The organism is Pseudarthrobacter sp. 01T43 (genome assembly GCF_056398665.1).
On record NZ_JBFTPV010000011.1, the window covers coordinates 55055 to 96417 of the forward strand.

Here is a 41363-nt window from a genome sequence, read left to right on the forward strand (position 1 = left end):
GTAATCCGCCCTGGTGGAGGCACGCCTTGGCTGCGGCCATACGGGTGGCGGGCTTGCAGCAGTCCAATAAGAGGTGACGGTCAGCGCCCTGGTGCGTCCCGCCGTCGTGCGGCATACGCGAACAGCGAGGTGGTGGCCACCGTGGCCAGGTATCCGGCGATCACAATGAGCGCAATGCCGGCCCAGAAGTAGTTGGTAGTGCTGCCCTCCTGCGCCGGACCCGGCGCGATCCTGGCCAGCGAATACACGGCCACCGCGGCGGATGCCAGCCCGATCACTACCGGCAGCTTGAGCCAGATCCGCGCCGAACCGACATGCCTGCCGAAGCCGTCCCACACATTCCACGACCCGCCGGACCTGATGATCAGCCAGCCCGCGGGGATCATAAAGGCGCCCACCAGAAGGAAGGCCGCGACGACGTCCGCCGGGCGGTGCCACTGGTTGATCAGCGTGGACGCGCCCGAGGCGATCGCGAAGCTGCCGCCGACGAATCCGGCCATCGGGCGCCAGCGCGGGGACGACATCAGGAACACAGCAGCGGCGGCCGACGCCGCCAGCGTGGTATGCCCGGACGGCAGCGAATTGAGCTCCAGCGTGACCACGCCCCGGTCAGGCCGCGCCGGCAGGACGTCCTTGAGGACCTGTGTGGCAATATTCGCGCCGATGCACGCGGTGAGGGCGATCCCGGCCGCCGACCAGCGCCGCCGGATCACCGTGACGAACAGAATCACGACGGCGGCCATCACCAGGGAGATGGTGGGCAGCCAGTCCAGGAACTGGGTGGCCGCCTTGCCTGCTGGCCCGTAGATGTCCACGGCCTCAACCAGCGCTGACTCGTCGATGAACTGGCCCGTGGTGGTCTGGACGAAGTAGTAGTACGTGCCGATGAGACCCACAACGCAGCCGAGCGTGGCCACGAAGAACATAAAGCCGGAGCCCGGGGCAGGGCGTACGGGAGTCCTGATGGGCGCTGGCTTCGACAAGGTCATCGGTTAAGGGTGTCACAAAATCCTGTGAGCCACCCTCACCCAACCGGGCAGCTCTCACCCAACTAGGTAGCAGCACATGTCGTTTTGAGCACTCATAACGACATGTGCTGCCACCTAGTTGGGCCCGGAGGGTGCCTCAGGTGAGGGACCCAGCCAGTTCCTCGATGATCTCGAACTGCTCGCGCACGCCGCCTTCCATGCCGGACTGGGCGATCATGTCCCGGACTTCCCTGCTGCCCGCATCGGTGCGGATCCGCACGATGGTGGCGCCGCCGCCGTCGGCCGGCTCGAAGGTGACGGTGCTGAGCACGGCACCCTCCTCGCTGTCCGGCGCGGTGCCCGGCTGCTCCATGATCTCCGTGTGGACGATCCGCTCATTGGGGACGATGTCGCGGTAGATGCCATGGAAAGCGACCTCGAATTGGCCGTTCGCCACCATGACGTACCGCCACGCGCCGCCCACCCGGAAGTCCATGTCCGCCACCGTCATCTGGCCCCGCCGGCCCGGCCACCACTGCCGGACGAGCTCCGGCGTGGTCCAGGCCCGGTACACGAGGTGCGGGGGCGCGTTGAGGGTGCGGGTGACGAGGATTTCCGTGTCGCTGGGGAACGTGACCTCCAGGGTGCCGCTGCTTGCCTGTGCCATGGTGAACTCCTTTTTAGTGCTCTTCCTTTTTAAGGTCATCCAGTACGTCGGCCAGGAGATCGAAGCGTTCCTCCCAGAGATGCTCGTAGCCGGCAACCCAGTCGTGGATGGGCTTCAGCGCCTGCGGATTCAGCCGGTAAACGCGCTGCCGGCCTTCATGACGCACGACGACGGCGCCCACCTCGCGCAGCACCCTCAGGTGCCGTGACACGTGCGGCTGCGCCAGACCCAGGAGGTCGACCAGCTCACCGACCGGGCGCTCGCCCTGGGCCAGCGCGTCCAGGATTTCCCGACGGCGGGGTTCTGCCACCGCGTTGAACGCATCTGCCGTTGTTGCTGCCCTTGCCACGATTGGATTGTATACCCATATGGATATGCGTTGAAGGGCAGGCCAATTTTTTAGTATTCACAAAATTGTGAAACTGAGTAGTGTTCGGACTATGGAGACCATCATCCACACCGTTGACCTGCACAAGCACTTCGGAACCGTCAGGGCCCTCGATGGGCTCAACCTTGACGTCCAGCGCGGCGAAATCCACGGATTCCTCGGGCCGAACGGCGCCGGAAAATCCACCACCCTCCGTATTCTCCTCGGCCTAGCCAGGGCAACCTCCGGGACCGCCAGCGTCCTGGGGCTCGACCCCTGGCAGCAGGCCGTGCCCCTGCACCGGCGCCTCGCCTACGTCCCCGGCGACGTGCGGCTCTGGCCCAACCTGTCCGGCGGAGAGACCATCGACCTGCTCTCGCGCCTGCGCGGCCCGGGGAGCGCAGGGGCGCACGACGGCGCGGCGTACCGGCAGCGCAAGGCCAACCTGTGCGATGCCTTCGACTTCGATCCGACCAAGAAGGGCCGCACCTACTCCAAGGGCAACCGGCAGAAGGTGGCGCTGATCGCCGCCCTCGCCACGGACGCCGAGCTCTACCTCTTCGACGAACCCACCAGCGGGCTGGACCCGCTCATGGAGGCGGTCTTCCGCCGGGAGACGCTCGCCGTCGTCGAACGCGGTGCCACCGTCCTGCTGTCCAGCCATATCCTCTCCGAGGTGGAAGCGCTCTGCCACCGCGTGAGCATTATCCGCGCCGGCAAAATTGTCGACGGCGGCACGCTGGACTCCCTGCGCCACCTGACCCGCACGGAGGTCTCCTTCGCCGCCGACGGACTGGACACCCGGGCCCTGACGAACCTGGGCGCCGTCCATGACCTGACGGTCGACGGCGGCAGGGTCAGGTTCGGTACGGATTCGGACCGGATCGCGGAGGTGCTTCCACTGCTCGGAACCCTGAACGTGCAGGGCCTGACCATCAACCCGCCGTCGCTGGAAGAGCTGTTCCTGCGGCACTACGGCGACACCACCGCCTCCCAGGGGGAGCCGCCGTCGGACGCACCACACCGCCGTCACCTGCTCGGTGCGAGGGGCCGTGGCTGACATGGCCCCTCTCTGGATCCTGTGGGGCGAGCGGCTGCGGCGTGACCGCTGGCAACTGGCCGTCTGGGTGGCGGGCATCGGCGCGCTCGCCCTGTTCGCCGCCACCGCCATCCTGCAGACCTACGGAGAGCAGTCCAGCCGGGCGGAGATCCTCCAGGTGGCTACCGCCACTCCGGCCATCCTGATGCTCCGCGGCCTGCCCCGCGGTGCCGGGGAGGGGGCCTTCACCTTCTTCCAGATCTACTCCTTCCTCGCCCTGCTGGCGGGGCTGATGAGCACGTTCCTGGCCGTGCGCCATTCCCGGGCCGAGGAGGAGAGCGGCAGTGCGGAACTGGTCGCGGCCACCCCGGCCGGCCGGCTCACCCCCGCCGTGGCCACGGTCCTGCACGGAGTGGCGGCGAACGTCCTTGTGGCGCTCGCAGTGTTCGCGGGGTTCGCCGCGAAAGGCCTGGACCCCGCCGGTTCCCTGGTTGCGGGAGCTGCCACGGGCGCCGTCGGAAGCGCGTTTGTGGGAGTCGGGATGCTCCTGGCACAGCTCTTGGGGACCTCCCGCGGAGCGAACGGTTTCTCGTCGGCGCTGGTCGTGGGCGCGTACGTCGTGCGCGGCATCGGGGATGCCACGGGCACGCCGAATGCCGACGGAACGGTGATGACGGCCGGCGCGGCGAGCTGGTTCTCACCCATTGGCTGGGGCCAGCAGACATTCGCCTACACGGGCGACCGGTGGTGGCCCCTGCTCCTGCCGCTGGGCCTCGCCGTCGTCAGCCTGGGCGCGGCGTGGCTCCTGCTGGAACGGCGGGACAGCGGCGCCAGCGTCTGGGCGGCGCTTCCCGGCCGGGCCGCCGCCCGCCGTGGCCTCAACAGCCCGGGGGCCCTGGCCCTGCGCCTCCAGGCAGGTTCGATCATCGGCTGGGGCCTGGGTGGCCTGGCCACCGGACTCATCGCAGGCTCCCTGGGGAGCGCCATCGCCGCCGCGGACATCGCCGACAGCAATGTCACCGCGGCACTCCGGGCCATGCTGCAGGCCCAGGGCCCATCGCTGACCCAGCTGCTGGTTTCCGCCCTGTTCTCGATCGCCGGTGTGCTGGCCGCTGCCTGCGGGCTCCAGGCCGTGTTGCGGCTGCGTCAAGAGGAGGCTGCGGGGACCGCCGAATTGCTGCTCGCCGCGCCGGTGAGCCGGGTCCGCTGGCTCTCCGGCTACCTGGTCCTCGGCGCCGGCTCCGTGGTGCTGGTCATGGCCCTTACGGGGCTGGGCGCCTGGGCTTCCCTCGCGGCCGCGGGTGATTCCACCATGGACGCGTCCGATCTCTGGCAGACGGCCGCCGCGCAGCTCCCGGCGGCCCTGATCTACCTCGCGGTGCCCGCACTCGTGTTCACTGTTTGGCCGAGGGGCACCATCGGACTGGGCTGGGCGCTGCTCGCCGCCGGCGTGATCGTCGGCATCTTCGGCGGCATGGTGGGACTGAGCCAGGACGTCCGCAACCTCTCACCGTTCGCGCACACCCCCGTGCCGGGAAGTACGACGACGGACTGGACCGGAGCGTGGTGGATGCTGGCCATTGCCGTGGCCACCGGCGCCGTGGCCATGGCTGTGATGCGGCGGCGGGAAGCGGGGACGGAGTGACGCGCGGCGGCCTGGGGGCCGGCGTCGACGCGGCCGGGGTGAACGCGGCCGGGGTGGACGTGGCCGCCGAAAAGACGGCGGCGGCCTTTGCCGCGGCCGGGTTCCCCAAGATGCCCGCCCGGGCGCTGATGGCTTTGGTCTCCTCCGAGGACGGCAGGCTCACCGCGGCTGAACTCGCGGAGCGGCTGGGGGTCAGCGCGGCGGCGGTATCCGGCGCCGTCCGGTATCTGCAGACCGTGGGTTTCATCCAGCGGGTTTCGCAGCCGGGCAGCCGCCGCAACCTCTACACACTGCATGACGATGAGTGGTACATCGCCTCCATGCGAAGGAGCCCCATCTACCAGAGCCTCGCGGCCCTGACCGATGCCACGGCCGGGGCACTCCCGGAAGGTTCGGCTGCCCGGTCCCGGGTGGCCGAGATGGGGCGCTTCTATCGGTTCCTTGCCGCGAAGATGCCGGACATACTGGACGACTGGGAGCGGGTCAGGGATGCTGGGCCCGGCTATATTGAAGCGGACGCCGGCAGCGGCGTTGAAAGACATGTTGAGAGCAACGTTGAAACACAGGAGGCGCGGCCGTGACCATCATCGACAACGCGGTGTACGTGAACGGCGTGCGAACCGCGGACCCCGAAGACCTCGACGAGACGTATTTCCTGCTCAGGCAGCGCGAAGGGATGGCCTGGATCGGACTCTACCGGCCCGACGCCGCCGAACTCCGCTCAGTGGCGGAGGAATTCGACCTCAGCCACCTGGCCGTTGAAGACGCGCTCGCCGGCCACCAGCGCGCCAAACTGGAGCACTACGGCGAAGGCCTCTTCCTGGTGCTCCGGCCCGCACGCTACCTGGACGACGTCGAAAAGGTGGACTTCGGCGAGATCCATGTTTTTGTCGGGGCCGACTACGTGGTCACCGTCCGCCACGCGGAGTCCCCGGACCTGGCCAGGGTGCGACGCCGGATGGAAGGCATGCCCGAATTCCTCGCCCTCGGTCCGGACGCCGTCCTCTACGGCATCCTGGACCAGGTGGTTGACGAGTACGAACCAGTCGCAGCCGGGCTGGAGAACGACATCGACGAGATCGAGGACGACCTTTTCGGCGCCGATCCTGACGTCTCACGCCGGATCTACGAACTCTCCCGGCAGGTCATCACGTTCCAGCGTGCCACCAGCCCGCTCGCTGGAATCCTGCAGGCCCTCATGGCGGGCACCCCGGGACGGGACCAGGAACCTGAACTCCAGGACCACTACCGGGACGTGCTGGACCACATCATCCGGCTCAACGAACGCGTGGCCGCCTTCCGCGCCCTGTTGCAGAATGCGCTCGCCGTGAATGCAGCCCTCGTGGCCCAGCGGCAGAACGACGAGATGAAGAACCTCACCGAATCCAGCTATCGGCAGAACGAGGAGGTCAAGCGGATTTCGTCATGGGCGGCCATTCTGTTCGCGCCCACGCTGGTGGCTTCGATCTACGGTATGAACTTCCGGGGAATGCCGGAGCTCGACTGGCTGTACGGCTACCCGTATGCCTTGGGCCTGATGGTTTTCATGGGCGTTGTCCTCTACGTGACCTTCAAGCACAACAAGTGGATCTAGTGGGGTGGTCAGCCGGTACCTAGTGTTGCCACGTGGAAAAGTAGAGTACTTACTACTCGTGTTTCATTACCCCCTGCCGCCTAGCGTTTGTTGAGGGTCCTCCGGGACGTTACGGACATAGCGGCTACGGGGGTCACGGCATGAGTAACGAGCTACGCTTCCGCCGGCCGCGGAACCACTTGTGGACCGGCGACGCAGCCATTGTCACGGCGCCGCACCGCGGGAAGTCGCCGGCGCCGCACACCTCGGATTCGCACGCTCCTGCTTCGCCGCATACTGCTGCGGGGGTCTTATTGGACTTTCGGGCCGACAGTGAAAGGGACTCCCTCGGCCTCCTGGCCCGGGCAGCCGCTGCCGCCCTCTCGGAACGGGCCGGATGCGCCTTGGACTGCGCCGTCTCCGTGGTCCGTCCGGGCCATACGCCTCTGACTGCAGGTACCAGCGAGCCGGTTACCGCTCTTGCCCGGGGAGACCTGGGCAGCGGTGACGGGCCGGTCTCGCAGGCAATGGCCGGACGGTTGGCAGTCATCCTCAATGACCTTTCCAGTGATCCGCGCTGGCCGGCGTACTGGAGGCCGCTTCGGGACGCCGGCTACCGGTCGGTGGCGTCAGTACCCCTTCAGCTGGAATCGGGAGGCACCGCAGCGCTAACGCTTGCCACGGACAAATCCAGTGTTTTCGCACCCGCTGTACTGGCCGACGTCGTTATGTTCAGCAGGGTTGCAGCCAGCAGTTACGTCATGGCCTCCGGGGTCCGGGCGGCACTGGCGGCGGCTGCTCATTTGCGCACTGCCATGGAGGCGCGGACGTCCATCGATGTCGCGTGCGGAGTGATCATGGGCCAGAACCGCTGCTCGTACGAGGAAGCCTTCGGCATCATCGCCAAGGCATCCAGCAACCGGAATATCAAGGTCCGCGCGCTCGCGGAATCCCTCCTTGCGGATCTGCCAGGCGGAGCGCCGGCCACACACTTCACGACATGACGCAGGACGACGTCAACGCCCTGCCCCTCTTGGATCCGGCCGCGTTGGACAGGCTGCGCGACGAACTTGATGACGACGAAGGCGTGTGGAGAGTCTTCGTGCGGAATTTCATCGCACAACTGCCGGAGCGCACCGAAAAACTGCGCGTGGCCCTGACCACCGGAGACTTGGCCGGCAGCCTGGACGCGGTCCTCAGCCTGAAGACTTCAAGCCAGATGGTGGGAGCCGAACGCCTCGCGGAAATTGCCTTGGGGCTGGAGCGGTCCGTTCGAACCGAGACCCGCGAAGCGGCACCTGACAACGTGCTGCCCCGGCTGGCAGTGGCCCACCTCAAAACGATCATGAAGTGCGGCCGGCAGACTTCGGATCTTCTGCAGAGGTACCTTGATTCCAAGCCGGGCAGGAAATAGCGCCTCAGCTCATGGGGTGGGGTCGCCGGGCCGGACCTTTTTCCCCGGGAGTTTCCTCGGACATGCGTGGTGAGACCTTTACTGCGGTTTTCCTCCAATTGAGGGTTTTCGGCGCCCGACGTTGTCAGAGGGCGCTTGTACAGTGAACGCATGCCTTCCTCGGTCCCGTCCACCCCGTCGTCCTCCTTGCCGACCACCCTGCCGTCCCTCGAGGGAATGCTGGCCTCCGCACATGTGGTGAGCCTGCCGATGCGGGTAAAGTTCCGCGGCATCATGGAACGTGAAACCCTCCTGCTGCGGGGCCCCGTTGGCTGGGCGGAGTTCTGCCCGTTCCCCGAGTATGACGACGCCGAGGCCGCACGCTGGCTGGCCGCCGCCCTTGAAGCAGGTTGGCAGGGTTTCCCCGCGCCGGTCCGGTCGGTCATTCCTGTTAACGCCACCGTCCCCGCCGTCCCCGCGGAGCAGGTGCCCGGGATTTTGGACYGGTTCGGCCGGGTTGGTGCCGTCAAGATCAAGGTGGCCGAACGCGGGCAGACGCTCGATGACGACGCCGCCCGGGTTCGTGCCGTGCGCGCCGCCCTGCCCGACGCCGCCATCCGCGTCGACGCCAACGGCGGCTGGGATGTGCCAGCGGCGGTTGAGGCACTGACCCGGCTCGCCGGCGTCGGCCTGGAGTATGCCGAGCAGCCGGTGCCCTCCATTGAGGGGCTGGCGGAGGTGCGGCGCCAGTTGCGGGACGCCGGAACGCCCGTGCTGATTGCTGCCGACGAAAGCGTGCGCAAGGAATCCGACCCGCTGCGTGTGGCGCGGGCCGGCGCTGCCGATCTGCTGGTTGTGAAGGTSGCGCCGCTCGGGGGAGTGCGGCGCGCCCTGGACATTGTGGCGCAGGCCGGGCTGCCCGCCGTCGTCAGCTCCGCCCTGGACACTTCCGTGGGAATCCGCGCCGGGCTGGCCCTCGCGGCAGCGCTTCCCGAACTGCCCTATGCGTGCGGGCTGGGGACAGTATCTCTGTTCACCTCCGACATCACCCTGGACCCGCTGGTGGCCGACGACGGCGCCATCCGCCTCCGCGACGTCGCCGCCGACGCCGGGCTGCTGGAGCAGTTCGCGGCGTCCGCCGAACGCCGGGACTGGTGGCTGGACCGCCTCCGCCGCGTCCACGCCATCCTCGCCGCAACCCCCGCCAGTCCCTAGCCTCCACGTCAGCCTGCCCGGACTTCCAACCCCCTTGGCAACGCTCTCTCACGTAATGCGGGTTTTTTGGCGACGCTCTCGCAGTTTCTGCAGGTCACCGGCGGTTAACCTCAACTTCACCCGGCTGACGACTCCGGGTCGGAACCGGCTGACAGGGTGGGCGGGACCCGACCGTCCTATTGGAGGCAAACCTTGTCTGAAACGACAAACCGCAAGTTCAACCTGCTGCCCATGCTTGGCCACACGAAGGGTAAGCGCAGTGCCGTCACCTGCGCCCTGAAGTGCGATAACGCCTGCGCCGGCGATGTCTGCAACACCAGCTCGAACAGTTACTTCCGCGACATTGCGTCCGCCACCATGTCCCGCCGCGCCGCCCTGGGCTTCGGCGCCGCCGGCGCTCTCGCCGTCGTACTCGGCAGCGCCGTTGCCTCAGCCGAACCCGCAGTTGCCGGTGGCCCCGGGCTGGCACCCGCCGCGAAGGAGGGCTTCAGCAAGTCGAAGCTGAAGTTCGCGCCAATCGCATCCATCGATGCCGCCGTCGACGCCGTCACCGTCCCCAAAGGCTTCACCTGGCAGCCCGTGATCCGCTGGGGTGACCCGATCTTCAAGGGCGCGCCGGACTTTGATCTGAACAACCAGACTGCCAAGGCGCAGGAGCAGCAGTTCGGCTACAACAACGACTACTCGTCCATCGTCGAGATCCCTGACACCAAGGGACGCCGCGCGTTGCTGTTCGCGAACCACGAATACACCAACGAAAACATCATGTTCCCGGCTACGATGCCCGCTGCCGACGTCCGCGCTGTCGGGCAGGCCGCCCATGGCCTCAGCGTGGTCGAGTTGGAGCGCAAGAACACCGCCAAGCCGTGGTCCTACGTCCAGGGCGCGCCGCTGAACCGCCGCTACCTGAACAACACTGTCTACGAACTGACCGGGCCGGTTGCCGGCTCGGCGCTGGTTCAGACCAAGGACGACCCCAAGGGCCGCTTCATCAAGGGCACCCTGGGCAACTGCGCCGGCGGCACCACACCCTGGGGCACCATCCTCTCGGGCGAGGAAAACTTCAACGGCTACTTCGTGTCCCCGGGCGTTTCCGCCGAAGACAAGCGCTACGGCCTGAGCTCGAAGGCGACCGCCCGCCAGTGGGAGTTGGACGATCCCCGTTTCGACACCCGCAACGCCGGCTACGAGAACGAGACCAACCGCTTCGGCTACATCGTGGAAGTTGACCCGTTCGATCCCACCTCCACGCCCAAGAAGCACTCCGCGCTGGGCCGCTTCAAGCACGAGGGCGCCAACGTGATCATCGCCGGTTCCGGCCATGTGGTGGCCTACTCCGGCGACGACGAGCGCTTCGACTACCTGTACAAGTTCGTCTCTGCCGGGAAATACAAGGAGGGCGACCGTAAGCACAACATGACGCTGCTCTCTGAGGGCAACCTGTATGTCGCTAAGTTCACCGGGAACTCCCCGGCCGCGGAGATTGACGGCAAGGGCACTGTTCCTGCCGACGGCAACTTCGACGGCACCGGCGAGTGGTTGCCGCTGGTTGTGGACGGGGCGTCCGCTGTCCCCGGCATGTCACTGGAGCAGGTCCTGGTTTACACCCGCCTCGCCGCCGACAAGGTGGGCCCCACCAAGATGGACCGCTGCGAGGATGTGGAGCCTAGCCTCCTCACGGGCAAGGTCTACGTGGCCTGCACCAACAACTCGGACCGCGGCAAGGTGGGCAAGGAAGGCGCCACCGAGATCAACCCGCGCAACGAGAACCGTGACGGCCACATCGTGGAAATCACCGAAACGGGGGACCAGACCTCCACCAAGTTCACGTGGAACCTGCTGATGGTCTGTGGCGATCCGGCCCAGGGCGACGTCACCTATTTCTCCGGCTTCCCGGTGGACCAGGTCTCGCCCATCTCCTGCCCGGACAACCTTGCGTTCGACTCCGTGGGCAACCTGTGGATCTCCACCGACGGCGCCCCCTCCGGCATCGGCAGGGCTGATGGCCTCTTCAAGGTGACCCTCGAAGGCGCCGAGCGCGGCAAGGTGGAGCAGTTCCTCGCGGTACCGCGCGAAGCAGAAACCTGCGGCCCGATCATCCACGACGAGGACCGCACCGTGTTCGTCTCCGTGCAGCACCCGGGTGAGGACGGCTCCTTCGCGGCCCAGCGCTCGTTCTTCCCGGACTACGTTGCCGCTGGCGCGACGCCGGCCCGCGGCCAGGCGCGCGCGCCCCGTCCGGCCGTGATCCAGGTGTTCGCCGGCTAGTCTGCGGCCCCTTCCTGCGTTGCTCTATCACTTTTGGTCCCCAAACGACCGGCGGGTTCAGGGGGTCGTTGCAACACCTGAGTGAATGGGTGTTGTTATGGGTTTTGGTCGGCCTGAGTTGCTGGGTGAGGTTACGCGGGTGTTTTGGGCTGCGAGGTCTTCTGGGCTGTCGGATGAGTTGGCGGCGGAAGCTGCCGGGATCTCCCTGTCAGCGGCCCGTGGGATCGTCCGTCAGCATGGTGGGGTGGATCCTTCGATGCAGCCCCCGTGCGGGCGGTTCTTGTCCTTTGATGAGCGCGAGTTGATTGCCGTGTGGCTGGCGGCAGGGTGCGGGGTGCGTGAGATCGGCCGGCGTTTGGGCCGGAGTGCGTCCACGGTCAGCCGGGAGCTGGGCCGGAACATCCGGAACGAGGGCAAGCGCCCTTATCTGGCGTCCACGGCCCAGAACCGCGCCCAGAAGCTGGCCCGCCGGCCCAAGGCGCGGAAACTGGCCGACAATGAGGCCCTGGCGCTCTATGTTGGCGGGATGCTGACCTGCCGGGAACGGTTGTCCCCGGCACAGATCAGTGCCCGGTTGCGGATTGATTTCCCCGATGATGAGACCATGCGCATCAGCCCCGAGACGATCTATCAGTGCATCTATATCCAGGGCCGCGGCGGCCTAAAAGCCGAGCTCGCAGCGGCCCTGCGCACCGGCCGTGCGGTGCGAGGGTGTTTCATTGAGTGTGTAAGGGTCTGGTCTCTAACTAGGGTGTGACCTGCGGTTTCACCCCTGAAAGGACGGGCCCTCTTGGCCGAAATTAGTATGACCACCAACCCTCTTGAAGGCGTGTTGAGCGCTGACCAGATCGACGCGCTCGTCACGGCTGCGGAGGACCTGGGAGAGGGCCGCAACGGCGTTGAGGAACTCCTCTCCCGGATGACCCGAGCCGTGCTGGAGCGGGCCCTGGAAACCGAGATGAGCGACCACCTCGGCTACGCGTCCGGAGACCCCGCTGGGCAGGGCACGGGGAACTCCCGCAACGGCAAGACCACCAAGAGCGTTCAGACGCTCCAAGGACCGGTGGAGGTCACGGTCCCGCGGGACCGGAACAGCTCCTTCGAGCCGGTCATCGTGCCCAAGCGGGCCCGCCGGCTGGGCAAGGTTGAGGACATGATCCTGTCCCTTTATGCCCGTGGAATGAGCACCCGGGACATCGGCTCCCACCTCGATGAAATCTATGGCACCAAGGTCTCCGCCGCGACGATTTCCAGGGTCACGGACGTGATCGCCGATGAGGTCGCGCAATGGCAGAACCGGCCGCTCGAATCGGTCTATCCGATCGTCTACATCGACGCGATTTGGCTGAAAATCCGGGACGGCGGCGTCGTGGTGAACAAGGCCTGCCACGTGGCTGTGGGCGTGGACGTGGAGGGCCGCAAGCAGGTCCTGGGCCTGTGGCTGGGCACCTCGGAAGGGGCGAAGTTCTGGGCCAACGTGCTCACCGAAATCCGTAACCGCGGGGCAGCGGACATCCTGATCCTGTGCTGTGACGGGCTCACCGGGCTGCCGGCAGCGGTGAACAGCATCTACCCACAGACCGTTGTGCAGACCTGTGTCGTGCACCTGTTGCGCTCGGCCATGAAATACGCCTCCTACGGCGCCCGCAAAGCCATGGCCCGGGACATGCGCCCGATCTATACCGCACCGACTGTGCAGGCGGCCGAGCTGGCGATGGAGGCCTTCGCCCAGACCTGGCAGAGCACGGCTCCCGGGGCGGTGCTGGCGTGGCGGAACGCGTGGGAGGACTTCACCCCGTTCCTGGCCTTCACCCCCGAGATCCGCAAAGTCATTTACACGACGAACCAGATCGAATCGATCAACTACCAGCTACGGAAGATCACCAAAACCAGAGGCTCATTCCCCTCCGACGAAGCCGCGATCAAGCTGATCTACCTAGGGATCAGAAACATCGAGACCACCCGCGGCGGCGAGCTCGGAACCGGCACCCAAGGATGGCACCAGGCCCTGAACGCCTTCGCCGTTCAATTCCCTAACCGACTTCCGATCTGACCACCCGGCAGACCGGATAACCGACCGGTCCCTTACACAGAAAACTTGACACCCCCTGCGGTGCGGCAACCGAACCGGCGCGCCGGGATGCGCAAGCCCCGGGTCCCGAAGGAGCTGCTGATCAGCGAACGCCCCGCGGAGGCCGATGACCGGGCCGTTCCCGGCCATTGGGAAGGCGATCTGATCATCGGCACTCCCGGCACCGGGGCGATCGGGACACTCGTGGAACGCAGCAGCCGGTTCGTGATGCTCCTGCACCTGCCGAACGGGCACACCGGCGAGCAGGTACTTACCGCCATCCAGGAAACACTGCCCACTCTCCCTGCCCAGCTGCGGCGGACCCTCACCTGGGACCAGGGCGCAGAGATGGTCGGCATCCACGACCGGGTCAAAATTGCCACCGGAGCAGAGGTCTACTTCTGCGACCCGCACTCACCCTGGCAGCGCGGCACGAACGAGAACACCAACGGACTGCTGCGCCAGTACTTCCCGAAAGGCATGGATCTCACCACCGTCACCCGCGAGGACATCGAGTACGCTCAGGCCGGACTCAACGGGCGCCTACGCAAAACCCTCGGCTGGAAAACCCCCGCACAAGCCCTCCAACAAATTCTGGAAGAATCAGCCGCATAGGACAGACGTGTTGCAACCACCACTAGAATCCGCCGCCTCAATAAGGACCGTAAGTGATAGAGCAACGCTGGCGCGTGCGTATGGCTTGGGGGTGGCAGACTGGTTCGGTGACTTCGCTGAATGACCCGGACCCTGCCACTTCCTCGCCTGAACCGGCCACTTCCTCGCCGGACCCGGCCGCAGACGCCCCGGCCCTGCCTGCTATGACGTCGCTCGAGGCGGCGCGGATCGCCGTCGACGCCCTGATCGACGGCGGAGTGGAGTACGTGGTGGTCTCGCCGGGATCGCGCTCGGCTCCCATGGCGTATGCGCTGGCTGAGGCGTCGGCGGCGGGACGGGTGGAGCTGCTGGTCCGGATCGACGAGCGGTCCGCCGGCTTCACGGCCCTGGGCGTTGCCTTGTCCACCGGCTCCCCGGCGGCAGTCCTCACCACGTCCGGGACCGCCGTCGGAAACCTCATGCCGGCCGTCATGGAGGCCAATCACGCGGCGGTCCCGTTGGTGGTGCTGTCCGCGGACCGTCCCGAGGAGCTGCTGGGCACCGGCGCCAACCAGACCACCTTCCAGCTGGATCTGTTCGGCGAGCACGTCCGGTTCGCCGCCGATGTTCCCGCCGGCAGCAGCCCGCTCCGCGCGGTGGAAACGGCGCTGTCCGCCGCGACGGGTGCGTTCTCCGATCTTGCTCCCGGTCCCGTCCAGCTGAACCTGTCCTTCCGCGACCCGCTGGTACCGGCACCGGGGGAGCAGCTTCCGACGGCGGCTGGCCGGCGGAAATTCCGCATCGCCACCGAGCCGCTCACCATGAACCTGCCGCCGGCCGCCCCGGACTTGGAGGAGCGGCGCACCGTGGTGCTGGCCGGGCACGACGCCGGGCCCGTCGCGGAAGCGTTCGCCCACGCCCACGGCCTTCCCCTGCTGGCCGAGCCGTCCTCCAATGCCCGCTTCGGCCCGAACGCGGTGGGCCCGTACCGGCTGCTGCTGCAGCACTTCGGACCCGACGCGGCGCAACCCATCGAGCGCGTGGTGCTCTTCGGCCGGCCCACGATATCCCGGCCGGTTTCTGCACTGTTGGCCCGTGCCGACGTTCCTTCCGCCCTCTACCAGCCGGTTCCCGTGGCCTGGTACGAGGCCGGCCGGCGCACGGAACTGCCGCTGGAAAGCCTGGCTGACCTTGCAGAGTTTGCCGGCCGGGGCCCGTCCGACTGGCTGGATATCTGGCTGCTGGCCGGGTCCGCCGCGCAGCACGCCCTCGGCGGGGCTCTGGCCGCGGAACACGCCGCGCTCGGTCCGGCCGCGGGCGCCTTGGTCTGGGCCCAGTCCCGCGGGCAGTTGGTGCTGGGTTCCTCGAACGGCATCCGCGACGTGGATCTGGCAGGCCTGCCCGCCGCCGAGCCGGCGGCCACGGTCTACGCGAACCGTGGGCTGGCCGGGATCGACGGCACCATCTCCACCGCCACCGGAATCGCGCTCGGCGGCCGGCAGGAAACCACGCTTTTCCTGGGCGACGTCACGTTCCTGCACGACGCCGGCGGCCTGCTCCTGGGCCCTGCCGAGGCGGTGCCGGACCTGCGGATCGTAGTGCTGAACGATGCCGGCGGGGCGATCTTCGACCTGCTCGAGCACGGCGCGGTGCGCGAAGCGGGCGGCTACCCGGACGCCGTCGAACGCCTCTTCAGCACCCCCCACACAGTGGACCTTGCGGCACTCGCCGCAGCGTACGGCGTCGGGCATTGCTCAGTAAGTACGACGGCGGGCCTCGCCGAAGCGCTTGCCGCGCCGATCAAGGGCCGCAGCATTGTTGAGGTCCGGACGGACCGGGTTGGCCTGCGGGACCTGCACGCCCGCATCAGGACCGCCGTAGCAGCCGCGGTGGCAGGCGTCCTCGGCGGCTGATTCCACTGCACTTAAACCAACGCGGGGTCACTTTCGGCCCGATAAACGCTGCACATCGGGCGCTAAGTGACCCCGCGTTGGTTGGGGCGCTGGTTGGCTAGAGGACCCGGCTCAGGAACTCCTGGGTCCGGGGGTGCTGCGGGTTGGCCAGGAGCTCGCGGGGATCGCCCGACTCAACCACCACGCCTCCGTCCATAAACGTCAGGCGGTCGCCCACCTCGCGGGCGAAACCGATCTCATGGGTCACCACGATCATGGTCATGCCGGTCTTGGCGAGGTCCTTCATGACATTCAGGACGTCCCCCACGAGTTCGGGATCCAACGCCGACGTGGGCTCATCGAAGAGCATCAGCTTCGGGTCCATGGCCAGTGCGCGGGCGATCGCCACGCGCTGCTGCTGGCCACCGGAAAGCTGCGCCGGGTAGTGGTCCGCACGGTCCGCCATGCCCACCCGGTCGAGCAGTTCCAAAGCCCGCTTCCGTGCGGTTTCCCTGGACTGGCCCTTGACGTGCATGGGCGCTTCCATGATGTTGTACATGGCCGTCTTATGCGGGAAAAGGTTGAACCGCTGGAAGACCATGCCGATGTCGCGGCGTTGTGCCGCGATTTCCTTGGTCCTCAGATCATGGAGCCGGCCGTGGACTTCGCGGTAGCCAATCAGGCTGCCGCCCACAGAAATGCGCCCGGCACTGATGCTATCGAGCAGGTTCACGCAGCGGAGCATGGTGGACTTGCCGGAACCCGACGGGCCGATCACCACGGACACCTCGCCGTGGTTGACGGTCAGGTCTATGCCGCGCAGCACATGGTGATGGCCGAAGTACTTGTGCAGGCCTTCGATCTTTACCAGCGGTGTGGCTGTTGCAGTTGTTGTCATATGGATCCTCCTCCGCCGGACATCTTGGGTGCACCCATGCCGGCGGCCGCAGCCTTGGCTGCCTCCAGGTTCACGGGCGCGGGGGAAATATTGTCCACACCCTTGCCGTAGTAGGCCTCAATGAAGTGCTGGCCCACCATCAGGATGCTGGTGATGACCAGGTACCAGATGCCTGCCACGATGAGCAGGGGAACCGGCAGGTAAGTCCGGTTGGCCAGCGTATTGGTGGCGAACGTGAGGTCCAGCGTGAACGGCACGGCCAGGACCAGGGACGTGGTCTTGAGCATGCCGATGGTCTCGTTGCCCGTGGGCGGAACGATGACCCGCATGGCCTGCGGCAGGATGATCCGCCACATGATCTTGGCCTTGCCCATGCCCAGGGCCTCGGCGGCTTCCATCTGGCCCTTGTCAACAGACTTCAGGCCAGCCCGGAAGATCTCGGCCAGGTACGCGGATTCGTTGAGGCCAAGGCCCAGGATGGCCGCGGCAAGTGCGGTGATGACCGTGCTGGTGCTCACGCTGAACAGCTCGGGCCCGAACGGGACGCCGGCGCTGATGGTCGGGTACAGGACGGAAACCAGGCCCCAGAAGATCAGCTGGGTGTAGACAGGCGTGCCGCGGAAGAACCAGACCCACACCCAGCTGGACCAGCGGAACACCGGGTTGTCCGACTGGCGCATAAAGGCGAGCAGGATGGCCAGGACAATTGCCAGGATCATGGAGGCAGCCGTCAGCAGCAGGGTCCAGCCGACGCCCTGGACCACGTTGACGTCCAGGATGTAGGTGCCCACCGTGTCCCAATGGAAGTTGGGGTTGGTGAAAAGGCTCTGCAGGACCAGGACCAGGACGCCGATGATCACGACGGCGCTGATCCACCGGCCGGGGTGCCGCACCGGTACTGCTTTGTTCAGTACCGGTGATTCTTCAGGAGGATGTTCCATGCTTGCGCCTGTTTTTTGGTCGGTTACCGGTCCGCTCAAGACGTGGCCGGGTTGACTTCTGACTTGGTGATGGCGCCGTCAGCGTTGCCCCAGCCCTCGAGGATCTTCTTGTAGGAGCCATCCGCGATCAGCTTGGAAACCGTCTTCTGGATCACGCCTGCCAAGGCAGTGTCCGACTTCGCCACGGCGATGCCCTGCGGGGCGGCGTCGTAGACGTCGCCGAGCTTTTCCAGCTGGCCGTTCGTCTGGGCCAGGGCATAGCCGATGATGGGGGAGTCGGCGGCCATGGCATCGATGCTGCCGTTGACCAGGCGGGTGGTGACGTCGGTCTGGTTCTTCAGCGTGACGATATTGATGGCCGGCTTGCCGGCGTCCGTGCACTTCTTGGTGCGCCCGGACAGGTCCGGATCTTCCTGGACCGTGCCGGTCTGGACGCCGATGTTCTTGCCGCAGACGTCATCGAGGGAGAACTTCTTCGGGTTGCCCTTCTGGACGGCCCAGGCGGTGCCGGCGTTGAAGTAGCTGACGAAGTTTACTGCTGCGAGGCGCTCCGGGTTGATCGTGAAGGAGGAGATGCCCAGATCGTACTTCGGGCCGAGCGCGGGCAGGATGCCGGTGAATTCAGCGGTCTGGACCTGGACCTTGAGCCCCAACGTGGCGCCGATCGCCTTGGCGATGTCGACGTCGTACCCCACGGGGGTCTGGCCGTCCGAGCCGAGGAACTCGGCCGGTGCGTAGCTGGTGTCCGACCCGATGGTCAGGGTGCCCTTGGCTTTGATGGCTTCAGGCAGCTGGGCAGCCAGCGAGTCATCCTTCTTGATGGTGCTCGGGTCAAAGCTGGCTTGTGCACTGCCCGACTCGGTGGACCCGCCGCCGGGAGCGGCGTTCTGCGACGCGTTGGTGCAGCCGGTGAGCGCGAGGGCGCCGATGGCGAGAACGGTGGCAGCCTTGAGCGTGGAGCTGCCCAGGAGCGAACGGGAAATGTGCATGTGTCTTTTACCTTTTGTTGCGGACGGAATGCATACCTAAATCGGCTCATAGTGTATCGCGCAGCGGGAGATGTGCGTCACAGATAACTTTGTTTCACTATTGGATAACTTCTCCGGGGTGAAGCGCAAGGGATTTCCCGGGTGTTTCCTAGTTGGCTATGCCCAGCGACTCGAGCATCGGCCGGAACTTCGCCCACGTCTCGGCCAGCTCGGCCTCCGGCTGGGACCCGTCAACGATTCCACAGCCGGCATATAACCGCACGGTGTGCGGATCCTCGATGACGGCACCGCGCAACGCGATGCCCCATTCGCCGTTGCCCGCGGCGTCCAGCCAGCCCACCGGCCCGGCGTACGGCCCGCGGTCCAGGTGTTCGAGCTTGCGGATTAGCGCGCCCGCCACCTGCGTGGGGGTGCCGCAGACGGCGGCCGTCGGGTGCAGTGCGTTGATCAGTGCAAGGCAGGTGGGCACGTGGCCCTCCACCTCTGTGAGCTCCGCCTTTACGTCCGACGCCAAGTGCCACACGTTGGGGAGCTCCAGGATAAAGGGTTCGTCGTGGGCGTTCATGGCTTCGGAAAACGGCGCCAGCTGCGACGTCAGGGACTGGATCGCGATCTCGTGCTCGTGCCGCTGCTTTTCCGAGCCGGCAAGCACACGCTCGGCGTAGTCCATCGGGATGCCGTCCTCGCCGTGGGCGTCGCGGCGGTCCAGCGTGCCGGCCAAAACACGCGCCTGGGCGGTGCGGCCCTCCACCTGGATCAGCATCTCGGGCGTCGCGCCCACCAGCCCGTCAACCCCGTACGTCCAGCATTCGCGGTAGCGGACGGCAAGTTCGCGCAGCACCTTCGCAGCATTCACGCCCGACGGCACGGTGGCCACGATGTCCCGCGCCAGTACCAGCTTCTCCAGCGCCCCGGTGCGGATTTCCGCCACCCCTGCGGTCACCGCGGCCATCCAGTCTTCCTCACTCAGCGACCCCGTGTGCAGTGTCGCGGGGGAATCCGCGGGCAAGGGACGTACGACGGCGACACCGGCCCCTGCGGCGGCCTCTCCCGGGGTGCCGTCCCCCACAGCGGGCGCGGCGCCGGTGCTGCCGCCGCTCAGCCAGCGGTCCAAGGCCGCGAGGGCGCCCTCGTTGGTGAGTTCGCCGTCGTCGAACGTTAATTGGGTAAGCCAGTACTGGCCGTCACGGACGCCCACCACAATCTCCGGAACTATCAGGCGCGATTCGTGGGCGGACTTCTTGGAGAAGGCGAAGGAGCCGAAGGCCACAGGCCCGGTGCCGGGCAGGGCCACGGCGTCGGTGATGTCCGCTTCGAGGACGAGGTGGCGCCACCAGATGTCGGCCTCGAGGAAGCGCTCCGGCCCGGTTGCGGTGAAACGCATGATCTCACCAAAGCCCACCAGGCCGGCTTCGCGGCGGGTCCAGCAAAGGACGTCGTCCCGGACCAGGAACTGCGGAAGTCCGCCAGCGGACGCGTTGCCATCCAGGGGGACCGTGAGGGTGCGGAACGTGCTCGTCATGATGAGACAACAGTACTCTGCACGCTACTCCGCAGTACTTTCAGCCCACAGCCCAAGATTTGCCCACGGTTAGGGGGCCTGCGGAACATTTGAGACAATGACGGAGTGAACCGAGCATCCTTGGATAAGCGTCCGGACGAAGTAGCCACGATGTTTGACGACGTCGCGCCAAAATACGACGTCGTCAACGATGTTCTGTCGATGGGACAGACACGCCGCTGGCGCAAAATTGTGGTGGATGCCGTGGACGTGCGTCCAGGCCAGCGTGTGCTGGACCTGGCAGCCGGAACGGGGACGTCCAGCGAGCCATATGCCGATGCAGGCATAGACGTGGTTGCCTGTGATTTCTCCCTGGGGATGCTGAAGGTGGGCAAGCGCCGCCGCCCGGACATCAACTTTGTTGCCGGGGACGCCACCAACCTGCCCTTTGCGGACAACAGTTTCCACGCGAGCACCATCTCGTTCGGGCTGCGCAACGTCAACGAGCCCAAGAAGGCGCTGGCCGAAATGCTCCGCGTCACCAAGCCCGGCGGCAAGCTGGTCATCGCCGAGTTCTCCGCGCCCGTGGTGCCGCTCTGGCGAACGATGTATACCGAATACCTCATGCGTGCCCTCCCGGCCATCGCCGTGAAGGTCGCCTCCAACCCGGACGCGTACGTTTACCTCGCCGAATCCATCCGCGCCTGGCCCGACCAGGACCACCTGGCCGCATGGCTGCAGGAATCGGGTTGGGAAAAGGTCAACTACCGCAACCTGACCGGCGGGATCGTGGCCGTCCACCGGGCCACCAAGCCGCTCGAATCAACTCCTGACGGCGGCGCTGCCGCGATTGCCGCGCACAGGGGCCCTGTGGCCAAGCTCCGCCGCAACATCACCCGCTGATACCTGTGAACGTAATTATTGTCGGCGCCGGGCCGGCTGGATCGACCGCTGCCTACTACCTTGCCAAGGCAGGCATCAGCGTGACCGTCCTCGAGAAGACCAGCTTCCCGCGCGAGAAGGTCTGCGGGGACGGCCTCACCCCGCGTGCGGTCCGCGAAATCCAGAAGCTCGGCCTGCCACACCCCGAAACTGACGGCTGGCGACGCAATAAGGGCCTGCGGCTCATTGCCGGCGGGCGGACCATCGAACTGCCCTGGCCCGAGGTGTCCGACTTCCCGGAGTATGGCCTGATCCGCACGCGGCTTGGTTTCGACGAGGAACTGGCCCGTCACGCGCAGGCCGCCGGCGCCGAAATCCTTGAACGGCACAGCGTTACTGAAGCCCTGCGCTCTGAAGACGGCCGCGTGACCGGTGTCCGCGCAGCCCTCCTGGACGAGTCCGGACGCAAGACGGGGGAGACGCGCGACTTCAGTGCCGACGTCGTACTCGCCGCAGACGGTAACTCCACCCGCACCGCCGTGTCGCTGGGTATCCAGAAGCGCGACGACCGCCCCCTAGGCGTCGCCGTGCGCACCTACTTCACCTCGCCGCGGCACGATGACGACTGGATGGAGGGCTGGCTGGAACTCCCCGGCCGCGACGGAAAACTGCTCCCCGGCTACGGCTGGGTGTTCGGCGTCGGCGACGGCACCTCCAACGTGGGCCTCGGCATCCTGAACTCGTCCAAGGAATTCGGCAAGCTCGACTACAAGCAGGTCCTGCGCGAATGGACCGCCGCCATGCCCGCCGAGTGGGGCTTCACACCGGAGAACCAGGTGGGCGAGATCCGGGGTGCCGCGCTGCCCATGGGCTTCAACCGCACGCCGCACTACTCTCCCGGCCTCCTGCTCCTCGGCGACGCCGGGGGCATGGTGTCGCCGTTCAACGGCGAGGGCATTTCCTATGCGATGGAATCTGCACGGTTCGCGGCCGAGTTCATCATTGACGCCTCTGCGCGTTCTGTTTGCGCGGGGCCAACGTACGACGCCGACGCACACCTCGCCGGGTACGCGGACTATGTGCGCGGCCAGTGGGGATCGCACTTTACACTGGGCCGGGCGTTTGCCGCGCTGATCGGCAAGCCCGCCGTCATGAAGCTCGCGCTGCGGACAGGCATGCCGATTCCGGTGCTGATGCGCTTTGTGGTGCGGCTGCTCGCCAACCTGACCGATCCGGCGGCCAAGGGCTTTGAGGACCGGGTGATCCGCGTCCTGGAATCGCTGGTTCCGGCCACGTCCAACACCCCTTCGGCTACGAACCAGCGGTATCCGCAACAAAAAGTTAGGGTTAACCAGTGACCAACTCTGCAGACCACAGCTGGACGCATGCCGGACACGGCCTGCCTGACTCCGAACCCAGCCTCAATACCACCGCCATCGCCACAGCGCTTCAGCTGCCGGCCGGCTTTGCGGCGATCGCGGAGGATGCCGAGCTGGGCCCCGCAATCACCACCAACCTGGCCCGGGTGGAGAAGAAACTCCGCGAAGCCATCGCCAACTCCGATCCGCTGGCTGACGCAACGTCGCGCCACCTCGTGGAGGCCGGGGGCAAGCGCGTACGCCCGCTGCTGACCCTGCTGTGCGCCCACCTCGGTGACGCTTCATTGCCCGCCGTGGTGCAGGCTGCTGTGGTGGTGGAACTGACCCACCTGGCCACGCTCTACCACGACGACGTTATGGACTCCGCTCCGTTCCGCCGCGGCGCCCCCACAGCCCACGAAGTCTGGGGCAACTCCGTCGCTGTCCTCACGGGCGACCTCATCTTTGCCCGCGCCTCCATCCTGGTGTCCGAGCTCGGGGGGCGTGCGCTGGGCATCCAGGCCCGGACCTTCGAACGCCTGTGCCTTGGCCAGCTGCACGAAACCGTCGGCCCCCGCCCGGACGAGGACCCGGTGGAGCACTACCTCTCGGTGATCGCGGACAAGACCGGCTCGCTGGTGGCGGCATCCGGCCAGTTCGGTGCCATTTTCTCCGGTGCCGATCCCTCGTACGAGGACGTCCTGGTGGAATACGGTGAAAAGGTGGGCGTGGCCTTCCAGCTCGCCGACGACGTCATTGATGTCACCGGTGTCAAGGTCAAGTCCGGCAAGTCCCCGGGTACCGATCTCCGCGAAGGCGTCCCCACGCTGCCGGTGCTCTTCCTGCGCCGGGATGCCGCGGCCGGTGACCAGTCCGCCGTCGACCTTTTGAAGCTGATTGACGGGGACCTGACGTCCGATTCTGCTTTGGCTGCCGCAGTTGCGGGCCTGCGCGAGCACTCCGTCACTGCCGAATCCTGGGTGATTGCCCGGCGCTGGGCCGACGAAGCCATCGCCGCGCTGGCGCCGTTGCCCGAGGGCGTTGTGAAGGACTCGCTGTCCAACTTCGCGCTGGCCGTGGTGGACCGCGCCAGCTGATTCTGTCTCGTTTAGAAGCGGGGCCCGCCGGGTTCGACCTGGCGGGCTCCGCTTTTTTGCTGCCCACCGTGGCCCGGGCGCTGCCGAGTTAAATGCAATAGCCCCGGTTCTCAGCAACGTTACGAGTCACACGCTGCGTCGAACCGGGGCTATATCTCCGTTCGCATCAGACCCGCCGGAGGCGGTTAGCGGATCCGTGAATAGTCTATGACAGGTCTGTCACAACGCGCAAGCCTGATGTTACTGGGCGTGTCACAAACTTTCCTGCTCCTTCGGGGGATCAGATTGCCGCGCGGGATGCACGGAGCTTCCCCTCTTTGGCTCGGCGGCCTGCTCAGCTCGCTCTCGTGTGGCCAAGATGCGTAACTGTTGGCCCTCTGACGGCTCTGGTAGCCCGGAAACACGGGGATCTTGCCCTGTCGGACCGGCAAAAGTCACGCATTTTGGTTGCAGCCAAACCAGCTAGGTTGTCCACATAGCCGAGGTGTGGGCTCTTCGCCGTGGCCCCTGCGTCCCAGGCTGATGAGGTGGACATCATCGACTTTCTTCAGCGGCACGGTGGGGTGGCTCGTGCCTCGCAGTTGAGACAAGCCGGGCTCGGCCGACCGGCGATTGCCAACACTGTCTCCATGGGCCTGGCACTAAAACTCAGTCGAGGGGTTTACAGCCTTCCCGGTTCGAACCAGCTCGGTGAGGCGCTGGCGAACGGCGGGCTGCTGACCTGTGTGTCCGCCGCGCCGTTCTACCAGTTGTGGACCCTTCACGAAGCAAGAGGACTCCACCTGTGCCGCAACCATCCAGAGCCCGCTCCCAAAATTGTGGAGCACGGGCGCACCAAGCACCCCAAACATGGCTGGCTTCCAGTAGCCGGGCTGGCGGACGTGTTGCTTCACAGCCTTCGTTGCCTGCCCGAGTTGGAATCCTTGGTCATGGTGCAGTCGGCGGTCGGCAGACGCGACATCGAGCTGGACTTCCTCTATGCCAAGGCTCAAGGGAGGCGCAACGGAAAAGCCAGGTCTGTGCTGGACTTGGTCATTCCGCGAGCAGACTCGCTCCTGGAAGTCCTGGCAAACACCCATTTTCAGCGGGCCGGGCTGCGGGTGCGGCGGCACGTCTTCATTCCGGGCGTCGGCGAGGTGGACTTCCTCATCGAGGAATGCCTGGTGGTGGAAACCGACGGCTCAACCCACTTTGCACCCAAGTCAGTCAAGAATGACCAGCGGCGCAACAACCGGAGCATCTTGGGTGGGTATCTCGTGCTGCGGTACTACTACGCCGAGGTGGTCTATGGGCCGGAGGCGATGGTGGCTGAGGTCCTTGCTGTCCTCAAGCTACGGCGAGAGGGTAAATTCCACTGACATTCAGGTGTCTTTGTCGCCGCCTCAGCGGCACGCTGACACAAATGCGTAAGTTATGCGGTTGCCACGAACTCCGAAGCCCGGAAAACCAAGGCTTCCCAGGCAGTGGGTGGCCGTAACTTACGCATTTAGGCCGCGGCGGCCGGACGAATTAGTCCTCTTCGTCGTTGAAGGCCCACTCGAACATGTCGAAGACGAACTCGGAGAAGGTGCCTTCCTCGCTCTTCCACTGCGCGCGGGCGTTGTTTCGGCGGTACACAATGGGGTCCGGGACGCTGAGATCGCCCACGCGGAAGCCCCAGGTGAACTGTTCCTCCTCGTCCTCGAGGAACATCAAGAAGCCTTCGTCATCAACTTCCAGCTCTTCGGGGTCCCAGAAGTAGTGGTACGCCTCCATGAGGTCCTCGCAGCCGCCAACGGCCTGGTAGAACTCGCGCAGGACCAGCGGAACCTGGAACTGGTGTTCGGCGAGGGCCGCGTCCAGCTCGTCCGCGGCCAGGCCGTCCTCTTCCTGCCATTCGTCCTCAAGATACTTCGGAACAAGCGCACGGAACTTCTCGAGGAACATGTCAGTCATGGTCCCAATCCTAGCTAACCGACGGGGCCCGGATTGCCGCCGCCGCCGTCCCCGGAACCAGCCCCGCCGTCCTCCCGCCGGTGCCAGCCGTGGACGGCCAGCGGGGCCTGCCAGGAACGCCGCCACGCCAGGACCCGAAAGCTGAAGACGACCGAGGCAACGGCCACAGCAGTGAGGACGTTGAAGGCGCCCGCCACCCACAGCACGGCGGTTAGCGCCGCCCCCAGAAACGCCGGCAGGGCGTAAATGTCCTTGGGGTTGAAGAGCTCTGGAACTTCGTTGGCTGTGACATCGCGCAGCAGGCCGCCGCCCACCGCGGTCATCACGCCCAACAGCGCCCCGGCCACCGGATTCATGCCAGCATCGAGGGCCTTGACGGTGCCGGTCATGCAGAACAGGGCGAGCCCGCCGGCGTCGAACAGGATCAGCAGGGACGTGAAACGCTCGACGCTGGTGTAGACGGAGTACACGAGGATCGTGGCCAGCACGGGCGGAAACAAATAGGCCGGGTTAATGAACGCTGCGGGCGGGCCGCCGGCCAGGATGAGGTCCCGGATGATTCCGCCGCCCAGGCCCACGAGCGAAGCCAGGAGCAGCGACCCCACGATGTCGATGTTCTTCCGGGCAGCCAGGAGCGAGCCGGACACTGCAAAGAAGAACACGCCAACAAGGTCCAGCCAGACGGGAGCGGTGTCAAAGGCGAATGTCATGGGCGTCCCGGCTGATTCAAAGTGGGCGGACAGGGCGCCTCCAACGTTACGCTAGCCGCTATGAACAAACCCATCATGGTGGCCTGTGCCCACGGGACGTCGAGCCCGCACGGAGCCGCGGAGGTCAACGCCCTGCGCGCCGCAATCGCCGCACTGCGCCCCGGCCTCGAGGTGCTCGAAGCGTACGTGGACGTCCAGCAGCCGGACCTCGTGGACGTGGTGGCCGGCCTGCCCGAAGGTGCCCACGCCGTCGTCGTACCCCTGCTGCTGAGTGTGGGCTACCACGTCAAGGTGGACATCGCGCGGGCGGTCAAGAGCCGGCCGGGAACTCTCGCCGCAGCGCCGCTGGGCCCCGATCCAAGGCTCGCCGCGCTCCTGGACCGGCGACTCCGCGAGGCCGGCGTCACGGACCGGGATTCGATTGTCCTCGCCGCCGCAGGGTCCTCCAACCCCAACGCGGCGGTCAGTGTGGAAGAGCTCGCGGCCCAGCTCCGAAAGCTGCGGCGCAACCGGATTCAGCCCGCCTACGGTGCCTCGGCCAAGCCGTCAGTGCCCGACGCCGTCGCCATGCTGCGCGAGGAAGCAGCAGGGGGTGCCGGGGCGGGGGAGTCCGCGGGGGCTGTTGACCTCCGTGGCCGCGTGGTGATTGCCTCCTACCTGCTCGCGCCGGGTTTCTTCCATGACCAGCTGGCCAAGGCAGGCGCGGACCTCGTGACGGAACCACTGCTGCCGTCGGGAGTACTCGCCGAGATTGCGCTGGAAAGGTTCGACGCCGCCGTCGCACGAGGTCTGTAAGGGCGCCCCGCGCCCCTGGGAAAAGCCGCGCGGCGAATCACAGGAGGCCTGCTTCTTCAAGGCCCTACGGCGATTCGTGACGAAATGTTTCCCTAGGTGACTCAGGGTTTCCCGACCCTTTGTGACGCAATTCGGGGACACCTACAGTCGATGCATGACTGATACAGCTCTAGCCGGAGCGTCCGTGGACCCCGCTGCCGCCAAGCGCCCCGCACGCACCTCCAGCCGCCCCGCTGCAAAGCCGCACGGACAGTGGAAAGTGGACGGCAAAACCCCGCTGAACGCCAACGAAACCTGGAAGCAGGAAGACGACGGCCTCAACGTCCGTGAGCGTATCGAGACCATCTACGCCAGGGACGGCTTCGACGCCATCCCGAGCCAGGACCTCCATGGCCGCTTCCGCTGGTGGGGGCTGTACACCCAGCGCAAGCCCGGGATCGACGGCGGCAAGACGGCAACGCTCGAGCCGCACGAGCTCGAAGACAAGTACTTTATGCTCCGCGTCAGGATCGACGGCGGCGCGCTCACCACCGAGCAGCTGCGCGTCATCGGCCAGATTTCCGTTGACTTCGCGCGGGATTCGGCCGACCTCACCGACCGCCAGAACATCCAGCTGCATTGGATCCGGGTGGAGGACATCCCCGAGATCTGGAACCGGCTCGAAGGTGTTGGCCTGTCCACCACCGAGGCCTGCGGCGACGTTCCCCGTGTCATCCTGGGTTCCCCGGTGGCCGGCATCGCCAAGGACGAGATCATCGACCCCACGCCTCTGATCGCCGAGCTGGGGGAGCGGTTCATCGGCAACCCGCTGCTGTCCAACCTGCCGCGCAAGTACAAGACCGCCATCACCGGCCACCCCAGCCAGGACGTGGTCCACGAGATCAACGACTTCGGCCTGGTGGGCATGGTCCACCCCGAGCTGGGCGTCGGTTATGACCTCTGGGTGGGCGGTGCGCTCTCCACCAATCCGATGCTGGCCAAGCGCCTCGGTGCCTTCGTTCGCCCGGAAGAGGCTGCCGACGTGTGGCTCGGCGTCACCAGCATTTTCCGCGACTACGGCTACCGCCGCATGCGCACCAAGGCCCGCCTGAAGTTCCTGCTGGCCGACTGGGGCCCGGCGAAGTTCCGCCAGATCCTCGAGGACGAATACCTGGGCTACAAGCTGGCCGACGGTCCGGCCGCGCCCAAGCCCACCACGCCTGGCGACCACATCGGCGTGCACGAGCAGAAGGACGGCAAGTTCTTCATCGGCGCCACACCGCTGGCCGGCCGGCTCTCCGGAGCGCAGCTTGTGAAGCTCGCGGACACCCTCGAGGCCGCCGGCTCCTACCGGCTGCGCACCACCCCGCACCAGAAGCTCGTGGTCCTGGATGTTGCGAAGGACCAGGTTGAGCCGCTGGTGGCTGAGCTGGACGCCCTGGGCCTGTCCGCCCGCCCGTCCGTGTTCCGCCGCGGCACCATCGCCTGCACCGGCATCGAATACTGCAAGCTGGCCATCGTGGAAACGAAGGTCACCGCCGCCACCGCCGTGGCCGACCTGGAAGGCCGCCTGGCAGACCTCGCCGCCTCCGGCGAACTGCCGCACGCACTGTCCCTCCACATCAACGGCTGCCCCAACTCCTGCGCCCGCATCCAGACCGCTGACATCGGCCTGAAGGGCATGATGCTGCCAACGCCCGACGGCGATCCCTCCCCGGGTTTCCAGGTCCACCTGGGCGGCGGGCTGGCTTCGTCCGACCGCGAAGAAGCAGGGCTGGGACGCACCGTCCGCGGCCTCAAGGTGTACGTCGAGGACCTGCCGGACTACGTGGAGCGCGTAGTGCGCACCTTCGTTGCCCAGCGCGCCGAAGGCCAGACGTTCGCCGAATGGGCCCATGCAGCAGACGAGGAGGCACTCCAGTGACTACCGCACTCCGCACCCACGACGAACTCAAGGCCCTCGCCGAGTCCGGCGCCGCCGAACTCGGCTGGGACGCCCCCGCCCGCGACGTGATCGCCTGGGTGGAGCGCAACTTCGACCTGCCCGCGGTCGCCGTCGCCTGCTCCATGGCCGACGCCGTCCTCCCGGCGCTGGTCGCGGACCAGATGCCCGGCGTCGACGTCCTGTTCCTGGAAACCGGCTACCACTTCCCGGAAACGTACGCCACGCGCGATGAAGTGGCCGCCAACCTGCGCGTCAACGTAGTGGACGTCCTCCCGGAGAACACCGTGGAACAGCAGGACCGCCTCCTGGGCAAGGACCTCTTCGCCCGCGACGCCGCCCAGTGCTGCGCCCTCCGCAAGGTGGCCCCGCTCCAGCGCACCCTCGCCGGCTACGAACTCTGGTTCACCGGCGTCCGCCGCGACGAGGCCCCCACCCGGACCAACACGCCGCTGGTCACCTGGGATGAAAAGAACTGCCTGGTCAAGGTCAACCCGGTGGCCGCGTGGACGTTCGACCAGCTGGTCCAGTACTCCGACGACAACCTCCTGCCCGTCAACCCGCTGCTTTCCCATGGATATCCCTCCATTGGCTGCCAGCCCTGCACCCGCAAGGTGGCGCCCGGCGATGACCCCCGCGCCGGCCGCTGGGCAGGCTCCGACAAGACAGAATGCGGACTACACGTATGAGCACTTTCCTAACTGAGGAGACCACCCAGGTGACTGAAGCTGCCGTCTCCACGCGCCTCTCCAGCCTGGACGCCCTCGAGTCCGAAGCAATCCACATCATCCGCGAAGTCGTGGCCGAGTTCGAGAAGCCCGCGCTGCTGTTCTCCGGCGGCAAGGACTCCGTGGTGATGCTGCACCTGGCCACCAAGGCGTTCTGGCCTGGCAAGGTCCCGTTCCCCGTCCTCCACGTGGACACGGGCCACAACTTCCCCGAGGTCATCGATTTCCGCGACCGGACGGTGGAGCGGCTGGGGCTGAAGCTCGTCGTCGGGTCCGTTCAGGAGTTCATCGACCGCGGCGAACTGTCCGAGCGCGCCGACGGCACACGCAACCCGCTGCAGACCGTCCCGCTGCTGGACGCCATCCAGCAGAACAAGTTCGACGCCGTCTTCGGTGGCGGCCGCCGCGACGAGGACAAGGCCCGTGCCAAGGAGCGCATCCTGAGCCTGCGCGACGAGTTCGGTCAGTGGGACCCGCGCAACCAGCGCCCCGAGCTGTGGAACCTTTACAACGGCCGCCACACCGTGGGCCAGCACGTGCGGGCGTTCCCCATCAGCAACTGGACCGAGCTGGACATCTGGCGTTACATCGAACGCGAGAACATCGAGCTGCCGGGCCTGTACTACGCCCACGACCGCGAAGTGTTTGCCCGCGACGGCATGTGGCGTGCAGTCGGCGAGGTGTCCCAGCCGCTGCCGCACGAGGAAGTCATCATCAAGACCGTCCGTTACCGCACCGTTGGCGACATGTCCTGCACCGGCGCCGTGGAGTCGGACGCAGCCACCGTGGCCGACGTTGTGATCGAAGTTGCCGCCTCCACCATCACCGAACGTGGCGCCACCCGGGCAGATGACCGCATCTCCGAGGCAGCCATGGAAGACCGCAAGAAGGATGGGTACTTCTAAATGACAAGCGCAATCACCGGACCGGCAGGTTCACTCGCCGAGGCGGCCCTGCCCACCACGCTTTTCCGCTTCGCCACCGCAGGATCGGTCGACGACGGGAAGTCCACTTTGGTGGGCCGCCTCCTGCACGACTCCAAGGCCATCCTCGCCGACCAGCTCGACGCCGTCGCCCGCACCTCCGCGGACCGCGGGTTCGGCGGTGAAAAGGGCGGCATCGACCTGGCCCTCCTGACCGACGGCCTGCGGGCCGAGCGCGAGCAGGGCATCACCATCGACGTCGCCTACCGCTACTTCGCCACGGACCGCCGCAGCTTCATCCTGGCCGACTGCCCCGGGCACGTTCAGTACACCAAAAACACGGTGACCGGCGCGTCCACGGCGGATGCCGTCGTCGTACTCATTGACGCCCGCAAGGGTGTCCTGGAGCAGACCCGCCGGCACCTGTCCGTGCTGCAGCTGCTGCGTGTGGCGCACGTGATTGTGGCCGTGAACAAGATCGACCTGGTGGACTTCAGCGAGTCCGTTTTCCGCGAGATCCAGGCCGACGTGCAGAAGGTTGCGCGGGAACTGGGCATCGGCTCCGCCGAACTGGGCACCGCTGACCACATCGATGACCTGCTGGTGATTCCGGTGTCCGCCCTCGACGGCGACAACGTGGTGGACCGTTCCGAGCGCACCCCCTGGTACGACGGCCCGGCCCTGCTGGAGGTCCTCGAGACCCTGCCGGCCGCCGATGAGATCGACACCCAGCTGGAGAGCTTCCGCTTCCCGGTGCAGCTGGTCATCCGGCCGCAGGGTGCGCTGGCCCCCGACGCCGTGGCCGCCGGCCTGGACGTCGAGGCATTCCGTGACTACCGCGCGTACGCCGGCCAGATCACCGAGGGTTCCGTCAAGGTGGGGGATTCCGTGTCCGTGCTGACACCCGGCCAGGATCCGCGCACGACGACGGTGGTTGGCATCGATTTCGCCGGGGAGTCCCTGCAGGAAGCGTTCGCCCCGCAGTCGGTGGCAATCCGCCTGGCGGACGAGTTCGACGTCGCCCGCGGTGACACCATCGCCGCCGCCGGAACCGTCCGCGAATCCTCCGCCGACCTGTACGCGGCACTGTGCTGGCTATCGCCCAAGCCGCTGCGGGAGGGTGCCAAGGTGCTGGTCAAACACGGCACCCGCACCGTCCAGGCGCTGGTCCGCAGCGTCAGCGGCAAGCTGGACCTGGCCACGTTCAAGCTTGAAGGCGCGTCCAGCCTGGGCCTCAACGACATCGGCCACGCGCAGCTCCGGCTCGCCGCGCCGCTGCCGCTCGAGAACTACCTGCACCACCGCCGGACCGGCGCGTTCCTGGTGATCGACCCGCAGGACGGCAACACGCTGGCAGCCGGCCTGGTCAAGGACCACCCGGGCGACCACGAGGACGAGCGCTACTCCATCTGAGTCCCTGGCTTGAGCCGCGCTCGGCTTGAGCTGCCCTGCCCCGCATGACCGTTGCTGCCCAGCACCGGTTGTGCGGGGCAGGGCCGTCTGTGGGCTTCCCCGGGTACCCTTGCCTCCCGCCTGCCCTCCGGACCATCATCGGGAGTGGGAGGGCAGACCGTTGGAAACCATCACGCCCAAGCTCATCAACTGGGCCTCCATCCTGGACGAGAAGACCCGCGCACAGGCAATCGCCACGTCCACGCTGCCGTTCATCTATCCGCACCTTGCCCTGATGCCGGATGCGCATCTGGGCAAGGGTGCCACCGTGGGCTCGGTCATTCCCACCCTGCACGCCATCATTCCGGCCGCCGTGGGGGTGGACATCGGCTGCGGCATGATCGCCGTGCGGACCCAGTACATGGTGAACGACCTTCCCAAGGACCGGAAACGGCTGCGCGAGGACATTGAACGCGTCATCCCGGTGTCCGCCGGCCACAACAACCGGACAGTCAAGGCGGCCGCCGAGCCGCGGATCGCCGAGCTCAGGAAGCTGGCCGCCAAAGCAGGCTTCAACCCGGTCCAGTACGTCGAAATGTGGGAGCTGCAGCTGGGCTCCCTGGGCTCGGGCAATCATTTCATCGAGGTCTCCGCCGACGAATCCGACGCCGTCTGGCTGTTCCTGCACTCAGGCTCCCGCGGCGTCGGCAACAAGATCGCACAGCACCACATCGGCGTCGCCCGGCAGCTAAACCGGAAGCGCGGCACCAGGCTGCCGGACCCGGACCTCGCCTACTTGGAGGAAGGCACTTCCGAATTTGACCGGTACATCAAGGAGCTGCGGTGGGCCCAACACTTCGCGCTGCTGAACCGCGAGGAAATGATGGACCGCGTCATCACCCAGTTCAGCCACTGGGTGGGCGGCCCCGTCACCGAACGCGAACGGATCAACTGCCACCACAACTTCACCCGCCAGGAAACCCATTACGGGAAGTCCGTTTGGGTGTCGCGCAAGGGGGCCATCAAGGCCGAGCACGGCGATCCCGGACTGATTCCCGGATCCATGGGGACGGCGTCGTATGTGGTGGAAGGTCTCGGGAATCCGGTGGCGCTGAACTCGTCCCCGCACGGCGCCGGCCGCGAGTACTCCAGGACGGCCGCGCGCAAGACCTTTACGCTGGCGGAGCTGAAAACGGCCATGCAGGGAATCGAGTTCCGGGCCACGGAGGCGTTCATCGACGAGATTCCGGCTGCGTACAAACCCATCGACCAGGTCATGCACGATGCAGCGGACCTGGTCAAGGTGCGTCACAAACTGCGTCAGCTGATCAACGTCAAGGGCGACTGAACCGGCCGCTTTCCGGATCCAACACCACTCGAATGTGACGCTGCGTGAACGCGCGTGACCCCCCGTTTCTGCTTCATTGAATGGGTTTATGTCACTCCCTATGGTGAAACAATGACAAGTTCCAAGCCCGGGATGACCCGCATCGTGGCAGGCGAAAGCGCTGTACCCCAGCGCAGGCGTGCCATCGAAGCTGCCCTGGCCATCGGACTCGTTTTGCTGATCGCCTTGGGCGCCGTGGTGGCGTCCAACATCTCCCGGGACGCGTCCGCACAGGCCGCGGCGCCGGCGCCCACACCCGCTGAAGAGCTGAAGCTGGGCTACTTCGGAAACCTGACCCACGCTCCTGCCTTGGTGGGTGTCAAGCAGGGGATCCTTGCCCGCAACCTGGGTAACACGAAGCTCAGCACCGAAACGTTCAACGCCGGGCCTGCCGCGATTGAGGCGCTGAACGCCGGCGCCATCGACGCCGCGTACATCGGCCCGAACCCGGCCATCAACTCGTTCGTCAAGAGCCGCGGGGAGTCCGTCAGCATCATCGCCGGGGCCGCCGCGGGTGGTGCGCAGCTGGTGGTCAAGCCCGAAATCACCTCGGCCGCGGACCTGAAGGGCAAGACCCTCGCGTCCCCGCAATTGGGCGGCACCCAGGATGTGGCCCTGCGCGCGTGGCTGTCGTCGCAGGGTTACAAAACAAATGTGGATGGCAGCGGCGACGTCGCCATCAACCCCACGGATAACGCCCAGACGCTGAAGCTGTTCCAGGATGGAAAGCTCGACGGCGCGTGGCTGCCTGAGCCGTGGGCGTCCCGGCTGGTGCTCCAGGCCGGAGCGAAGGTCCTGGTGGATGAGAAGGATCTGTGGGACGGTTCCCTGTCCGGCAAAGCCGGCGAGTTCCCCACCACCATCCTGATCGTTAACAAGAAGTTCGCCGCCGCTCACCCGGACACCGTGAAGGCGTTGCTCCGCGGCCACGCCGAGTCCGTGGCCTGGCTGAACTCCGCTTCCGCCGCTGAGAAAGCGGACGTCATCAACTCCGCCCTGCAGGAATCAGCCGGGGCTGCGCTACCAGCCGACGTCCTGGCACGCTCCCTGCAGAACGTCATTTTCACCGTGGATCCACTCGCCGCAACGTACGCCAAACTGCTCAAGGACGGGGTGGACGCAGGCACCACCAAGCAGGCCGACATTACCGGGCTGTTCGACCTCCGCGCCCTGAACGAAGTCATCGGGACTGGCGGCCGGCGGATCTTCGCCGCTGACCTCGGCCAGGACTGACCTTAGCCAGGACTGACCGCGGCGCCACCGCACCACCACCTACGTAAGGACGGGACCATGCCAGTCGTACTGGAACAGCTGGGCAAACGCTTCGGCGACGGCGCCCCGGTGCTGGAGGATGTCAACGCCACCATCGCCTCGGGCGAGTTCGTCGCCCTCCTCGGTGCGTCCGGCTGCGGCAAATCCACCCTCCTGAACATCATGGCGGGACTGGAGGCCCCGACGTCGGGCGCCCTGGAAGTACCCAGCGACGGCGCAGCATTTATGTTCCAGGACGCAGCCCTGTTCCCCTGGCTGACCGCGCGGGAGAACATCGAGCTTGCCCTCAAGCTGCGTGGCGTGGGAAAGGCCGAACGCCGGATCAAAGCCGACGAACTGCTGGACCTGGTGCACCTCGGCGAAGCCGGGGACAAACGCCCGCACGAACTCTCCGGCGGCATGCGCCAGCGCGTGGCACTGGCCCGGGCGCTGTCGCAGGACCGGCAGCTCCTGCTGATGGACGAGCCCTTCGCCGCACTGGACGCCATCACCCGCGACCTCCTTCACGACGAGCTGGAACGCATCTGGAAGGAAACCGGGCGCACCATCGTTTTTGTCACGCACAACGTCCGCGAGGCCGTACGGCTGGGGCAGCGCGTGCTGCTGCTGTCGTCCCGCCCCGGCCGGGTGGTCCAGGAATGGGCCGTCACCGAGGAACACCGAACCGACGCCGGCCTCGCCGGACAGCTGACCGGGGTCATCACCGCCCGGCTGCGGGAGGAGATTCGCCGCCATGCCAAGTAAATTCACCCCGCTCGCCGAGGCCCCGGTTTCAACAGGCTCCATCGCCGAACCGGAAACCCACAAGGTACACGCCGCACTCACCCGGACCTCTACCGGGCACGAGGACCTGCGCGAACTTGAGGCGGGGCTCGACTCCCTCCAATCCGACACCTCGCGCAAGCACCGGATCGACTGGAGCCGGGTGCTCCTGCCCATCGCCGCCCTGGTAGTCCTGGTCCTGGTCTGGCAGTTCTATGTTTCGCTCGGCTTCAAACGCCGGGACCTGGTCCCTGGTCCGCTCGACGTGCTGGGCCAGGTTGGCGTGCTCTGGGGCGAGGGCAAACTGCAGGAAGCCGTCTGGACGTCTCTTCAGCGCGGGATCGTGGGCTTCCTGATTTCGGTCGCAATTGCCACCCCGGTGGGGCTCCTGCTTGCCCAGGTTGCCCCATTGCGGCGTGCCTTCGGACCCCTGATCTCCGGCCTTCAGGTGCTGCCGTCCGTGGCCTGGGTGCCGGCAGCCATCATCTGGTTCGGCCTCACCGACGCCACCGTGTACTTCGTGATTTTTATGGGCGCCATTCCGTCCATCATCAACGGGCTGATCTCCGGCGTGGACCAAATCCCGCCGCAGTACCGCCGCGTGGGCACGGTCCTGGGCGCGAACCGGCTCCAGATGGCCATCCAGATCATCCTGCCGGCGGCCCTGCCCGGCTACCTCAGCGGCCTCAAACAGGGCTGGGCATTCTCGTGGCGGTCGCTCATGGCGGCGGAAATTATCGCCGTGGGCGGCACCATCGGCTTCGGCCTGGGCTCGCTGCTGGACCAGGGCCGCGTCCTTTCCGATATGACCATCGTGATGGCAGCCATCCTGCTGATCCTGGGTGTCGGCATCCTGATCGAGCTGCTGGTGTTCGCACCGATCGAGAAGCGCCTCCTCCGCAGCCGCGGCCTCCTTGCCGGCAGCACCCGCTAAGCTTCCCGGCACCCCTCCACTCCAACGCGGGGTCACTTCCTGACCAATAATCACGGTTTATTGGGCCGGATCTGACCCCGCGTTTGTTGCTCTCTGGCAGACTGGCGCCATGACCGTCAGCTTTGTGTGCCGCACCGAATCCGCGCTGTCGCGGGAGCGCCTGTTCGATCTCGCCCGCAGCATTGATGCGCACATGGATTCCCAAAAGGCCGCCGGGGAAGGGGCGGTAGGCGGCGTCACGTCGGGCCTGATTGGTGAAGGCGAACAGGTGACCTGGCAGGCACGGCACTTCGGCGTCCCTTTGAGGATGACCAGCAGGATCACCGCTTTGGACTTCCCAGCCAGCTTTGTCGATCAGCAGGTGCGCGGCCCGTTCACGTCGTTCCGCCACGTCCACGAATTCGAAGCAACACCCACTGGCAGCATCATGACGGACCGTGTGGAGTTCACTGCGCCATTCGGTCCTGCAGGCCGCCTCGTTGAAAAGCTGATCCTCCGCCGGTACCTGGAACGTCTCATCCGGGACCGCGGCAGGTATTTGGCCGGTTCCGGGGCTTAGGGCTCCGGGAACGGCGGCGGACCTACGATCTCGATGCCTCCGTTCAGGCGGCCGGATTCCCGGATCCTGGCGAAATCCACCTGTCGATCGTCCCCGATGTCAAGACCCTCAGGGGCGGCGCCGAGCGGCTCGCTGGCGCCATCGTAGAAAGCCTGGGCTACTCCGGGCGTCTGCAGGCACAGGATTCGGGTCCCCTCCTGCAAAACTTTGAAGGCGTGCGGGACCCCGCGTGGGGCTATGGCCACGCCGCCTGCTGCGAGCCGATGCTCCGTCCCGGCCATGTTGAAAAGGATCTCCCCGGACAGGACGTATAGCGTTTCATCGGACTCCGGATGGGTGTGCAGGGGCGTGACCTTATTAAGGGACATCTGGTCTTCGAACAGAAGGAATGCGCCTGCAGTGTCGTGCTCGGTGGCCTTCCACGTATGCACCCCTCCGCCGAAGAACCAGCGCCTGGTTCCTTCGCCAGGCTGGCGCACTATTGCTGATGCTGCGTTCTTAGTCTCCATGGTGTTCGCCTCGATGGTCTTCGAAGGACTTATAGGACTCATGTCCCATAACAAGACTGGAGTATCATGAGATGCGTGTCAAGACCTTATATGGACGTCGGAAGAACGGGACAGAAACGCCGCACATGGGATGCGCTGGTGGCGGCGGCGCGGCAACTTGTCGGGGATGGTGCCACGCCGACCGTGGACGAAGCTGCGCTTGCGGCGGGGGTAGCCAGGAGTACGGCCTACCGCTACTTTCCCAGCCAAAGGGAGTTACTGGCGGCCGCCCATCCTGAGACCGCACGGACGTCCATGCTGCCCGACAATCCGCCGGAAGGTGTGGCCGAGCGGCTGGATGCCGTGGTGGTTGAATTCACCAGCATGATCATCGAAACGGAGGCCCAACAACGGACCATGTTGCGGCTTTCCCTGCAACCGGCCGACGAACCCCGAAGCCTGCCTTTACGCCAAGGGCGGGCCATCGGCTGGATCACCGAGGCCCTCGCTCCGCTTCGGGAAGAGCTGACTGATGACGAGATCCATCAGCTCGTACTCGCCATCCGCAGCGCCGTAGGCATCGAGTCATTGGTCTGGCTTACCGACATCGGGGGACTGACCAGGGAAGGCGCCGTCGCGTCAATGCGGTGGTCGGCCAAGGCGCTGCTTAATCAGGCACTCTCGCACGGGATGCCGGACTCCACCCACTAGCTGCGCCGCCCCCAAGAGCCAGCCCGGCAATGTGACGCAGGATTACCCCGCGTTACCGGGTGTTTCCGAACCATTGTTGGCCCGTATGACGCGGCCCTACCGTTGATTCATGGCAATTCAGGATATTTACCCCACCGCGCTGCGGCTGCTCGGCCGCCCGGTGCTGGTGGTGGGTGGCGGCCGCGTGGCTGCCCGCCGCGCCAAGGGACTGCTCGACGCCGGTGCACAGGTCACCGTTGTGGCTCCCGTTGCCTGCCCCGCGCTCCGCGAACTCGCCGACGCCGGCCTCCTCACCTGGGAGCAGCGCACCTACCTTTCATCCGACGTCGACGGCGTCTGGTTCGTCCAGACGGCCACCGGCGACTCCGCCGTGGACACCCAGGTTTCCGCGGACGCCGAAGCGCAGCGGACCTGGTGTGTCAATGCCTCGGACCACGAAGCCTCAGCAGCCTGGACTCCCGCCGTCGCCATCGTTGATGACGTGCAGATCGCCGTGAACGCCGGGGGAGACCCCCGCCGCGCCATGGCCCTGCGCGACGCMGTYGCCACCGCRCTGGAAACAGGMGACCTCCCGCTGCGCCGCCGCCGGGCCCACCGCGGCTCCGTTGCCCTGGTGGGCGGCGGACCCGGCGACACCGGCCTCATCACCGTCCGCGGCCGCCGGCTCCTCGGCCAAGCCGACGTTGTGGTGGCGGACCGTCTTGGCCCGCGCGAACTGCTCAACGAACTGGCCCCGGACGTCCGTGTCATCGAGGTGGGCAAGACACCCGGCCACCATCCCGTGCCCCAGACCGAGATCAACCGCATCCTCGTATCCGAAGCGCAGCAGGGCCACCGCGTGGTCAGGCTCAAGGGCGGGGACCCGTACGTCCTGGGCCGCGGCGGGGAGGAAGCCGAATACTGCCGGCAGCACGCCGTCGAGGTGGAAGTGGTCTCCGGTGTCACCTCCGCGATCTCCGTTCCCGCCGCAGCCGGCATCCCCGTGACCCACCGCGGCCTGGCCAAGGGCTTCAGCGTGGTGACCGGTCACGAGGAACTCTCCGAGGTCCCGGCCCGTGCTGACCACACTGTGGTGTTACTCATGGGAGTGGGCCAGCTGCGCGAATCGGCGTCCGCTCTCGGCAAAGCCGGCCTGCCTTTGGACACACCAGTAGGTATTGTGGAAAACGGCTATTTGCCGAATCAGCGCGTGACCATTGGCACGCTCGGTTCCATCGCCGACCAGGCAGAAGCCACCGGCGTCGCAAATCCTGCCGTGATTGTGATCGGCGACGTTGTCCGCGTCAGCCCGTTCGCGCCGTCGCACTTCAAGACAGCGGACTACAGCACCACCACCCCGAATCAGCCCCGCACGAACCAAAGCACCACCCGCGTCCTCACCACCTAGCCCCCACCCAACTAGGTAGCAGCAGATGTCGTTTTGAGCCCTCATAACGACATCTACTGCTACCTAGTTGGGCCGGAACGAACAAAAGGAACACAGCCGTGACCTCCAGCCCCACCGCCACTGCAGGACTCAAAGTAGGATCTGCCGAGCGTCCGCTGCGCGTTGCCGTCGTGGGCTCCGGCCCGGCCGGCGTCTACGCCGCAGACATCCTCACCAAGAGCGAAGCTGTCAAGAGCGGCGGCTTGAACGTGAGCATCGACCTCTTTGACCGCTACCCGGCACCCTACGGCCTGATCCGCTACGGCGTGGCACCGGACCACCCCCGCATCAAGGGCATCGTCAACGCCCTCCACAAGGTGCTGGACCGTGGCGACATCCGCTTCTTTGGCAACGTGGACTACGGCACCGACCTCTCGATCGAGGACCTCCGCACCCACTACGACGCCGTTATCTTCGCCACCGGCGCCATCAAGGACGCGGACCTGAACATCCCGGGGATCGAGCTGGACGGCTCCTACGGCGGTGCGGATTTTGTGTCCTGGTACGACGGCCACCCCGACGTTTCGCGCGAATGGCCGCTGGACGCGAAGGAAATCGCCGTGATCGGCAACGGCAACGTGGCGCTGGACGTGGCCCGTGTGCTGTCCAAGCATGCCGACGACCTGCTGGTCTCCGAGATCCCGGACAACGTCTACGCCGGCCTGAAGAACTCGCCCGTCACTGACGTGCACGTGTTCGGCCGCCGCGGCCCCGCACAGGTGAAGTTCACCCCGCTGGAACTGCGCGAGCTGTCCCACTCCAAGGACGTGGACATCATCCTGTACGCCGAGGACTTCGAGTTTGATGAGGAATCGGATCGCCAGATCCAGAGCAACAACCAGACCAAGACCATGGTGGGTACCCTCACCAACTGGATCGCCGAGCAGCCCGAGGACCTCTCCGAGCTCACGGCTTCCCGCCGCCTGCACCTGCACTTCCTGCACAGCCCGGTGGAGATTTACGACGACGCCGGGACGCCCGGCAAGGTCGCCGGCATGAAGTTCGAGCGCACCGAACTGGACGGCACCGGCAATGCCCGCGGCACCGGCGAGTTCGTTGACTACCCCGTCCAGGCTGTCTACCGCGCCATTGGCTACTTCGGTTCGGCGCTGCCGGAGATCGAGTTCGACCACAAGAAGGGCGTTGTCCCGAACGACGGCGGACGCGTCCTGGATGCCTCCGGCACCCATGTGCCGGGCATCTACGCCACCGGCTGGATCAAGCGCGGACCCGTCGGCCTCATCGGCCACACCAAGGGTGACGCCCTCGAAACCGTGACGTACCTGTTGGAGGACCGCGAAAACCTGCCCGTAGCGCAGGCGCCCGAGGCGGAGGCCGTCGTCGAACTTCTCGACTCCCGCGGCGTGAAGTTCACCAGCTGGGAAGGCTGGCTGGCGCTGGACGCCCACGAACTCGCCCTGGGTGCGGCGGCCACTGAGGCGGGCGGATCCCACGGGGTGGAGGTCAAGCGTGAGCGCATCAAGGTGGTGCCCCGCGAGGACATGGTTGCCATCTCCCGCGACGGTGTCACCGCCACGGTGTAACACGCACTACAAGCAACGAGGGGTCACCTAACGCCCGATTTCACCTCGGAATTGAGCGTGAAGTGACCCCGCGTTGCCTGCAATCCGGAATACGCCTAGCTGGCTATAGGTCGTGTCAAGGCCGCGTCCGGGCACAGCGGTGCGGCGTCTGGGGGCGGGCCGGCGGCGCTCGGAGGGGTTTGGCGGCTGGCGGTTTTTTGGTTGGACCGGCGTGGTTCCGGGTCCGCGCCCACGCTGACTTATCCGACCTCGGGGCAATTCTCCGGGTCATCTGGCGTCGTTCGGGCTGCGGCCGGGGGCGAAGGGCCGGGCGCCAAGCTAGGCGCGGCGTAACGCGTGAGCGTCCGCCATAGCTGCGGCGGCGTCTGGTCCGGCCCTTCGTCGGTTCCAGCGTCTCACCGCCGGCCGGGGTTGTGAAGTGGTTTTAGGTTGGTGCACCTCCTTGAATCCCGGAACTGGCGGGGGCTTTCCGGCTGGCCGAATGGTGTGCCGCCGGCTTGTCGCTGTCAACGTCGTTC

37 protein-coding genes and 2 pseudogenes are annotated in these 41363 nt (G+C 66.3%); 29 read left to right on the forward strand and 10 right to left on the reverse strand.

What is annotated here, in order from left to right; genetic code table 11:
* Window positions 1–80: 80 nt before the first annotated feature.
* The 3 genes from AC1DIM_RS11910 to AC1DIM_RS11920 form a co-directional block, all read right to left on the reverse strand.
* Window positions 81–989 carry a phosphatase PAP2 family protein gene (locus tag AC1DIM_RS11910; protein ID WP_477710695.1) on the reverse strand — a complete coding sequence of 303 codons (909 nt, stop codon included), beginning with the start codon at window positions 987–989 and terminating at the stop codon, window positions 81–83.
* 136 nt (window positions 990–1125) lie between these two features.
* Window positions 1126–1635 (reverse strand): SRPBCC family protein, encoded by a 510-nt coding sequence (locus AC1DIM_RS11915; RefSeq protein WP_477710696.1) that lies wholly within the window; start codon window positions 1633–1635, stop codon window positions 1126–1128.
* 13 nt (window positions 1636–1648) lie between these two features.
* Entirely contained in the window at window positions 1649–1984 is a 336-nt protein-coding gene (locus AC1DIM_RS11920; RefSeq protein WP_477710697.1) for an ArsR/SmtB family transcription factor, read from the reverse strand.
* A gap of 91 nt (window positions 1985–2075) precedes the next feature.
* Here AC1DIM_RS11920 and AC1DIM_RS11925 point away from each other — a divergent pair, with 91 nt between their 5' ends.
* The 12 genes and pseudogenes from AC1DIM_RS11925 (at window position 2076) to menD (ending at window position 15713) form a co-directional block, all read left to right on the forward strand.
* Window positions 2076–3062: an ABC transporter ATP-binding protein gene (locus AC1DIM_RS11925; protein WP_477710698.1), complete on the forward strand. Its 987-nt coding sequence runs from the start codon at window positions 2076–2078 to the stop codon at window positions 3060–3062.
* 1 nt (window position 3063) lies between these two features.
* Window positions 3064–4686, forward strand: coding sequence for an ABC transporter permease (locus AC1DIM_RS11930; protein WP_477710699.1), 1623 nt, complete (start codon window positions 3064–3066; stop codon window positions 4684–4686).
* The gene (locus AC1DIM_RS11935; RefSeq protein WP_477710700.1) at window positions 4683–5267 is read left to right on the forward strand and encodes a GbsR/MarR family transcriptional regulator; all 585 of its coding nucleotides are present in this window, start codon (window positions 4683–4685) and stop codon (window positions 5265–5267) included. The genes AC1DIM_RS11930 and AC1DIM_RS11935 overlap by 4 nt, the downstream gene beginning before the upstream one ends.
* A complete protein-coding gene (locus tag AC1DIM_RS11940; protein WP_477710701.1) occupies window positions 5264–6280 on the forward strand; it encodes a magnesium and cobalt transport protein CorA in 1017 nt (338 codons plus the stop codon). The genes AC1DIM_RS11935 and AC1DIM_RS11940 overlap by 4 nt, the downstream gene beginning before the upstream one ends.
* Window positions 6281–6420: 140 nt before the next feature.
* A complete protein-coding gene (locus tag AC1DIM_RS11945) occupies window positions 6421–7263 on the forward strand; it encodes a GAF and ANTAR domain-containing protein (protein ID WP_477710702.1) in 843 nt (280 codons plus the stop codon).
* The gene (locus AC1DIM_RS11950) at window positions 7260–7673 is read left to right on the forward strand and encodes an Hpt domain-containing protein (protein ID WP_477710703.1); all 414 of its coding nucleotides are present in this window, start codon (window positions 7260–7262) and stop codon (window positions 7671–7673) included. Before AC1DIM_RS11945 ends, AC1DIM_RS11950 begins: the two co-directional genes overlap by 4 nt.
* 150 nt (window positions 7674–7823) lie before the next feature.
* Window positions 7824–8867, forward strand: a complete 1044-nt coding sequence (locus tag AC1DIM_RS11955) for an o-succinylbenzoate synthase (RefSeq protein ID WP_477710704.1) — start codon at window positions 7824–7826, stop codon at window positions 8865–8867.
* A 192-nt stretch (window positions 8868–9059) separates the two neighbouring features.
* A complete protein-coding gene (locus AC1DIM_RS11960; protein WP_477710705.1) occupies window positions 9060–11135 on the forward strand; it encodes a PhoX family protein in 2076 nt (691 codons plus the stop codon).
* Window positions 11136–11220: 85 nt separating this feature from the next.
* Window positions 11221–11844 (forward strand): annotated as a pseudogene (locus AC1DIM_RS11965) (transposase); the annotation flags it as partial.
* A 96-nt stretch (window positions 11845–11940) separates the two neighbouring features.
* Window positions 11941–13188, forward strand: a complete 1248-nt coding sequence (locus AC1DIM_RS11970) for an IS256 family transposase (RefSeq protein ID WP_477710729.1) — start codon at window positions 11941–11943, stop codon at window positions 13186–13188.
* A 48-nt stretch (window positions 13189–13236) separates the two neighbouring features.
* Window positions 13237–13821 (forward strand): annotated as a pseudogene (locus tag AC1DIM_RS11975) (IS30 family transposase); the annotation flags it as partial.
* A gap of 203 nt (window positions 13822–14024) precedes the next feature.
* The gene (menD, locus tag AC1DIM_RS11980) at window positions 14025–15713 is read left to right on the forward strand and encodes a 2-succinyl-5-enolpyruvyl-6-hydroxy-3-cyclohexene-1-carboxylic-acid synthase (protein WP_477710730.1); all 1689 of its coding nucleotides are present in this window, start codon (window positions 14025–14027) and stop codon (window positions 15711–15713) included.
* 97 nt (window positions 15714–15810) lie between these two features.
* Here the strand turns inward: menD and AC1DIM_RS11985 are convergent, their stop codons facing one another.
* The 4 genes from AC1DIM_RS11985 to AC1DIM_RS12000 all read right to left on the reverse strand — a co-directional run bounded on the left by AC1DIM_RS11985 (window position 15811) and on the right by AC1DIM_RS12000 (window position 20042).
* Entirely contained in the window at window positions 15811–16590 is a 780-nt protein-coding gene (locus AC1DIM_RS11985) for an amino acid ABC transporter ATP-binding protein (RefSeq protein WP_477710706.1), read from the reverse strand.
* On the reverse strand, window positions 16587–17531 hold the full coding sequence (locus AC1DIM_RS11990; protein WP_477710707.1) for an amino acid ABC transporter permease: 945 nt from the start codon (window positions 17529–17531) through the stop codon (window positions 16587–16589). The genes AC1DIM_RS11985 and AC1DIM_RS11990 overlap by 4 nt, the downstream gene beginning before the upstream one ends.
* 35 nt (window positions 17532–17566) lie before the next feature.
* Complete coding sequence (locus AC1DIM_RS11995) at window positions 17567–18520, reverse strand: ABC transporter substrate-binding protein (protein ID WP_477710708.1); 954 nt, start codon at window positions 18518–18520, stop codon at window positions 17567–17569.
* A 148-nt stretch (window positions 18521–18668) separates the two neighbouring features.
* Complete coding sequence (locus AC1DIM_RS12000) at window positions 18669–20042, reverse strand: isochorismate synthase (protein ID WP_477710709.1); 1374 nt, start codon at window positions 20040–20042, stop codon at window positions 18669–18671.
* 105 nt (window positions 20043–20147) lie between these two features.
* Here AC1DIM_RS12000 and AC1DIM_RS12005 point away from each other — a divergent pair, with 105 nt between their 5' ends.
* The 4 genes from AC1DIM_RS12005 (at window position 20148) to AC1DIM_RS12020 (ending at window position 24716) form a co-directional block, all read left to right on the forward strand.
* Window positions 20148–20924, forward strand: coding sequence for a demethylmenaquinone methyltransferase (locus AC1DIM_RS12005; protein WP_477710710.1), 777 nt, complete (start codon window positions 20148–20150; stop codon window positions 20922–20924).
* A 5-nt stretch (window positions 20925–20929) separates the two neighbouring features.
* On the forward strand, window positions 20930–22261 hold the full coding sequence (locus AC1DIM_RS12010; protein WP_477710711.1) for a geranylgeranyl reductase family protein: 1332 nt from the start codon (window positions 20930–20932) through the stop codon (window positions 22259–22261).
* The gene (locus AC1DIM_RS12015; protein WP_477710712.1) at window positions 22258–23358 is read left to right on the forward strand and encodes a polyprenyl synthetase family protein; all 1101 of its coding nucleotides are present in this window, start codon (window positions 22258–22260) and stop codon (window positions 23356–23358) included. The genes AC1DIM_RS12010 and AC1DIM_RS12015 overlap by 4 nt, the downstream gene beginning before the upstream one ends.
* A 563-nt stretch (window positions 23359–23921) precedes the next feature.
* A complete protein-coding gene (locus AC1DIM_RS12020) occupies window positions 23922–24716 on the forward strand; it encodes an endonuclease domain-containing protein (protein ID WP_477710731.1) in 795 nt (264 codons plus the stop codon).
* Between the two features lie 151 nt (window positions 24717–24867).
* Here AC1DIM_RS12020 and AC1DIM_RS12025 read toward each other — a convergent pair whose 3' ends face one another.
* Together AC1DIM_RS12025 and AC1DIM_RS12030 are read right to left on the reverse strand one after the other, a co-directional pair.
* A complete protein-coding gene (locus AC1DIM_RS12025) occupies window positions 24868–25293 on the reverse strand; it encodes a hypothetical protein (protein ID WP_477710713.1) in 426 nt (141 codons plus the stop codon).
* Between the two features lie 14 nt (window positions 25294–25307).
* Window positions 25308–26003 (reverse strand): trimeric intracellular cation channel family protein, encoded by a 696-nt coding sequence (locus AC1DIM_RS12030; protein ID WP_477710714.1) that lies wholly within the window; start codon window positions 26001–26003, stop codon window positions 25308–25310.
* 60 nt (window positions 26004–26063) lie between these two features.
* Here AC1DIM_RS12030 and AC1DIM_RS12035 point away from each other — a divergent pair, with 60 nt between their 5' ends.
* The 10 genes from AC1DIM_RS12035 to AC1DIM_RS12080 all read left to right on the forward strand — a co-directional run bounded on the left by AC1DIM_RS12035 (window position 26064) and on the right by AC1DIM_RS12080 (window position 36676).
* The gene (locus tag AC1DIM_RS12035; RefSeq protein WP_477710715.1) at window positions 26064–26798 is read left to right on the forward strand and encodes a sirohydrochlorin chelatase; all 735 of its coding nucleotides are present in this window, start codon (window positions 26064–26066) and stop codon (window positions 26796–26798) included.
* Window positions 26799–26952: 154 nt separating this feature from the next.
* On the forward strand, window positions 26953–28701 hold the full coding sequence (locus tag AC1DIM_RS12040; RefSeq protein WP_477710716.1) for a nitrite/sulfite reductase: 1749 nt from the start codon (window positions 26953–26955) through the stop codon (window positions 28699–28701).
* Entirely contained in the window at window positions 28665–29408 is a 744-nt protein-coding gene (locus AC1DIM_RS12045; RefSeq protein WP_477710717.1) for a phosphoadenylyl-sulfate reductase, read from the forward strand. The genes AC1DIM_RS12040 and AC1DIM_RS12045 overlap by 37 nt, the downstream gene beginning before the upstream one ends.
* Window positions 29405–30352 (forward strand): sulfate adenylyltransferase subunit CysD, encoded by a 948-nt coding sequence (cysD, locus tag AC1DIM_RS12050; RefSeq protein ID WP_477710718.1) that lies wholly within the window; start codon window positions 29405–29407, stop codon window positions 30350–30352. Before AC1DIM_RS12045 ends, cysD begins: the two co-directional genes overlap by 4 nt.
* Window positions 30353–31783 carry a sulfate adenylyltransferase subunit 1 gene (locus AC1DIM_RS12055; RefSeq protein ID WP_477710719.1) on the forward strand — a complete coding sequence of 477 codons (1431 nt, stop codon included), beginning with the start codon at window positions 30353–30355 and terminating at the stop codon, window positions 31781–31783.
* Between the two features lie 160 nt (window positions 31784–31943).
* A complete protein-coding gene (locus tag AC1DIM_RS12060) occupies window positions 31944–33110 on the forward strand; it encodes an RtcB family protein (protein ID WP_477710720.1) in 1167 nt (388 codons plus the stop codon).
* 132 nt (window positions 33111–33242) lie between these two features.
* Window positions 33243–34382 (forward strand): ABC transporter substrate-binding protein, encoded by a 1140-nt coding sequence (locus AC1DIM_RS12065; protein WP_477710732.1) that lies wholly within the window; start codon window positions 33243–33245, stop codon window positions 34380–34382.
* A 57-nt stretch (window positions 34383–34439) separates the two neighbouring features.
* On the forward strand, window positions 34440–35165 hold the full coding sequence (locus AC1DIM_RS12070; RefSeq protein WP_477710721.1) for an ABC transporter ATP-binding protein: 726 nt from the start codon (window positions 34440–34442) through the stop codon (window positions 35163–35165).
* Window positions 35155–36117: an ABC transporter permease gene (locus AC1DIM_RS12075; RefSeq protein WP_477710722.1), complete on the forward strand. Its 963-nt coding sequence runs from the start codon at window positions 35155–35157 to the stop codon at window positions 36115–36117. Before AC1DIM_RS12070 ends, AC1DIM_RS12075 begins: the two co-directional genes overlap by 11 nt.
* 109 nt (window positions 36118–36226) lie before the next feature.
* Window positions 36227–36676: an SRPBCC family protein gene (locus AC1DIM_RS12080; protein ID WP_477710723.1), complete on the forward strand. Its 450-nt coding sequence runs from the start codon at window positions 36227–36229 to the stop codon at window positions 36674–36676.
* Here AC1DIM_RS12080 and AC1DIM_RS12085 read toward each other — a convergent pair.
* Window positions 36673–37185, reverse strand: a complete 513-nt coding sequence (locus AC1DIM_RS12085; RefSeq protein ID WP_477710724.1) for a cupin domain-containing protein — start codon at window positions 37183–37185, stop codon at window positions 36673–36675. The genes AC1DIM_RS12080 and AC1DIM_RS12085 overlap by 4 nt on opposite strands.
* 66 nt (window positions 37186–37251) lie before the next feature.
* On the opposite strand from AC1DIM_RS12085, the gene AC1DIM_RS12090 reads away from it, so the two are divergent.
* The 3 genes from AC1DIM_RS12090 (at window position 37252) to AC1DIM_RS12100 (ending at window position 40845) form a co-directional block, all read left to right on the forward strand.
* Complete coding sequence (locus AC1DIM_RS12090) at window positions 37252–37875, forward strand: TetR/AcrR family transcriptional regulator (RefSeq protein WP_477710725.1); 624 nt, start codon at window positions 37252–37254, stop codon at window positions 37873–37875.
* A gap of 109 nt (window positions 37876–37984) precedes the next feature.
* A complete protein-coding gene (cobA, locus tag AC1DIM_RS12095) occupies window positions 37985–39262 on the forward strand; it encodes a uroporphyrinogen-III C-methyltransferase (RefSeq protein ID WP_477710726.1) in 1278 nt (425 codons plus the stop codon).
* A gap of 98 nt (window positions 39263–39360) precedes the next feature.
* The gene (locus tag AC1DIM_RS12100; RefSeq protein WP_477710727.1) at window positions 39361–40845 is read left to right on the forward strand and encodes an FAD-dependent oxidoreductase; all 1485 of its coding nucleotides are present in this window, start codon (window positions 39361–39363) and stop codon (window positions 40843–40845) included.
* Window positions 40846–41363: the final 518 nt, after the last annotated feature.

Bases quoted from the DNA above. Each gene is read 5' to 3' on its own strand.
- AC1DIM_RS11910 (WP_477710695.1), bottom strand. From the start codon at position 989: ATGACCTTGTCGAAGCCAGCGCCCATCAGGACTCCCGTACGCCCTGCC.
- AC1DIM_RS11915 (WP_477710696.1), bottom strand. From the start codon at position 1,635: ATGGCACAGGCAAGCAGCGGCACCCTGGAGGTCACGTTCCCCAGCGAC.
- AC1DIM_RS11925 (WP_477710698.1), top strand. From the start codon at position 2,076: ATGGAGACCATCATCCACACCGTTGACCTGCACAAGCACTTCGGAACC.
- AC1DIM_RS11930 (WP_477710699.1), top strand. From the start codon at position 3,064: ATGGCCCCTCTCTGGATCCTGTGGGGCGAGCGGCTGCGGCGTGACCGC.
- AC1DIM_RS11945 (WP_477710702.1), top strand. From the start codon at position 6,421: ATGAGTAACGAGCTACGCTTCCGCCGGCCGCGGAACCACTTGTGGACC.
- AC1DIM_RS11950 (WP_477710703.1), top strand. From the start codon at position 7,260: ATGACGCAGGACGACGTCAACGCCCTGCCCCTCTTGGATCCGGCCGCG.
- AC1DIM_RS11970 (WP_477710729.1), top strand. From the start codon at position 11,941: ATGACCACCAACCCTCTTGAAGGCGTGTTGAGCGCTGACCAGATCGAC.
- menD (WP_477710730.1), top strand. From the start codon at position 14,025: ATGACGTCGCTCGAGGCGGCGCGGATCGCCGTCGACGCCCTGATCGAC.
- AC1DIM_RS11985 (WP_477710706.1), bottom strand. From the start codon at position 16,590: ATGACAACAACTGCAACAGCCACACCGCTGGTAAAGATCGAAGGCCTG.
- AC1DIM_RS11990 (WP_477710707.1), bottom strand. From the start codon at position 17,531: ATGGAACATCCTCCTGAAGAATCACCGGTACTGAACAAAGCAGTACCG.
- AC1DIM_RS11995 (WP_477710708.1), bottom strand. From the start codon at position 18,520: ATGCACATTTCCCGTTCGCTCCTGGGCAGCTCCACGCTCAAGGCTGCC.
- AC1DIM_RS12000 (WP_477710709.1), bottom strand. From the start codon at position 20,042: ATGACGAGCACGTTCCGCACCCTCACGGTCCCCCTGGATGGCAACGCG.
- AC1DIM_RS12025 (WP_477710713.1), bottom strand. From the start codon at position 25,293: ATGACTGACATGTTCCTCGAGAAGTTCCGTGCGCTTGTTCCGAAGTAT.
- AC1DIM_RS12030 (WP_477710714.1), bottom strand. From the start codon at position 26,003: ATGACATTCGCCTTTGACACCGCTCCCGTCTGGCTGGACCTTGTTGGC.
- AC1DIM_RS12035 (WP_477710715.1), top strand. From the start codon at position 26,064: ATGAACAAACCCATCATGGTGGCCTGTGCCCACGGGACGTCGAGCCCG.
- AC1DIM_RS12040 (WP_477710716.1), top strand. From the start codon at position 26,953: ATGACTGATACAGCTCTAGCCGGAGCGTCCGTGGACCCCGCTGCCGCC.
- AC1DIM_RS12045 (WP_477710717.1), top strand. From the start codon at position 28,665: ATGGGCCCATGCAGCAGACGAGGAGGCACTCCAGTGACTACCGCACTC.
- cysD (WP_477710718.1), top strand. From the start codon at position 29,405: ATGAGCACTTTCCTAACTGAGGAGACCACCCAGGTGACTGAAGCTGCC.
- AC1DIM_RS12055 (WP_477710719.1), top strand. From the start codon at position 30,353: ATGACAAGCGCAATCACCGGACCGGCAGGTTCACTCGCCGAGGCGGCC.
- AC1DIM_RS12065 (WP_477710732.1), top strand. From the start codon at position 33,243: ATGACCCGCATCGTGGCAGGCGAAAGCGCTGTACCCCAGCGCAGGCGT.
- AC1DIM_RS12070 (WP_477710721.1), top strand. From the start codon at position 34,440: ATGCCAGTCGTACTGGAACAGCTGGGCAAACGCTTCGGCGACGGCGCC.
- AC1DIM_RS12075 (WP_477710722.1), top strand. From the start codon at position 35,155: ATGCCAAGTAAATTCACCCCGCTCGCCGAGGCCCCGGTTTCAACAGGC.
- AC1DIM_RS12080 (WP_477710723.1), top strand. From the start codon at position 36,227: ATGACCGTCAGCTTTGTGTGCCGCACCGAATCCGCGCTGTCGCGGGAG.
- AC1DIM_RS12085 (WP_477710724.1), bottom strand. From the start codon at position 37,185: ATGGAGACTAAGAACGCAGCATCAGCAATAGTGCGCCAGCCTGGCGAA.
- AC1DIM_RS12090 (WP_477710725.1), top strand. From the start codon at position 37,252: ATGAGATGCGTGTCAAGACCTTATATGGACGTCGGAAGAACGGGACAG.